The sequence below is a fragment of the Acinetobacter sp. ABJ_C5_2 genome, assembly GCF_044538485.1.
GTDB classification, from domain to species: domain Bacteria; phylum Pseudomonadota; class Gammaproteobacteria; order Pseudomonadales; family Moraxellaceae; genus Acinetobacter; species Acinetobacter nosocomialis_A.
Genome location: NZ_JBIUCS010000012.1, coordinates 1 through 57,671 on the forward strand (window position 1 = coordinate 1; position 57,671 = coordinate 57,671).

General features: G+C 39.5%; 53 protein-coding genes (1 of these 53 running past the window's edge). 36 read left to right on the top strand and 17 right to left on the bottom strand.

The window, feature by feature from the left end:
* Nucleotides 1-100 precede the first annotated feature (100 nt).
* Entirely contained in the window at nt 101-676 is a 576-nt protein-coding gene (locus ACH8JV_RS11840; RefSeq protein WP_396521439.1) for a hypothetical protein, read from the top strand.
* Nucleotides 677-776: 100 nt separating this feature from the next.
* On the opposite strand, the gene ACH8JV_RS11845 is transcribed toward ACH8JV_RS11840, so the two are convergent.
* The 4 genes from ACH8JV_RS11845 to ACH8JV_RS11860 all read right to left on the bottom strand — a co-directional run bounded on the left by ACH8JV_RS11845 (nt 777) and on the right by ACH8JV_RS11860 (nt 6,128).
* Nucleotides 777-1,556, bottom strand: coding sequence for a tetratricopeptide repeat protein (locus tag ACH8JV_RS11845; protein WP_311086634.1), 780 nt, complete (start codon nt 1,554-1,556; stop codon nt 777-779).
* Nucleotides 1,557-1,682: 126 nt separating this feature from the next.
* Nucleotides 1,683-2,966, bottom strand: coding sequence for a ribonucleotide-diphosphate reductase subunit beta (locus ACH8JV_RS11850; protein ID WP_016804659.1), 1,284 nt, complete (start codon nt 2,964-2,966; stop codon nt 1,683-1,685).
* Nucleotides 2,967-3,103: 137 nt separating this feature from the next.
* The gene (locus ACH8JV_RS11855) at nt 3,104-3,238 is read right to left on the bottom strand and encodes a preprotein translocase subunit YajC (RefSeq protein WP_263613010.1); all 135 of its coding nucleotides are present in this window, start codon (nt 3,236-3,238) and stop codon (nt 3,104-3,106) included.
* A gap of 55 nt (nt 3,239-3,293) precedes the next feature.
* The gene (locus tag ACH8JV_RS11860) at nt 3,294-6,128 is read right to left on the bottom strand and encodes a ribonucleoside-diphosphate reductase subunit alpha (protein ID WP_263613011.1); all 2,835 of its coding nucleotides are present in this window, start codon (nt 6,126-6,128) and stop codon (nt 3,294-3,296) included.
* Between the two features lie 532 nt (nt 6,129-6,660).
* Here ACH8JV_RS11860 and bfmR point away from each other — a divergent pair.
* The gene (gene bfmR, locus ACH8JV_RS11865) at nt 6,661-7,377 is read left to right on the top strand and encodes a response regulator transcription factor BfmR (RefSeq protein WP_000076440.1); all 717 of its coding nucleotides are present in this window, start codon (nt 6,661-6,663) and stop codon (nt 7,375-7,377) included.
* Nucleotides 7,378-7,409: 32 nt separating this feature from the next.
* A complete protein-coding gene (gene bfmS, locus ACH8JV_RS11870) occupies nt 7,410-9,059 on the top strand; it encodes a sensor histidine kinase BfmS (RefSeq protein WP_004710386.1) in 1,650 nt (549 codons plus the stop codon).
* A 21-nt stretch (nt 9,060-9,080) separates the two neighbouring features.
* Here the strand turns inward: bfmS and ACH8JV_RS11875 are convergent, their stop codons facing one another.
* Nucleotides 9,081-9,434, bottom strand: coding sequence for a hypothetical protein (locus ACH8JV_RS11875; protein ID WP_263613013.1), 354 nt, complete (start codon nt 9,432-9,434; stop codon nt 9,081-9,083).
* A 92-nt stretch (nt 9,435-9,526) separates the two neighbouring features.
* Nucleotides 9,527-10,948 (bottom strand): diguanylate cyclase, encoded by a 1,422-nt coding sequence (locus ACH8JV_RS11880; protein ID WP_311070187.1) that lies wholly within the window; start codon nt 10,946-10,948, stop codon nt 9,527-9,529.
* Nucleotides 10,949-11,373: 425 nt separating this feature from the next.
* On the opposite strand from ACH8JV_RS11880, the gene ndhC reads away from it, so the two are divergent.
* The 16 genes from ndhC (at nt 11,374) to ACH8JV_RS11960 (ending at nt 28,177) form a co-directional block, all read left to right on the top strand.
* On the top strand, nt 11,374-11,925 hold the full coding sequence (gene ndhC / locus ACH8JV_RS11885; RefSeq protein WP_263613015.1) for an NADH-quinone oxidoreductase subunit A: 552 nt from the start codon (nt 11,374-11,376) through the stop codon (nt 11,923-11,925).
* Nucleotides 11,926-11,931: 6 nt separating this feature from the next.
* Nucleotides 11,932-12,609 carry an NADH-quinone oxidoreductase subunit B family protein gene (locus ACH8JV_RS11890; protein WP_002050353.1) on the top strand — a complete coding sequence of 226 codons (678 nt, stop codon included), beginning with the start codon at nt 11,932-11,934 and terminating at the stop codon, nt 12,607-12,609.
* An 84-nt stretch (nt 12,610-12,693) separates the two neighbouring features.
* The gene (gene nuoC, locus ACH8JV_RS11895; protein ID WP_151687800.1) at nt 12,694-14,481 is read left to right on the top strand and encodes an NADH-quinone oxidoreductase subunit C/D; all 1,788 of its coding nucleotides are present in this window, start codon (nt 12,694-12,696) and stop codon (nt 14,479-14,481) included.
* A 13-nt stretch (nt 14,482-14,494) separates the two neighbouring features.
* Nucleotides 14,495-15,004, top strand: coding sequence for an NADH-quinone oxidoreductase subunit NuoE (nuoE, locus tag ACH8JV_RS11900; RefSeq protein ID WP_002050341.1), 510 nt, complete (start codon nt 14,495-14,497; stop codon nt 15,002-15,004).
* A complete protein-coding gene (gene nuoF, locus ACH8JV_RS11905) occupies nt 15,001-16,332 on the top strand; it encodes an NADH-quinone oxidoreductase subunit NuoF (protein WP_263613016.1) in 1,332 nt (443 codons plus the stop codon). The genes nuoE and nuoF overlap by 4 nt, the downstream gene beginning before the upstream one ends.
* A gap of 11 nt (nt 16,333-16,343) precedes the next feature.
* Nucleotides 16,344-19,028 (top strand): NADH-quinone oxidoreductase subunit NuoG, encoded by a 2,685-nt coding sequence (gene nuoG / locus ACH8JV_RS11910; protein WP_263613017.1) that lies wholly within the window; start codon nt 16,344-16,346, stop codon nt 19,026-19,028.
* Nucleotides 19,029-19,031: 3 nt separating this feature from the next.
* The gene (gene nuoH, locus ACH8JV_RS11915; protein WP_311070184.1) at nt 19,032-20,048 is read left to right on the top strand and encodes an NADH-quinone oxidoreductase subunit NuoH; all 1,017 of its coding nucleotides are present in this window, start codon (nt 19,032-19,034) and stop codon (nt 20,046-20,048) included.
* Between the two features lie 18 nt (nt 20,049-20,066).
* Nucleotides 20,067-20,609: an NADH-quinone oxidoreductase subunit NuoI gene (nuoI, locus tag ACH8JV_RS11920; RefSeq protein ID WP_263613019.1), complete on the top strand. Its 543-nt coding sequence runs from the start codon at nt 20,067-20,069 to the stop codon at nt 20,607-20,609.
* Nucleotides 20,609-21,127 (top strand): NADH-quinone oxidoreductase subunit J, encoded by a 519-nt coding sequence (nuoJ, locus tag ACH8JV_RS11925; RefSeq protein ID WP_014205902.1) that lies wholly within the window; start codon nt 20,609-20,611, stop codon nt 21,125-21,127. Before nuoI ends, nuoJ begins: the two co-directional genes overlap by 1 nt.
* On the top strand, nt 21,127-21,435 hold the full coding sequence (nuoK, locus tag ACH8JV_RS11930) for an NADH-quinone oxidoreductase subunit NuoK (RefSeq protein ID WP_000529822.1): 309 nt from the start codon (nt 21,127-21,129) through the stop codon (nt 21,433-21,435). Before nuoJ ends, nuoK begins: the two co-directional genes overlap by 1 nt.
* Nucleotides 21,432-23,321: an NADH-quinone oxidoreductase subunit L gene (nuoL, locus tag ACH8JV_RS11935; RefSeq protein ID WP_396521442.1), complete on the top strand. Its 1,890-nt coding sequence runs from the start codon at nt 21,432-21,434 to the stop codon at nt 23,319-23,321. Before nuoK ends, nuoL begins: the two co-directional genes overlap by 4 nt.
* A 1-nt stretch (nt 23,322) precedes the next feature.
* Nucleotides 23,323-24,921: an NADH-quinone oxidoreductase subunit M gene (gene nuoM / locus ACH8JV_RS11940; RefSeq protein ID WP_019457080.1), complete on the top strand. Its 1,599-nt coding sequence runs from the start codon at nt 23,323-23,325 to the stop codon at nt 24,919-24,921.
* Nucleotides 24,922-24,923: 2 nt separating this feature from the next.
* The gene (gene nuoN / locus ACH8JV_RS11945) at nt 24,924-26,420 is read left to right on the top strand and encodes an NADH-quinone oxidoreductase subunit NuoN (protein WP_004703492.1); all 1,497 of its coding nucleotides are present in this window, start codon (nt 24,924-24,926) and stop codon (nt 26,418-26,420) included.
* Between the two features lie 100 nt (nt 26,421-26,520).
* Nucleotides 26,521-27,156, top strand: coding sequence for a uracil phosphoribosyltransferase (gene upp / locus ACH8JV_RS11950; protein ID WP_019457078.1), 636 nt, complete (start codon nt 26,521-26,523; stop codon nt 27,154-27,156).
* A gap of 114 nt (nt 27,157-27,270) precedes the next feature.
* On the top strand, nt 27,271-27,564 hold the full coding sequence (locus ACH8JV_RS11955) for a cold shock domain-containing protein (protein ID WP_077169979.1): 294 nt from the start codon (nt 27,271-27,273) through the stop codon (nt 27,562-27,564).
* A gap of 157 nt (nt 27,565-27,721) precedes the next feature.
* On the top strand, nt 27,722-28,177 hold the full coding sequence (locus tag ACH8JV_RS11960) for an excalibur calcium-binding domain-containing protein (protein ID WP_396521445.1): 456 nt from the start codon (nt 27,722-27,724) through the stop codon (nt 28,175-28,177).
* An 11-nt stretch (nt 28,178-28,188) separates the two neighbouring features.
* On the opposite strand, the gene gigC is transcribed toward ACH8JV_RS11960, so the two are convergent.
* Complete coding sequence (gigC, locus tag ACH8JV_RS11965; RefSeq protein WP_151739721.1) at nt 28,189-29,076, bottom strand: LysR family transcriptional regulator GigC; 888 nt, start codon at nt 29,074-29,076, stop codon at nt 28,189-28,191.
* 86 nt (nt 29,077-29,162) lie between these two features.
* Here gigC and ACH8JV_RS11970 point away from each other — a divergent pair, with 86 nt between their 5' ends.
* A complete protein-coding gene (locus ACH8JV_RS11970) occupies nt 29,163-29,924 on the top strand; it encodes a ferredoxin--NADP reductase (protein WP_396521447.1) in 762 nt (253 codons plus the stop codon).
* Between the two features lie 47 nt (nt 29,925-29,971).
* Here ACH8JV_RS11970 and ACH8JV_RS11975 read toward each other — a convergent pair whose 3' ends face one another.
* Nucleotides 29,972-30,391 (bottom strand): hypothetical protein, encoded by a 420-nt coding sequence (locus ACH8JV_RS11975; protein WP_170318166.1) that lies wholly within the window; start codon nt 30,389-30,391, stop codon nt 29,972-29,974.
* Nucleotides 30,392-30,682: 291 nt separating this feature from the next.
* On the opposite strand from ACH8JV_RS11975, the gene ACH8JV_RS11980 reads away from it, so the two are divergent.
* The 3 genes from ACH8JV_RS11980 to ACH8JV_RS11990 all read left to right on the top strand — a co-directional run bounded on the left by ACH8JV_RS11980 (nt 30,683) and on the right by ACH8JV_RS11990 (nt 33,105).
* The gene (locus tag ACH8JV_RS11980) at nt 30,683-30,910 is read left to right on the top strand and encodes a hypothetical protein (protein WP_263613023.1); all 228 of its coding nucleotides are present in this window, start codon (nt 30,683-30,685) and stop codon (nt 30,908-30,910) included.
* Nucleotides 30,911-31,138: 228 nt separating this feature from the next.
* Entirely contained in the window at nt 31,139-32,806 is a 1,668-nt protein-coding gene (locus ACH8JV_RS11985; RefSeq protein ID WP_263613024.1) for a mechanosensitive ion channel, read from the top strand.
* 128 nt (nt 32,807-32,934) lie between these two features.
* Nucleotides 32,935-33,105, top strand: coding sequence for a hypothetical protein (locus ACH8JV_RS11990; RefSeq protein ID WP_019457074.1), 171 nt, complete (start codon nt 32,935-32,937; stop codon nt 33,103-33,105).
* Between the two features lie 12 nt (nt 33,106-33,117).
* On the opposite strand, the gene ACH8JV_RS11995 is transcribed toward ACH8JV_RS11990, so the two are convergent.
* The 5 genes from ACH8JV_RS11995 to ACH8JV_RS12015 all read right to left on the bottom strand — a co-directional run bounded on the left by ACH8JV_RS11995 (nt 33,118) and on the right by ACH8JV_RS12015 (nt 38,751).
* A complete protein-coding gene (locus ACH8JV_RS11995; protein WP_396521449.1) occupies nt 33,118-34,317 on the bottom strand; it encodes an NAD(P)/FAD-dependent oxidoreductase in 1,200 nt (399 codons plus the stop codon).
* 115 nt (nt 34,318-34,432) lie between these two features.
* Nucleotides 34,433-35,314 carry a 1-aminocyclopropane-1-carboxylate deaminase/D-cysteine desulfhydrase gene (locus ACH8JV_RS12000; RefSeq protein ID WP_396521451.1) on the bottom strand — a complete coding sequence of 294 codons (882 nt, stop codon included), beginning with the start codon at nt 35,312-35,314 and terminating at the stop codon, nt 34,433-34,435.
* Nucleotides 35,315-35,379: 65 nt separating this feature from the next.
* Nucleotides 35,380-36,501: an HlyD family secretion protein gene (locus ACH8JV_RS12005; protein WP_396521453.1), complete on the bottom strand. Its 1,122-nt coding sequence runs from the start codon at nt 36,499-36,501 to the stop codon at nt 35,380-35,382.
* Between the two features lie 40 nt (nt 36,502-36,541).
* The gene (locus ACH8JV_RS12010; RefSeq protein ID WP_396521455.1) at nt 36,542-38,185 is read right to left on the bottom strand and encodes an MFS transporter; all 1,644 of its coding nucleotides are present in this window, start codon (nt 38,183-38,185) and stop codon (nt 36,542-36,544) included.
* On the bottom strand, nt 38,182-38,751 hold the full coding sequence (locus tag ACH8JV_RS12015) for a TetR/AcrR family transcriptional regulator (RefSeq protein WP_068936156.1): 570 nt from the start codon (nt 38,749-38,751) through the stop codon (nt 38,182-38,184). The genes ACH8JV_RS12010 and ACH8JV_RS12015 overlap by 4 nt, the downstream gene beginning before the upstream one ends.
* 178 nt (nt 38,752-38,929) lie before the next feature.
* Here ACH8JV_RS12015 and ACH8JV_RS12020 point away from each other — a divergent pair, with 178 nt between their 5' ends.
* From ACH8JV_RS12020 to ACH8JV_RS12030, 3 genes are all read left to right on the top strand, one after another.
* Nucleotides 38,930-39,553, top strand: a complete 624-nt coding sequence (locus tag ACH8JV_RS12020) for a LysE family translocator (RefSeq protein WP_004703462.1) — start codon at nt 38,930-38,932, stop codon at nt 39,551-39,553.
* A 162-nt stretch (nt 39,554-39,715) separates the two neighbouring features.
* On the top strand, nt 39,716-39,904 hold the full coding sequence (locus ACH8JV_RS12025) for an NF038215 family lipoprotein (protein ID WP_396521457.1): 189 nt from the start codon (nt 39,716-39,718) through the stop codon (nt 39,902-39,904).
* On the top strand, nt 39,885-40,220 hold the full coding sequence (locus ACH8JV_RS12030) for a calcium-binding protein (RefSeq protein ID WP_396521459.1): 336 nt from the start codon (nt 39,885-39,887) through the stop codon (nt 40,218-40,220). Before ACH8JV_RS12025 ends, ACH8JV_RS12030 begins: the two co-directional genes overlap by 20 nt.
* Nucleotides 40,221-40,303: 83 nt before the next feature.
* On the opposite strand, the gene metG is transcribed toward ACH8JV_RS12030, so the two are convergent.
* Nucleotides 40,304-42,370 (bottom strand): methionine--tRNA ligase, encoded by a 2,067-nt coding sequence (gene metG, locus ACH8JV_RS12035; RefSeq protein ID WP_396521461.1) that lies wholly within the window; start codon nt 42,368-42,370, stop codon nt 40,304-40,306.
* Nucleotides 42,371-42,713: 343 nt separating this feature from the next.
* Here metG and ACH8JV_RS12040 point away from each other — a divergent pair, with 343 nt between their 5' ends.
* The 3 genes from ACH8JV_RS12040 (at nt 42,714) to ACH8JV_RS12050 (ending at nt 45,604) form a co-directional block, all read left to right on the top strand.
* The gene (locus ACH8JV_RS12040; RefSeq protein ID WP_396521463.1) at nt 42,714-43,214 is read left to right on the top strand and encodes a hypothetical protein; all 501 of its coding nucleotides are present in this window, start codon (nt 42,714-42,716) and stop codon (nt 43,212-43,214) included.
* Between the two features lie 146 nt (nt 43,215-43,360).
* The gene (apbC, locus tag ACH8JV_RS12045; protein WP_396521465.1) at nt 43,361-44,590 is read left to right on the top strand and encodes an iron-sulfur cluster carrier protein ApbC; all 1,230 of its coding nucleotides are present in this window, start codon (nt 43,361-43,363) and stop codon (nt 44,588-44,590) included.
* Nucleotides 44,591-44,731: 141 nt separating this feature from the next.
* A complete protein-coding gene (locus tag ACH8JV_RS12050; RefSeq protein ID WP_396479835.1) occupies nt 44,732-45,604 on the top strand; it encodes a 5'-methylthioadenosine/S-adenosylhomocysteine nucleosidase in 873 nt (290 codons plus the stop codon).
* Nucleotides 45,605-45,634: 30 nt separating this feature from the next.
* Here ACH8JV_RS12050 and ACH8JV_RS12055 read toward each other — a convergent pair whose 3' ends face one another.
* The gene (locus ACH8JV_RS12055; protein WP_263613034.1) at nt 45,635-46,201 is read right to left on the bottom strand and encodes a DUF2062 domain-containing protein; all 567 of its coding nucleotides are present in this window, start codon (nt 46,199-46,201) and stop codon (nt 45,635-45,637) included.
* A gap of 355 nt (nt 46,202-46,556) precedes the next feature.
* Between ACH8JV_RS12055 and ACH8JV_RS12060 the strand changes: the two genes are divergently transcribed.
* The 7 genes from ACH8JV_RS12060 to ACH8JV_RS12090 all read left to right on the top strand — a co-directional run bounded on the left by ACH8JV_RS12060 (nt 46,557) and on the right by ACH8JV_RS12090 (nt 56,072).
* Nucleotides 46,557-47,150, top strand: a complete 594-nt coding sequence (locus ACH8JV_RS12060) for a LysE family transporter (protein ID WP_263613035.1) — start codon at nt 46,557-46,559, stop codon at nt 47,148-47,150.
* Nucleotides 47,151-47,265: 115 nt separating this feature from the next.
* Entirely contained in the window at nt 47,266-47,835 is a 570-nt protein-coding gene (gene dcd / locus ACH8JV_RS12065; protein ID WP_002120290.1) for a dCTP deaminase, read from the top strand.
* Nucleotides 47,836-48,146: 311 nt separating this feature from the next.
* Nucleotides 48,147-49,448, top strand: a complete 1,302-nt coding sequence (locus ACH8JV_RS12070; protein ID WP_396521468.1) for a hypothetical protein — start codon at nt 48,147-48,149, stop codon at nt 49,446-49,448.
* A gap of 229 nt (nt 49,449-49,677) precedes the next feature.
* A complete protein-coding gene (locus tag ACH8JV_RS12075; RefSeq protein ID WP_396521470.1) occupies nt 49,678-51,774 on the top strand; it encodes a hypothetical protein in 2,097 nt (698 codons plus the stop codon).
* Between the two features lie 15 nt (nt 51,775-51,789).
* The gene (locus ACH8JV_RS12080) at nt 51,790-52,515 is read left to right on the top strand and encodes a DUF6160 family protein (protein WP_263613037.1); all 726 of its coding nucleotides are present in this window, start codon (nt 51,790-51,792) and stop codon (nt 52,513-52,515) included.
* Nucleotides 52,516-52,547: 32 nt separating this feature from the next.
* On the top strand, nt 52,548-54,959 hold the full coding sequence (locus tag ACH8JV_RS12085; protein WP_396521472.1) for a DUF6160 family protein: 2,412 nt from the start codon (nt 52,548-52,550) through the stop codon (nt 54,957-54,959).
* 159 nt (nt 54,960-55,118) lie between these two features.
* A complete protein-coding gene (locus tag ACH8JV_RS12090) occupies nt 55,119-56,072 on the top strand; it encodes a DUF6160 family protein (RefSeq protein WP_396521474.1) in 954 nt (317 codons plus the stop codon).
* A gap of 77 nt (nt 56,073-56,149) precedes the next feature.
* On the opposite strand, the gene ACH8JV_RS12095 is transcribed toward ACH8JV_RS12090, so the two are convergent.
* Both ACH8JV_RS12095 and ACH8JV_RS12100 read right to left on the bottom strand, forming a co-directional pair.
* Nucleotides 56,150-57,094: a tRNA-dihydrouridine synthase gene (locus ACH8JV_RS12095; RefSeq protein ID WP_004888558.1), complete on the bottom strand. Its 945-nt coding sequence runs from the start codon at nt 57,092-57,094 to the stop codon at nt 56,150-56,152.
* Nucleotides 57,095-57,178: 84 nt separating this feature from the next.
* Nucleotides 57,179-57,671, bottom strand: the 3' portion of a protein-coding gene (locus ACH8JV_RS12100; protein WP_396521476.1) for an inner membrane protein YpjD. 317 nt of this gene lie beyond the right edge of the window; the window shows 493 of its 810 coding nt (coding positions 318-810); the start codon falls outside the window, past its right edge — the gene reads right to left on this strand; the stop codon is at nt 57,179-57,181.

Below are 57,671 nucleotides of genomic sequence, written 5' to 3' on the forward strand. Positions count from 1 at the left end.
GAATATGGATTGTAAATTTTCTTGTATGTGTCGGTGCTTTTAGTACAAGTATTTTATTAGCCTCTGGTTTTTTTACTATTGTTTTATAGTGGGGATAGTTGTGATTTATAAACTTAAAATGTGGATCTTTAGAGAAGTAGTTGATCCATTTTTTTCATTATATTCGTATATTTATAAAAATTTTGTTCTTGTCCTTTCCTTAAGTTTCTGTGTGATTGTACTGCTTTGTGCTCTTAACCCCAGTATAGTTTTTACTCCTAGAAAAGAGAGTTTTATTGTTTATGAGCCTGAATTTCATTTTAAAAATAGACGTATAAGGTCGTTAGTCGTAGAAAGAGATAATGAAAATTTTCTTATTAATTGTGCATATTTTAGAAATGAAAATGGTTCATTTTGTGACTTATATAAACCTAGAAGATTGCTTAAATTAGAAGGAAGTTTTTTTCCTTATCCTTCAATATTTCTTGATGGTAATAAAATTGTAGCTAGTAGTGTTCGTTTTGAAGATGAAAAGGGGAGAGTAATTAATTTTTCAACAAGTGAAGAAGAAGTTGCTTCTTGGTGGATTTGGGTTATGTTCCCCACCTTATTGATGAGATATTTAATTTTAATCTGGTTAATGGTGGTTATTTTAATATTAATTTTAAAATTAGTTAAGCATAAGAAAGAAACCTAATTTTATTTAAAAATAGTTTTATCTTTATTTTGAGTTGAGAGATAGATATGAAAAAGGGCTGCTATTGGTAACCCTTGTGATCTAAGTAATATATTGTGGATTACTGAAACTGGTCTAAAGCCTCTTTTGCGGGTTCATATCCATTATCAGCAGCTTTTTTGAACCAAAACTTTGCATTTTCATAATCTGAGTAAACATTAGCATACATATAAGCTAGATTGTTCTGAGCCTCAGGTATACCTTTCTCAGCTACTTGTGTGTATAGCTCCAGAGCTTTTTTATTATCTTGTTTAACTAAGCTACCATCTGAATAAATATTTGCTAAGTTATATTGAGCTTCTGAAAGATTTTGATCGGCAGCTTTTTTATATAACTCTAAAGCTAAATTAATATCTTTTTGTACGCCATTTCCCGAAAGATAAGCATTTGCCAAATTATATTGAGCTTTAGCATAACCTTGGTGAGCAGCTAATTTGTAAAACTCTAAGGCTTTAGATCTGTTTTTGCTTACATAATAGCCATTATCATACATGAGCCCCATATTGTATTGGGCCTCCGGAAAGTCATTTTTCGCAGCTTTCTCATACCAATAGTAAGCTTTTTCTTCACTTTTTTGCGTCCCGATTCCCTTAAGGTACATTCCTGCTAAATCATTTTGTGCAATGGGCAGTCCTTTTTCGGCTGCCTTTTTAAAATATGAAAAAGCTTTTGAATAATCCTTAGGTACTTCTTTACCTAAGAAGTATTTCCCACCTTGCTCATATATTTCACTTAATTCACTTTGAGTATTATTTAGTTGTGAAAGTGGTTTAGAGCAACAAATAGTACTTAAAGTCGATAAACTTATGACGCTAGAAATTATTAAATATCTTATATTCATAATGTATCTCTTATAATTTAATCTACTGCAATTCATACTAATAGTTATCTTAAATAAATATAAAAAATCCGACATATAGTCGGATTTTTTATAGCCTCAAATTACTTTGAGGAAGAATGCTTAAACTTACCAGCTTAACGCACCACCAGTTTGGTAGTCAGTTACGCGAGTTTCAAAGAAGTTCTTCTCTTTACGTAAGTCCATCATCTCAGACATCCACGCAAATGGATTCGTTACACCAGCAAATTGCTCTGGTAAACCTAACTGAGATAAACGACGGTTACAGATGAATTTCAAATATTCTTCCATCATGCTTGCATTCATACCCAATACACCGCGTGGCATCGTGTCACGTGCATATTCGATTTCAAGCATAGTACCTTCAAGAATCATTTGAATGACTTCTTGCTGGAACTCGGCAGTCCAAAGGTGAGGGTTCTCAATCTTGATTTGGTTAATCATGTCGATACCAAAGTTCAAGTGCATAGACTCATCACGCAAGATGTATTGGAACTGCTCAGCAACACCATTCATCTTGTTACGACGGCCCATACTCAAAATTTGAGTAAAGCCACAGTAGAAGAAGATCCCTTCAAGTACACAGTAGAATGCGATCAAGTTACGAAGTAAACGTTGGTCGTTTTCAGGAGTACCTGTGTGGAAAGTAGGGTCACTTAAAGATTGAGTGTACTTAAGACCCCAAGATGCTTTACGCGCAACAGATGGAATCTCGCGGTACATGTTGAAGACTTCACCTTCGTCCATACCTAAAGATTCAATACAGTATTGGTAAGCGTGAGTGTGAATCGCTTCTTCAAACGCTTGACGCAAAATGTACTGACGGCATTCAGGGTTAGTAATATGACGGTAAATTGCCAATACCAAGTTGTTTGCAACCAAAGAGTCCGCAGTCGAGAAGAAACCTAAAGAACGCATAACAATAGTACGCTCATCTTCGGTTAAGCCATTTTCAGACTTCCAAAGTGCGATGTCATGGTTCATGTTCACTTCTTGCGGCATCCAGTGGTTTGCACACCCGTCAAGATACTTCTGCCAAGCCCATTCGTATTTAAATGGCACAAGCTGGTTCAAGTCAGCGCGACAGTTAATCATGGCTTTGTCGTCAACCTGAACGCGTTGCGCGCCCATTTCTAACTCTTCAAGGCCAGGAGCAACATCCAAATGTTCTAAGGCTGCAGATGCTCGAGCCATTGAATCGGTTGGATTTGTTGATCGCACGGAATGGGTTCCAGCGGATTGTGGAGCTGCCACGCTCTGCGATGATGGCTGCGCAGCAGATACATTCTGCGAATCAGACGTTTTTTCCGGTTGGATGGGCGCAGACTTGTGTTCAGGTGCAGCCGGTTTTTGCGAATCATCTTCAAAATCGTCCCAACTAAGGATAGACATTGTTGTTCTCTCTTCGTTGTATATATCTATGTTCGACATCTCTAAACGAAGATGTCACTACTATACGCTTATAATGTGTAAACAAAATTAAGTTTTATCGATGTATGACCAAATTTTGGGCCTTTGGTCCATCATCCCTACAACTTATTTTGCTTACGCTTTTGTTCACGGATTTTAAAAAAGGCGTAAACCATAGGCGTATAAAAGAAAATAAAGGCAAAGATTAAGATTCCAACACCAAGCATATAGTTATGGCTGAGATGAAAAAACATAATCTTTACCTCATTTAAAGTTGCTCTTTTGTTTAAAGAGCAACTTTATTGAATGTTATTGGCAAGCTTCGCAATCTGGGTTGTCGATTGAACAAGCCATAGGAACCGGAGCTGCTTGAGTGAAGCCGTCTTCTTCAACTGCTTCAGGTTTTTTCGCTTCTACGACCGGAGCTGCTGCAGGTGCCGCCGCTTCTACAGTTGCAGGTTTAACCGCGTTTAACGCACCTGTGTTAATTGTAGATTTTTCAGCAGATGTCGCACCTAAAGCTCGGAGGTAATAAGTCGTCTTAAGACCACGTAACCATGCCATCTTATAAGTGATGTCAAGTTTCTTACCGTTTGCACCAGAGATGTAAAGGTTAAGAGACTGTGCTTGATCAATCCATTTTTGACGGCGTGATGCAGCATCAACAATCCAGCGTGGCTCAACTTCAAACGCAGTAGCAAAGATTGCTTTTAATTCTTCAGGAATACGAGCAATTTTTTGTACTGAACCTTCAAAGTGTTTAAGGTCGTTAACCATTACTGTGTCCCAAAGACCACGGTCTTTTAACGCACGAACAAGGTAAGGGTTAATAACAGTGAACTCACCAGACAAGTTAGATTTCACATATAAGTTTTGGAATGTTGGCTCAATAGACTGAGAAACACCACAAATGTTCGAAATGGTTGCAGTTGGAGCAATCGCCATTACGTTTGAGTTACGCATACCGTCTTTTTGAACTTTGGCACGTAAAGTGTCCCAGTCTAAACGTTGAGTACGGTCAACTTCGAACATACGCTCTGGACGAGATTTAGCAACAATTTCAATAGAGTCAATTGGAAGGATACCTTGATCCCATAATGAACCTTTAAATGTTGAGTAAGCACCACGTTCAACAGCCAAGTCGCTTGAAGTTTGGATTGCATAGTAGCTAATCACTTCCATTGACTCGTCAGCAAAGTTCACAGCTTCATCAGAACCGTAAGCCATACCCATTTCGTAAAGTGCATCTTGGAAGCCCATGATACCCATACCAACAGGACGGTGTTTCAAGTTAGAGTTTTTCGCTTGTGGTACAGCGTAGTAGTTAATGTCGATAACGTTATCGAGCATACGAACTGCTGTTTTAACCGTACGCGCTAACTTTTCACGGTCTAATACGCCGCCTTTAACGTGTTGCACAAGGTTGATTGAACCTAGGTTACATACTGCAATTTCGTCTTGGTTTGTGTTTAACGTAATTTCAGTACATAAGTTAGATGAGTGAACTACGCCAACGTGTTGTTGTGGTGAACGTAAGTTACATACATCTTTAAACGTGATCCACGGGTGACCAGTTTCGAACAACATAGAAAGCATTTTGCGCCATAAGTCTTTAGCACGTACTTTCTTGTGCAACATGTTCTGTTCTTTCGCAACAGACTCATAGTATGCATAGCGTTCAGCAAACTCAGCACCAGTTAAATCGTGTAGGTCTGGAGTTTCAGACGGAGTAAATAGTGTCCAATCGCCATCTTCAAATACACGTTGCATAAATAGGTCAGGAACCCAGTTTGCAGTGTTCATGTCGTGAGTACGACGACGGTCATCACCAGTGTTTTTACGAAGTTCTAAGAACTCTTCGATGTCTAAGTGCCAAGTTTCTAAGTACGCACATACCGCACCTTTACGCTTACCACCTTGGTTTACTGCAACGGCTGTATCGTTCGCAACTTTAAGGAATGGAACAACACCCTGAGATTTACCGTTTGTACCTTTAATATAAGAGTTCAAGGCACGTACAGGAGTCCAGTCATTACCTAAACCACCAGCCCATTTAGAGAGCATCGCGTTGTCACGCATTGCACCATAAATGTCATACAGGTCGTCACCAATCGTTGTTAAGTAACAACTTGAAAGCTGTGGACGTAATGTACCTGAGTTAAACAGGGTAGGCGTAGACGCCATGTAGTCAAAGCTAGACAACAAGTTATAGAACTCGATTGCACGCTCTTCTTTATCTTGCTCATTAAGTGCAAGACCCATAGACACACGCATGAAGAACAATTGTGGTAATTCGAAGCGAACGCCATTTGAGTGAATAAAGTAACGGTCAAATAGAGTCTGTAAACCTAAGTAGGTAAACTGGTTAGAACGTTCAGGCTGAATTGCTGCAGCTAGTTTTTCTAAATCGAACTTAAGCAAGTCTGGTGAAAGCAAATCAAGCTCTACACCTTTTTTCAAGAATGCTTCAAGTGCATTGTTTTCAGCTGTATCTGCCGGTAAACCTAAGAATGCTAAACCAGTGCTGACCAACTCATCACGAAGCAAACGCGCAGTTACGTATGTATAGTTAGGTTCTTGTTCGATACGTGTACGTGTTGCCATCATCATGGTGGTAGCAATATCGCTTTCTTTTACGCCGTTATATAAGTTTTTAACGGTCTCATCGATAATTGCTTGAACCTCAATACCTTCTAAGCCTTCAGCAGCTCTATTTACAGTGGCTTGTAACGCACTTAAATCAAGTGGTTGAAGCTGACCGTTTGCATCAGTAACTTGCAAGGTAGGGTGGTGGTTTGAATTTGTTTGCTGACGAGCGCTAGCACGTTGTTCGCGGTAAATTACATAAGCGCGGGCAACTTTTTGTTCCCCAGTACGCATTAAAGCAAGTTCTACTTGATCTTGAATTTCTTCAATATGGATCGTACCGCCCGATGGTAAACGGCGTTTAAAAGTATTTAATACCATTTCCGTCAACTGGGTAATACGGTCATGAATACGGCTTGAATCCGAACTCTGTTGACCTTCCACAGCAAGAAAAGCTTTACCAATCGCAACAGAAATTTTCTCTGCATCAAATGCAGCAACATCTCCAGTACGCTTAATCACCTGAATTTGACCAGGAGTCGAAGTAATTACGCTCATGCCAGCATAGCTCCATTGTCACTTTTGTTATGTTCATAGACCGTTTGAACCGAGCAAAAAACATGCCACGATATTTGAGGGATAAACACAAGACTTAGTAGTTAAAGTTTATTTTCAACACAAGATACGGGATTTTTTAAGCTAGATCAATCTTGACTTTTTAGTAATTTTTTATCTGTATGATTTGTCGGGAGATAGCATAGCAAAGCTATGAAAAAACACTTATAGATAACTTTGTGGATAACTCAAAAAACAAGCACTTGAATGAATTTAAATTCAGCCAAGAAATAATTTGTTTAATATTCATACATAGGAAATATGAATAGATTATGACATATAAGAATAATAAACAGATATAAAAAACACTTGAAAATTCAAAGGTTAATAAAATGCAACAAAACATGGTTGTCATGTATCAGTTTGGTGAACGCCTACTTGTTTACAATGTAAACGTGTGTATATTGCAAATGATAAACGAATGTATCTGCAAGATTTTTAAGATGCATGTAATGAGATTTATAGGGGCAATGATATGAGCCAAGAAGAAAAGTTACCAAAGATTCTGATCGTTGAAGACGACGAGCGTTTAGCGCGATTAACTCAAGAGTATTTAATCCGCAACGGTTTGGAAGTTGGTGTAGAAACTGATGGTAACCGTGCAATTCGTCGTATTATTAGTGAACAACCAGATCTTGTGGTCTTGGATGTCATGTTGCCGGGTGCAGATGGTTTAACCGTTTGTCGTGAAGTTCGCCCACACTACCATCAACCTATTTTGATGTTGACTGCACGTACTGAAGACATGGACCAAGTACTTGGTCTAGAAATGGGTGCAGACGACTATGTCGCTAAACCAGTTCAACCACGTGTATTATTAGCGCGTATTCGTGCACTATTACGTCGCACAGATAAAACTGTTGAAGATGAAGTTGCTCAACGTATTGAGTTTGACGACCTTGTGATCGACAACGGCGGCCGCTCTGTAACCTTAAATGGTGAGCTTGTTGACTTTACAAGTGCTGAATATGACTTGTTATGGTTGCTTGCTTCAAACGCTGGTCGTATTTTATCGCGTGAAGATATCTTCGAACGTCTACGTGGTATCGAATACGATGGTCAAGATCGTTCAATCGACGTACGTATTTCACGTATTCGTCCAAAAATTGGCGATGATCCTGAAAATCCAAAACGTATTAAAACTGTACGTAGTAAAGGTTACTTGTTTGTTAAAGAAACCAATGGATTGTAAAATCTGATTAAACTTCCTATAAGGTTGGTCGAGTGTTTAAACACAGTATATTCCTGCGAATATATGCGGGGCTGGTAATTCTTGTTGTTTTGGTGGCTGTTTTTGGGTATTTACTGGTACAAATTATCAACTACCAACGCGCACAAGAATACCGAGAATCTTTAACTGATGGTATTTCTTATGTCATTAGTGAAGGGGTCGCTCGACAACCTGGGAAGCAGCAAAAGATAGATTGGATTTCTGACGCATCTGATTTGCTCGAACTTCCAATTTACTATACCGATGCAAGTAAGGTTGAATTGTCTCGAACCGAGAAAAAGCGGATCGAAGCACAAAAATCTGTAGTTCGTTACGATGCCAGTAATAGCATTGCATATGTGATTATTGGTTTACGTGACGACCCACAACATTATCTATCTATAAAAGTCGACAAAATTAGTGAACGCCAAATGAAGGCTCTTCCTATTTTTGTACTCGACTATTTAATGTTTTATCCGGGACAGGAACAAGAGTACCTTGCCAAGATTCAAAAACATTTCTCATATCCAATCAATATTCAAAATATTCAAGATGTAAATCTGGACTCTGAACAGATTGGACGTTTACGCCAAGACCAAAGTGTCATGTTGTACAAAGATAGTGCAACAGTACGTGGTACAACCATTTCGATTGTCTCTCCAATCCCGAATCATCCTGCACAAGTGTTGGTGTTGGGCCCAGTTCCAATGTTTAACTGGATGCCTTTACAGCTTTCTGCGGGTATTACCTTATTTAGCCTGTTCTTATTAAGTTTGGGTGTTTACGGTTTGATTTTGCCGCTAGAGCGCAAAATTCGACAAGTGCGTTATGCATTAAACCGTATGAAATCGGGTGATTTGTCATTGCGTGTTCCGATTGAAGGAAGTGATGAAATGGCAAACTTGGCTTCAAGTTATAACAATATGTCTGATCATATTCAGCGTTTGATTGAAGCTCAACGTGAGTTAATGAGAGCGGTATCTCATGAGCTAAGAACGCCTGTTGCACGTATTCGCTTTGGTACAGAAATGTTAGCCGAAGAAGATGACTACAATCACCGTATGCATCAGGTCGATATGATTGATAAAGATATTGAAGCACTCAATACCTTAATTGATGAAATCATGACTTACGCAAAACTAGAGCAGGGTACACCTTCGTTAGATTTTGCAGAAATTGTACTTTTTGAAGTGTTAGATCAGGTTGCTGTTGAAACCGAAGCGTTAAAAACACAGAAAGAAATTGAGCTCATTCCACCACCTTTATATGTCAAAGTAGATGCAGAGCGCCGTTACCTTCACCGTGTTGTACAAAACTTGGTAGGTAATGCTGTTCGCTATTGTGATAACAAAGTGCGTATCACTGGTGGTATTCACAGCGATGGCATGGCTTTTGTTTGTGTTGAAGATGATGGACCGGGTATTCCTGAGCAAGACCGCAAACGCGTATTCGAAGCTTTTGCACGTTTAGATGACAGTCGTACACGTGCATCTGGTGGTTATGGTTTGGGGCTTTCCATTGTAAGTCGTATTGCTTACTGGTTTGGTGGTGAGATTAAAGTAGATGAGAGCCCAAGTTTGGGTGGGGCACGCTTTATTATGACGTGGCCAGCACATCGCTTTAAACAACCGCCATTAAAGGCAAATAAAAAAGCACCTGCATAAGGTGCTTTTTTATTGGTTTATTTATAACTGAGTGGCATCAGGCTCTAAAATCGGTTTTCCGCTTCTTAGACTGTTTAGCGCATCTATATTAAAGTCAATTAGCAGCGAATTGTTTTTAGCATCGATTTGATATTTTTGAATAAGAGGTTGGTCTCCATTCAATGTTTCAACTCTATATGAATCCGCAATATGTAAAATGCCTTCTAGGTTTGTTGTGGTTGACGCGAAATCTTGTCTAAAAATTTCATAGACATCACGCAAGTCAAAAATGGCATTATCTGCATCTGGATGTTTTTGAATATAGCTTTCTATGTGTCGCACGAGTAATTGTGCAAACAAGTAATAGTCTGGTTTATGCGTATATTCTAGATTCATACATTTTTCTCCTTATTATCTGTTACTAGCATACATGGCAAAACAGAAGTTATTGTATAAAATTCATTACACTAGATGATGACTTGAAAATATTACAAAGAAATAAAAACTCGGTTACGTCCTTGGCGCTTTGCTTGATAGAGTGCGTCATCTGCTTCTTTAAACAAGCTTTCAATAGGGCGGTGATAGTTTGGAGAATATAAACTAATGCCAATACTGACCTGTACAAAAATAGGTAATTTGCCATAGACATAAATGGGTTGCTGACTAATTTTAATGCGTATTCTTTCTGCAAGTTCAAAAGCTGCTTCTTTAGTTGTGTCTGGAATAAAAATTGCGAATTCCTCACCGCCAAAACGACCGAGTAAGTCATGAGGGTGCAGAATATTTTGTATGGTGGTTACACAGGTTTGTAAGGCTCTATCACCAATCAAATGACCATAACTATCATTCACTTTTTTAAAGTGATCGACATCCAACATAAAAAAAGCAGAGGTCTTATTTTCCTTTTGTACTTTTTCCTGAAGTAGACGAACTGATTGTAAAAATTGACGTCGAGTTAAACTAGATGTGAGCTCATCATGGGCAATTGCATGTTGTAGTTTTTGAATTAAATCAGAATGAAGCGCACTAATACTAGAAACGGTAAGAGGGGCAAGCGTCATCATAATTAATCCAATACGAATTGAGATGGTATTGCTTAAGTATTCATTTGGATAAAGTAATAAATAATGTCCAGAGACATGATAAATAGTATAAGCACTGGTAAATGAGGTAATCAGTGCCACAATAATTGGTTTATAGCGTATAGCACACCAAGTTAAGGCTGCTATAGGGTAGAGTAAAGAACCCGGTCCTGAGTCGTAATAACTTACGGTAATTGAAATTAATACCGCCAAAAATGGTAATAAATCAATCGTAGTTATATGTTGCCGATTACCCTTCAGATAGCGCTTTATTTGAGGATAAGGAGGGAAGTTTATGAGTATAGGGAGTAGAAGTAGGGCATTTTGTAATTCGGAAGTCATCCAGTAACCAAATTCGGCCCAAAAGCTGCCAAGCATAAATTTGGTATTAAACATCGGTACAAAAGTTGCAGCAAAATAAGCGCCTACTAAGCTGCCAATTCCGCATAATGCAAATAAAAATAGATAAGAATAGCCACGATGAGCAGCTTTAATATGTTGATTTAAAAAAAGGTATAGCGTTAAAGAGGTAACCACATAAAGAAAATTGGAAGTGGTTAGAATAATAGTTAGTAAAAAGGGTGTGCCTTGAATAAGGTCGGCAATTACATATCCAGTATACGCACCAAGAAAAGTACCGAGTTTACGTGTTTGAGGATAACGAACAAGTAATCCTAGTAGAACCGAATTGGCAGGCCAGAAAAAGGCAAGAAAACTAAGTGGGCGAGACGCAATTCCAATGAAGCAGCATATTGAAATAATGACAGTAAATAAGAGAAAAAATTTCAAGAAGGAAGAAAATGAAAGTTCACGAAGTGAGTATGGCATCAGCTGCCCTTAATGATAAATACCCTTATCCAAGAGTAATAACTATTATGCATGATTAAACATTCATCATAATTCAGAGCGGAAGATGAATACAATAAAAAACCGCCTAATATTATAAAAAAGTAAGTTGTTTAATTTGACCAAATGAGTAATTGTTCAAATAATATTAAAAATCAAAAAATGAAAAAAATCATCACAAGTATAAAAACTATCAAATAAACCGATTATGAACGGTGAAACCCCCTCTACAAGACATAGATGAATACTTTTGATTAGAAAATCATCCAAAAGACTAAGACGCTTCAACTAGCATGCGAAATTAGAAATCAGGTACAATTGGCGGGATTAATTTTGTGTTTGGTGTATTCAAAGGCCAATACATACATTCTTTGTTAAATAATAGGCCTGCCAGGAGTTATCCCCGCATGAGTGCCATTACTCCATACGACTGGGCGATTATCGCCTTCGTGATCGGCGTTACATTTCTTTGCGTCTTTATGCTCACAGTTCCCTTACTCCTCGGGGGAAAATCGTGGGGACGTGCTAAGCAAGAGCAGTTTGAATCAGGTGTCGTGAGTGCTGGTGGCGCTCGCATTCGCCTGTCTGCAAAGTTCTATCTAGTTGCAATTTTCTTCGTTGTTTTCGACTTAGAGGCACTTTACCTCTATGCATGGTCTACTTCTGTGCGTGAAGTAGGGTGGTTGGGATATACCACTGTTGTGATCTTTGTCGTTGACCTGTTAATTGCGCTTGTTTATGCCTTCTCTGTAGGTGCCTTAAGTTGGTCACCGGCAGATCGTCGTAAATCAGCTGGTGAGAAGATTAAAGTCGGTTCACCATCAATGAACATTGCTGAAATTACACGCTTTAACTCTATTGAAGAGCTCGTAACTGACCCTACAGGCCAGATTCCAGCCCAATCATCAGGTCGTGTTAAGTCAAAAACTACACCTGCATTGTCATCTGAAAAGGAGTAAGTCGGGATGAAATATACTCTGACCCGCGCGAATCCGGATGCTGATCAATACCCATTGCAAGAACGTCAAATTGTGACTGATCCGCTAGAAGAGGAAGTGAATAAAAACGTATTCATGACTCGCTTAGAGGATGTCTTGCATACAGCAGTAAACTGGGGACGTAAAAACTCTTTGTGGCCATTTAACTTTGGTACCTCATGTTGTTACGTTGAATATGCAACGACTTTAACAGGCGTGCATGACTTGTCCCGTTTCGGTGCAGAGGTTATTCGTGCTTCACCTCGTCAGGCTGACTTGATGATTGTTGCAGGTACTTGCTTTGTAAAAATGGCTCCGGTTATCCAACGTTTGTATGAACAAATGTTAGAACCTAAATGGGTTATTTCGATGGGTGCTTGTGCAAACTCTGGAGGTATGTACGACATCTATTCAGTAGTACAAGGTGTAGACAAAATTATTCCTGTTGACGTGTACGTCCCAGGTTGTCCGCCTCGTCCTGAAGCATTAATCCAAGCGTTAATGCTTTTGCAAGACCAGATTCAATTAGAGCGACGCCCGCTTTCTGCCGTGATCGGTGATGATCTTCAGCCAGTGTATAAGCCAAAGATGATGCCAGAACGTGATCGTAAGAATGCGCAGCGTATTGCCGTTAAAAACTTACGCTCTATGGATGAGATTAAATAATTTTTTGACGGTGTTTTGACATATCTAACCGATATGTTCATCGAGAAAATTGACAGAATTTGTATTAAATAGGAAGCCAAGCCAATGGCTGAAACTGACATTGCTATGCCAGAATCAACACCAGTTGATTCACGCCCAGCATTTGCAATCGTAGAAGAGCTCAAAACCAAGTTTGGTGAGAACTTCTATGTGCAGGCGACTTTTGAAGAGTTTCCAACAGTCTGGGTTGAGCGCGCACGCGTGCAAGAAGTCCTCATGTTCCTGCGTAAAGTGGAACGTCCTTATGTAATGCTGTTTGACTTATCAGCGATGGATGAGCGTTTACGTCAACATCGTGATGGTTTACCAGCATCTGACTTCACTGTGTTCTATCATTTATTATCGCTTGAGCGTAATAGTGACATTCGTATCAAGGTTGCCTTGAACGAAAATGATCTTAACCTCCCGACAGCGACAAATATCTGGCCAAATGCCAACTGGTATGAACGTGAAGCTTACGATATGTTCGGTATCAATTTCGAAGGGCATCCAATGCTCCGTCGTATCTTGTTGCCAACGTATTGGGAAGGTCACCCGCTTCGTAAAGAATATTCAGCACGTGCGACAGAATATACGCCGTATATGCAAGACAAAGCGAAGCAAGATTTCGAACAGGAACACTTACGCTTTGTGCCTGAAGATTGGGGTCTTAAGCGTGGTAACGCTGACGAAGACTTCATGTTCTTGAACTTGGGTCCTAACCATCCATCTGCACACGGTGCGTTCCGTATTGTATTGCAGTTAGATGGCGAAGAAGTGAAGGACTGTGTTCCTGATATCGGTTATCACCACCGTGGTGTGGAAAAGATGGCTGAGCGTCAAACATGGCACTCTTTCATTCCTTATACTGACCGTGTTGACTACTTAGGTGGTTGTGCGCAAAACATGCCATATGTAATGGCAGTTGAACAGCTTGCAGGAATTAAAGTTCCTGAGCGTGCGCAAGTGATTCGTGTCATGTTGAACGAATTGTTCCGTATTAATAACCACTTACTTTACTGTGGTACGGCAATTCAGGATGCCGGTGGTATGACACCAGTATTCTATATGTTCGCAGACCGTCAAAAAGTATACGACATCGTTGAAGCAATTACGGGTTACCGTATGCACCCAGCATGGTTCCGTATTGGTGGTACAGCACATGACCTTCCAAACAACTGGCAAAAACTTGTTAAAGAATTGCTAGAGTGGATGCCAAAACGTCTCAACGAATACTACACAGCTGCGCTTAAAAACTCTGTGTTTATTGGTCGTACACGTAATGTTGCTCAATACGATGCAAAATCTGCACTTGCATGGGGTGTAACTGGTACTGGTTTACGTGCAACAGGTATTGATTTCGACGTTCGTAAATATCGTCCATACAGTGGCTATGAAAACTTCGATTTTGACGTGCCAGTTGAGTATGAAGGCGATGCGTACGCTCGTGTTCTTGTTCACTTCCGTGAAATTACTGAGTCACTCAAAATTATCAAACAGTGTTTGGATAACATGCCTTCTGGTCCATATAAAGCGGATCATCCATTGGCTGTTCCACCACCAAAAGATAAGACGTTACAAGATATTGAAACTTTGATTACGCACTTCTTGAGCGTGTCATGGGGTCCTGTCATGCCTGCTGGTGAAGCGTCATTCATGACTGAAGTTGTGAAAGGTGCAAGTACTTATTACTTGACTTCGGATAAGGCAACGATGAGTTATCGTACTCGTATTCGTACACCGACGTTTACTCACTTACAGCAAATTCCTTCAGTGATTAACGGCAGTTTGGTATCTGACTTAATCATTTATCTGGCGACCATTGATGTGGTTATGGCTGACGTGGATCGCTAAGAGGTAACGCAAAATGATGATTCTGACTGATAAAAAACCACGTGTGAATGTTGAAGGGATTTTGACTGCTGAAGAAATCCATGAAATTGAACATCACATTGGTCACTATCCATACCCACGTGCAGCTTCTTTAGATGCACTAAAGTGCGTACAGCGCCGTAATGGTTGGGTAGATGATGCTCAAATGAACGCCATCGCACAATTATTGACGATTAGTGTTGCCGATTTAGAGGGTGTAGCAACGTTCTACAACCGTATCTATCGCCAACCTGTAGGTCGTCACGTAATTTTGCTTTGTGACTCAATTGCTTGCTTCTTAATGGGTGCTGAAACACTAGCTGAAGCATTCCAGCGCGAATTAGGTATTCAGTTTGGTCAAACGACACAAGATGGTCGTTTTACACTGCTCCCAATTTGCTGCCTAGGCAACTGTGACAAAGGCCCAACGTTAATGATTGATGAAGATACTCACGGTTTAGTTGAAGTGACATCAGTCAAACAGTTATTGGAGAAGTATGTATGAATACTGAACCAAAACCAATTTATGGCGACGGTAATCCGGAAACTCATCCACTGACTTGGCGTTTAAGCAAACAAGAAGCAGTACGTAGCGCTGATGACTATGAAGCACTCGAAGGTTATGCGGGCTTTAAAAAAGCATTAGGCATGAAACCTGCTGAAGTGTTAGACGTTATTAAAGCTGCAACTGTAAAAGGTCGTGGTGGTGCAGGCTTCCCAGCAGGGATCAAATGGTCTCTTATGGCGCCAAATGATGGTGGTCCACGTTACTTAATCTGTAACGCCGATGAGATGGAACCAGGTACCTTTAAAGACCGTTTGTTGATGGAAAAACTTCCTCACCAATTGATCGAAGGTATGTTGATTGCAGGTTATACCCTGGAAGCAACTCAAGGTTATATCTTCATTCGTGGCGAATACATCGAGGCTGCTCAATACCTAAATGAAGCGCTTGAGCAAATTCGCGCTAAAGGTTACTTAGGTGACAACATTTTAGGTTCTGGCTGGAACTTCGAGTTACACGTGCATACTGGTGCAGGTCGTTATATCTGTGGTGAAGAAACTGCATTGATTAACTCGCTTGAAGGTCGCCGTGCTAACCCACGTACTAAACCACCATTCCCGCAAGTTGCTGGTGCATGGGGTCGTCCTACGATTGTGAACAACGTTGAAACTTATAACAACTTGCCAGCAATCATGCTTCGTGGTCCAGAGTGGTATATCGGTTTATCAGCTGGTAAATCAAAAGATCCAGGCACTAAGATTTATGGTGCGTCAGGTAAAGTCAAATTCCCTGGTCTTTGGGAATTACCATTTGGTACGACTGCACGTGAAGTGATTGAAGATCATGCCGGTGGTATGCGTGAAGGCTTAAAGCTTAAAGCATGGTTACCAGGTGGTGCATCAACTGACTTTTTACCTGCAGATACCATTGATTTACCAATGGATGCTGAAACCATTATGAAAGCAGGTTCTCGTTTAGGAACATGTTTATTGATGGTGGTAGACGAGACCCAATGTATGGTGTCGTTGACCCGTAATCTTGAAGAATTCTTTGCGCGTGAATCATGCGGTTTCTGTACACCGTGCCGTGATGGTTTGCCATGGGCTGTTAAAGCGCTTAAAGCACTTGAGACAGGTGAAGGTAAGAAAGAAGATATCGACCATTTACAAGAACTTACTCGTAAATTATGGATTGGTAAAACTTTCTGTGCCCACGCACCAGGTGCGATGGAGCCGCTTATGGGCGCACTCAAACATTTCCGTAGCGAGTTTGAAGCGAAAGTGACGAATCGTCCTGTCGTGCAAACTAGCAACGTAGAACAAGCTTAAGGGATTCGACTATGGCTACAATTCATGTCGATGGAAAATCGTACGAAGTCAATGGATCAGAAAACTTGCTACAAGCATGTTTATCCCTTGGCATTGATATTCCGTATTTTTGTTGGCACCCATCCTTAGGTTCTGTTGGTTCATGTCGTCAATGTGCCGTAACTCAGTATGCAAATCCTGAAGATACGCGCGGACGTCTTGTGATGTCATGTATGACACCAGCATCTGACAATACCTATATCTCGATTGAAGACAAAGAAGCAACGGATTTTCGTGAATCTATCGTTGAGTTCTTAATGACCAACCACCCACACGACTGTCCAGTGTGTGAAGAAGGTGGTCACTGTCATTTACAAGATATGACTGTAATGACTGGTCATGACCGTCGTCGCTACCGTTTTACAAAGCGTACACATTACAACCAAGAACTAGGCTCATTCATTGCGCATGAAATGAACCGTTGTATTGCTTGTTACCGTTGTGTTCGTTACTACAAAGACTATGCGGGCGGTACAGACTTTGGTGTGTTTGCCAATGCATCACGTGTTTACTTTGGTCGTCCAGAGTCAGGTACTTTAGAGTCTGAATTCTCTGGTAACTTGACTGAAGTATGTCCAACAGGTGTGTTTACTGACAAGACTCACTCAGAACGCTATAACCGTAAATGGGACATGCAATATGCACCAAGCGTGTGTCATGGCTGTTCTTCAGGTTGTAACATCTCTCCGGGTGAACGTTATGGTGAAATCCGTCGTGTAGAAAACCGTTTCAATGGTTCGGTTAACCAATACTTCCTTTGTGACAAAGGCCGTTTTGGCACAGGTTATGTAAACCGTGCAGATCGTCCACGTCAACCTCAGTTCCGTAATGGTGAAACAGTAGCAACTGTTTCTGTTGACCAAGCTTTAGATCAAGCGATTGCGAAACTTGAAGGTAAAAAAGTTTTGGGTATTGGTTCACCACGTGCAAGCTTAGAATCAAACTATGCATTACGTGAACTTGTAGGCCAAGCAAACTACTCAACAGGTGTTGCACAAAAAGAGCAAAGTCTTGTTGAACTTGCTGCTTCAATCATGCAAACAGAGGGCATTTACAACCCGAACATGCGTGAAATTGAAAGCTATGATGCAGTATTAATTTTGGGTGAAGATTTAACTCAAACTGCACCACGTATGGCTTTGTCAGTTCGTCAAGCTGCGAAAAACAAAGCTCGCGAAATGGCTGCAAAAACACGTACGCCAGATTGGTTGGCTGAGCCTGTACAACGTATTGGTCAGGAAGCGAAATCTCCGATCTATATTTTGGCTGCGACTCAAACTCGTCTTGCCGATGTTGCAACTGGTGAAGTTGTTGCATCTCCAAATGACATCGCGCGTTTAGGTTTTGCAGTTGCTGCGGCAGTTAAAGGTGAAACAGTTAATGGTTTAGATGACGATGCAAAAGCATTTGCTCAAACTATTGCAGACACTTTAAAAGCAGCAAACAAACCATTAATTATTGCGGGTACAAGCTTGCAAGATGCTTCAATTATGGAAGCGGCAGCAGAGTTAACGCAAAACCTTGGTTCAAAAGCTGGTTTAAGTCTTGTAGTTCCTGAAGTGAACTCTATGGGCTTAGCATTGTTTGGCGGTTTAAGCCTTGAACAAGCATTTGCTCAAGACTACGACACACTTGTTATTGTTGAAAATGACTTGTTCCGTCGTTTACCTGCTGCTCAAGTTAAAGCAGCACTTGATAAAGCTGAAACAGTAATCGTGCTTGACCACAGCGAAACAGAAACTGTGAAACAGGCGGATATTGTACTTTCAGCAGCAAGCTTTGCCGAAGGTGATGGTACCGTTGTAAGCCAAGAAGGCCGTGCTCAACGCTTCTATCAAGTTTACGATCCAAGCTACTACAAGCCTGAATACGCGATTAAAGAATCTTGGCGTTGGTTGCATGCCATTGAAACTGGTCTTAAAGGTAAGCCAGTTGATTGGACATTGCTTGATGACGTTATCGAAACTATCGTTAAAAATGTTCCGGTACTTGAAGCAATTCAAGACGTTGCACCAGATGCAGGCTACCGTGTACATGGTTTGAAAATTGCGCGTGAACCACGTCGTTATTCTGGTCGTACAGCAATTCGTGCACCTTTATCGGTTCATGAACCTAAGCAACCAACAGATCCAGACTCAGCATTAACATTCTCTATGGAAGGTTATGTAGGTCCACAAAAAGCATCTTCACTTGTACCATTTGCGTGGGCGCCAGGTTGGAACTCTCCACAATCTTGGAACAAATACCAAGATGAAGTGGGCGGTCACTTAAAAGGTGGTGATTCAGGCGTTCGTTTATTCGATCGTTTAGCAAAACGTCCAGCACGTAGCTATGTTGCTCCAACTGCGGTAGTTGCAAATCCTGAAAGCTTCCGTCTTGTACCAATGCACCACATTTTTGGTTCTGGTGAATTCACGATTAAAACACCTGCAATGGAAACTCGTATTCCTGAAGCTGTATTTGCTGTGGGCGAACAAGATGCAACGCGTTTGAATCTACAAGAAGGCCAACGTATTACAGTTAAAGCAGGCGAAACTACAGTGAGCTTACCTGTACAAGTAATTGAATATTTACCTACAGGTTATATCGGTTACCCAGTTGGTTTAGCACCAACAGTATCCTTAGCTGAGCCTGTTTCAGTGGCATTAGGAGTGTAATTCATGAATCAAGAAATTATACGTCAAACGCCACTTTGGGCTGAGAACTGGCCAATTGCTTACGCAGTTGTTCAAGCAGTTGTGATTTTGCTTGTTGTAGTTTTAGTTGCTGCATTGATGTCTTTTATTGAGCGTCGTTTGCTTGCATTGTGGCAAGACCGTTATGGTCCAAACCGTGTTGGTCCTGGTGGTATGTTCCAGATCGTTGCCGACATGCTTAAGATCATGTTCAAAGAAGACTGGACACCAAAATTTGCTGATAAATTAACTTTCCGTTTAGCTCCGGCAGTTGCGATGGCAACTGCGGTGCTTTCGTTCATGGTTATTCCTGTAAGCCCTGCATTGGGTGTTGCAGACATGAGCATCGGTCTGTTGTTCTTTATGGCAATGGCAGGTATTGCGGTTTATGCAGTGTTATTTGGTGGTTGGGCATCAAATAACAAATATTCATTACTCGGCGGTTTACGTTCAGCTGCTCAAACCATTTCTTATGAAGTGTTCTTGGGTATCTCATTAATGGGCGTGGTTGCAATTGCTGGTTCATTTAACCTTCGTGAAATTGTTGAAGCACAACGTGATGTTTGGTTCATCATTCCACAGTTCTTAGGTTTCTTGATTTTCGTTGTTGCAGGTGTTGCGGTAACTCACCGTCACCCATTTGACCAACCTGAAGCAGAACAAGAATTGGCTGAAGGTTACCATGTTGAATATGGCGGTATGAAATGGGGTATGTTCTTCGTTGCTGAATATGTAAACGTTGTACTTATTTCTGCATTAATCGTGACTTTATTCTTTGGTGGCTGGTTAGCGCCATTCAATTTAGAAATTCCATTTGTTCCACCAGTATTCTGGTTCGTGATTAAAACAGCATTCTTTGTAATGATGTTCGTATTGGCACGTGGTTCTTTAATGCGTCCACGTTATGACCAAGTCATGAACTTTGGTTGGAAAATTTGTTTGCCATTGGCGTTGGTCAACTTGTTAGTGACTGGTGCTGTGATTCTGATGAATCAGGCCTAGGACAGCAGGGAGTACAAAATGTATAAATTTCTAGCTGGATTCGGATCGATTGTACGTTCGTTGTTTATGGTATTTAGCCATGCAACGCGTAAACGTGACACGATTTTATATCCAGAAGTACCAGCTGAACAGATTGTGCCACCACGCTTTCGTGGTCGTATCGTATTAACGCGTGACCCAGATGGGGAAGAGCGTTGTGTGGCATGTAACCTTTGTGCGGTTGCATGTCCAGTTGGCTGTATTTCATTACAAAAAGCAGAAAAAGAAGATGGTCGTTGGTATCCGGAATTTTTCCGTATCAACTTCTCTCGTTGTATTTTCTGCGGTATGTGTGAAGAAGCATGTCCAACCACAGCGATTCAAATGACTCCAGATTTCGAGTTAGGCGAATACGTACGTCAAGACCTTGTTTATGAGAAAGAAAACTTACTCATTTCAGGTCCAGGTAAATACCCAGACTACAACTTCTACCGCGTAACCGGTATGGCAATTAACGGTAAAGAGAAAGGTCAAGCACAAAAAGAAAGCGCACCAATCGATGTACGGAGTCTATTACCATGATGTGGCCGTTTTATTTGATGGCGCTCGTGGCCATCGTTTCTACGGTTCGTGTAGTGACTAACACGAACCCTGTACATGCATTGCTTAGTCTGATTGTTTCATTACTTGCTGTTGCTGGTATTTTCATGATCGTAGGTGCGCCGTTTGCCGGCGCCCTCGAAATCATTGTTTATGCTGGTGCAATTATGGTCTTGTTCGTATTCGTTGTGATGATGCTTAACTTAGGGCAACACACTGTAGAACAAGAGCGTAAATGGCTTTCTTCAGATGCTTGGGCATATCCAGCACTCATGAGCTTTTTACTTGGTTTGCTTTTAGTTTGGATGCTTGGTGGCGAATATACAACCATCTCTGCACCACTTGGCGCACAAGTAATTGGACCAAAAGTTGTTGGTCAAGCGCTCTTTACTCACTACTTATTATTGGTTGAAGTTGCCGCGATGTTATTGCTAGCAGCCCTTGTTGCAGCATACCACTTAGGTAAACGTGAACCAGGTGCAGAAGAGGAAAAAGAATAATGGGCCAGATCCCTTTAGAACATGGTTTGATTGTTGCAACCATTCTTTTTGCACTCGGTTTTTACGGTGTAATGGTGCGACGCAACCTACTATTTATGTTAATGAGCCTTGAAATCATGATGAATGCTGCTGCGTTAGCATTCGTTCTTGCGGGTAGCGTATGGGCACAACCAGATGGACAAGTGATGTTCATTCTGATTTTAACCCTTGCTGCAGCAGAGGCGTGTATCGGTCTTGCGATTGTCCTTCAGTTCTATCATCGCTTCCATCATTTGGATGTGGATGCTGCTAGTGAGATGCGCGGATGAGTTATTTATATCTAACAGTATTATTTCCGCTAATCGGTTTTATTTTATTGGCGGCAGGGCGTGATAAGCTCTCTGAAAATGTTGCAGCAATTATTGGTGTGGGTTCTGTAGGTTTATCTGCATTATTTGCATTGATTGCTGGTATGGCATTTACCAATAGCGGTCAGCAGGTTTTTGTTCAAAACCTTTGGACATGGTTCAATGTTGGTGGTTTCGCTCCTGGCATTAGCTTACATTTAGATGGCTTATCTTTACTTATGATGGGCATGATCACTGGTGTTGGTTTCCTAATCCACATCTTTGCATCATGGTACATGCGTGGTGAAGAAGGTTATGCGCGTTTCTTCTCTTATTTCAATCTATTCGTTGCAAGCATGCTTGTGCTTGTATTGGGTGACAACTTAGCGTTGTTATTCTTAGGTTGGGAAGGCGTAGGTCTTTGCTCTTACTTGCTCATCGGTTTCTATTATGCAAACCCTGCAAATGGTTGGGCAGCGATCAAAGCATTTACAGTTACCCGCGTAGGTGACGTATTCTTACTTATCGCTTTATTCTTGCTTTACCAACAATTTGGTACGCTGAATACTCAGTACATCGTTGAACACGCAGCAGAAGTCATGACGAAGAGTTCGTCACTTACCATCTGGACTGCATTAATGTTGTTCTTAGGTGCTGCTGGTAAATCTGCTCAAATTCCATTGCAAACATGGTTGGCAGATGCGATGGCAGGTCCAACACCTGTTTCTGCATTAATCCACGCAGCAACAATGGTAACGGCTGGTGTGTACTTATGCTGCCGTCTATTCAGCGTATTTGAGCTTGCACCTGAAGTGATGCAATTCATTTCAGTAACAGGTGCTGTAACTTTATTAGTTGCAGGCTTTGCTGCTCTTGTACAAACAGATATCAAACGTATTTTGGCTTACTCAACAATGAGTCAGCTCGGTTATATGTTTATGGCTGTGGGTGCAGAAGCATATCAAGCTGGCTTGTTCCACATGTTGGCTCACGCATTCTTCAAAGCATTATTATTCTTGTCTTCTGGTGCAGTTATTCTTGCTTACCATCACGAACAAAATATTTTCAAAATGGGCGGTTTGTTCTACAAAAACAAATTCCTATTTGCATGTTTCGCGATTGGTGGTGGTGCATTAGCAGCGATTCCATTCTTAACAATCGGCTTCTTCTCAAAAGATGCGATTCTTGGTGAAGTTTGGGTTCAAGGTCAATCAATTGCTCTATACCACACCTTATATTGGGCTGGTGTAGCAGGTGCATTCCTGACTTCAATCTATACCTTCCGTTTAATCTGGGTTGTATTCTTCGGTAAAGAAAATACACATTACCATGAGATTAAAGGTGCAACTTACTGGGCGCCATTAGGTATCTTGGCTGTATTGTCTACTTTTGTAGGTGCTGCACTAAAAGGTCCAGTCGCTGGTATTTTAAATACTGCAAAAATTCCTGAATTCCATGTTGCTGAACAATTTGTAGAAGGCATGCATGGAGCAGAGCATTTAGCAGTAGGTATCGCGCTTGTTGGTTTAGCAGTTGGTATTGGTCTGTTTGCATTTGCTTACGGTGCAGTGAAGTCGTTTGCTCAAACAAGTTTTGGTGCTGGCTTAGCTCATATCTGTCGTACTGCATTTGGTTTCGATGCGTTGTATGACATCGTTTTTGTTAAACCTTATTTATTCTTCGCCAAACTATTTGGTCGTGATCCAATTGATAGCTTGTGGCTTGTGCTTCCTGCGCTTGTTAAAGGCGGAAACAGTTTTACAAGCTCACGTCAAACAGGTTCATTGCGTGAATACGCATCAAGCATGTCACTCGGTGTAGTGGTGTTATTGATGATCTTGATCGTTATTCAGGTAGTGGGGAAATAAAATGGAAAACAATTTAATTTTACCCGCGCTGATCCTTGTTCCGTTCATTGCAGGTTTTACTTGTTGGTTAGTCGATAAACTCGACAAAACTTTGCCACGCTGGATCGCCTTAATTGGTATGCTCATTACTTTGGGCCTAGGTCTTGCACTTTGGCAAAGTGGTACTTATACCTATGAGTTGGGCTCAAAAGTCCCAACTTGGTCAGCTGAGTTCTATTTACCGTGGATTAAATCTCTCGGTATTGGCATTCACTTAGCAGTGGATGGCTTGTCTTTACTCATGGTGTTGTTAACAGCTTTACTGGGTGTACTTGCTGTTGGTTGTTCATGGGGTGAGATTCAAAAGAACGTTGGTTTCTTCCACTTAAACTTATTATGGAGTTTAGGTGGCGTTATTGGCGTGTTCTTGGCAATCGATTTGTTCCTATTCTTCTTCTTCTGGGAGATGATGCTTGTACCAATCTACTTCTTGATTGCGTTATGGGGTCATAAAGGTTCAAACGGCCGTTCACGTGTTTACGCTGCAACTAAGTTCTTCTTATATACGCAAATCGCTGGTTTAGTGATGTTAATCGGTATCCTTGGCCTTGTGGTCTACGGTTACATGATGACTGGTATGATCGGTTTTGATTACAACTATTTATTGGCTGTAGCGAATCGTTTACCTGCTGGCTTCGCGTATGGTTTCATGATCTGCTTCTTTATTGGTTTTGCAGTGAAGTTACCAGTGTTTCCATTGCATGGCTGGTTACCAGATGCACATGCTCAAGCTCCTACAGCGGGTTCTGTAGACTTGGCTGGTATCTTGATTAAAACAGCAGCATACGGTTTGCTCCGTTTCGTAATTCCATTCTTCCCAGCAGCTTCTGCACAGTTTGCAGATATTGCGATTATTTTCGGTTTGATTGGTATTTTCTACGGCGCTTGGTGTGCTTACCAGCAAACTGACATGAAACGTTTACTTGCGTATACGTCGATTTCACACATGGGCTTCATTTTACTTGCAATCTATGCAGGTAATATTTTGACCTTCCAAGGTTTAATGATCATGATGTTGGCACATGGTTTGTCATCTGCTGCATTGTTCATTATGTCTGGTCAAATCTACGAGCGCTTGCATACACGTGATTTGCGTTTGATGGGTGGTCTTCGTGGTCAACTCCAATACTTACCATTCTTCTTAATGTTCTTCGTAGCTGCTCTTGTTGGTGTGCCAGGTTTAGGTAACTTTATTGGTGAATTCCTGATTTTGATGGGTTCATTTAATAAATATCCGGCCTTCACGATTCTTGCTTCTATCAGCCTTGTATTTGCAGGTTTATATGGCTTGATCTTGATTCACCGTGCTTTATTTGGTGAGCCAAATCCTGAACAAAAGCAACACTACACTAGTCCATTAAAAGACTTATCTGCTCGTGAAGTTGTTATTTTGATGATTTGTGCGATTGGTCTCGTTTGGCTTGGTATCTTCCCACAAACATTCTTGGATGTATCTCATTCAAGTATGCAGTGGTTGGTCAATAGTTATGTGCCAGTACAAGAAGTCGTTGAAACTGTTCAGCAAACAGCTACTCAACTTGACCATGTGGAGATCCAATAATCATGAACTTCACAGTATCATTTTCTACGATTATGCCATTAGCGCCTGTGATGATTGTTGCGTTGACAACAGTCGTCGTTATGCTGCTCATTGCAATTAAGCGTAACCATAATTTAATCGCAACAACTTCTGTTGTCGGTTTAAACCTTGCTGCACTTTATATCTTGTTAGAACTATTTGGCGGTAAATTTGTACCGGCAAATGTGATGGGCATGTTTATGGTTGATCCATTTACTTTGTTCTATCAGTTCATGATTTTAGTTGCATCATTGGCTTGTTGTACTTTGTCTCATGCTTACATCGAGACTTATAAAGACAACCGTGAAGAACTCTATCTTTTGTTACTTGCTTCTGTAGCAGGTGCAATGTTGATGGTTGCAAGTTCTCACTATGCATCTTTCTTCATTAGTCTTGAGTTAATGTCGATTCCTGTATACGGCTTACTTGCTTATACATATCAACGTAGCCAATCGCTTGAAGCGGGTATTAAGTACCTTGTACTTTCTGCAACAGCTTCTGCGATGTTGTTGATGGGTATGGCGTATATCTACGCTTACACTGGTTCACTTTCATTCTATGATTCTGTTCAAGCTTTATTTGGCGCAATTAAACAGCCAATGGTGTTATTAGGTTTAGCACTTATTATTTTCGCTGTTGCATTCAAATTATCGCTTGCACCGTTCCACAAATGGACACCAGACGTATATGCAGGTGCTCCAGCGCCAATGGCCACTTTCTTAGCAACTGCTGCTAAGGTTGCAACTATTGGTTTGTTCGTACGTTATTTGCTTGCTTCTGGCGCAATCATGGTGAACTCGCTAGTGACTGTTTTGACAATCATTGCTGTATTGTCAATTTTAGTCGGTAACTTGCTCGCTGTTCGCCAAGTGAACTTAAAGCGTATTTTGGGTTATTCATCTATTGCTCACTTTGGTTATTTGTTAATTGCTTTAATCAGCATGACTTATGCGAGCTTAGGTAGCGTAACTGTGTATGTGGTGACTTATGTATTAACAACTATTGGTGCCTTTGGTGCGGTAGCGTTAATGTCTAGCCCATATAACAACGTAGATGAAGCTCAAAGCCTTGCGGACTACCGTGGTTTGTTCTGGCGTCGTCCAGTACTTACAGCAACATTAACAGTCATGATGTTATCTTTGGCTGGTATTCCATTAACAGCAGGCTTCATTGGTAAGTTCTTGGTTGTTATGGCTGCTGTAACGACTCAACACTGGTTCTTAGCTGCAATGATTATTGTGGGTAGTGGTATTGGTTTGTATTACTACTTACGTGTGATGGTTGTGATGTATATGACTCCACCTGAAACTCCTCGTATTGATGCTGATGCACATTGGGGACAAAAAGTGGGTGGTTTGATGGTATTAGCTGCTGCTGCATTAGTGATTATTTTGGGTGTATATCCAGATCCAATGATTAATTTGGCATTAAAAGCAGAAATTTTATCTCCATTACATTTCATGCTTTCGCAACAACAATAATTCTTGTGTACAAAAAAGCCTCCAAATATGGAGGCTTTTTTTTATTGATAGTTAAAAAAAGATTATAATAAATACGTTTTTATATTTTTAGGTAACATCTGTGGCCATTCAAGAAATTCGTCACCCACTTATTCGTCATAAATTAGGTTTATTACGTCGTGCTGACATCAGTACTAAGAATTTCCGTGAGCTTGCTCAAGAAGTGACTATGTTGTTGACATATGAAGCAACGAAAGATTTACCAGTTGTGGATTGCGAAATTGATGGATGGGCTGGAACTGTTACTACTCAGCGTATTGCTGGTAAAAAAATAACGATTGTACCGATTTTACGTGCTGGTATCGGTATGCTTGATGGCGTACTTAATCTGATTCCAAGTGCAAAAGTAAGTGTGTTAGGTCTTGAGCGCGATGAAGCCACTCTTGAAGTACGTACTTACTATAAAAAGTTAGTTCCAGATGTTGCTAACCGTATTGCAATGATTATTGATCCAATGCTTGCAACAGGTAACTCTTTGGTTGCTGCAATTGATGTGTTAAAGGCAAGTGGATGTAAAGATATCCGTGTTATGGTATTGGTTGCAGCTCCTGAAGGAATTGCAAAGGTAGAAGCAGCGCATCCTGATATTGAGCTTTATACTGCATCTATTGATGATGGCTTAAATGAGCAAGGCTATATTGTTCCTGGTTTAGGCGATGCCGGTGACAAGATTTTTGGTAGTGTTCAAAAAGATTAATTTTTGACATAACGATAAAAAGAGACTTCATCAAACCGTATGTTTTTAAGGGCGGAATTGAAAGTCTCTTTTTATTTAGTGTGATGACTGGATTGGAAAAGTAGGGGAAAGATCATGAAACAAGAGTTTTATATTGGAAGGGTAAAACAATATAACCCCGATAAGGGTTTTGGTTTTATTTCAACCACTGAAGGAGATATTTTCTTTCATATTTCTGATTTCCCTGCATCAGAAGGTGAACCGAAAAGAAATGAAAAAGTGAGATTTCTTGCGGCAGACAATCAGGGGAAATTTAAAGCGATCAAAATTGAACGTGTTGATCCAAACCCTGCTAAAACCAAGAAGAATAAAATTGCGGATCACAATAAAGCGATCACAAGTGAGTTATTGTCAAATTTCCGACGTTAATAATGAACTAAATCTTATCGATGGAAGTACCTACGTAATGCATTAGGAAACTACTTTGCTAGCACTTAGAAAGATTAAATGATTTAGAATTAAGGGAGATATAATTTTCCCTTAATTTTCTTAAAAATGAATAATAAGATTAAAAAAATGGGGAAGTATGATTCAACGGGTAAAAATTAAACGCAGCAAATTCAAGCTGAGTTCAAGTGAATACATTAGTATATTTATCGTTGGCATCTTGGTTATAGTTGCCTGTGTGAGTTTCACGGTATTGCATTATCGTCAGCAGGCTCAGCAACGTGCATCACATGAAAAAGTGCAGTTATTAATACAGCAACAGAAGACGATTATTGAAGCACAGCGTGCAGCTTTGGGTAAATTACCGGATGTCCAGCTTTCTGAAAAAACGAAAAAGGCTTTAGCACTTACATCTGAAAGAGCCCCAGAACGGGTAAATGATGAAACATCGGCTTTTCATTGTGATGGGCGTGAACATTGTTCGCAAATGCATTCTTTAGAAGAGGCACGTTGGTTTGTACGAAATTGCCCGAACACTAAAATGGATGGTGATCATGACGGTGAGCCATGTGAAAATGACTCTAGATGGCATTAGAAAATCAGGCTTTAAGCCTGATCTTCATCGCAGAACTTTAAAAATGCTTTGAGGCCCGGCCCTTGATATTTCTGGCGATGTACCAGCATATAAAGCGGACGAGTCAGCTGCCAAAATGGTGTATCTAAAATAACAAGCTGACCTTTTTCACTTAAAGGTTCAATTGCTAATCTAGAAATACAAGACATTCCTAAACCACCAGCCACTATTTTTAAGATTGCTTCATTGTGACCAAGCGTTAAACGAATGTTGGCATCTGGTAGATCTTGCAAAATTGCATTATCAAAGACTTCACGCGTACCTGAACCTTCTTCACGTAAGATCCATTCTACTTCGTGAAAATCTTGAGGAGTAAGGGGGCGATTTAAACGTGTTAAAGGATGATCTGGGGAACAACACACTGCTAGCTCGTCATCACGCCAATGAATACATTGAAGTTGAGGTAAGTGACAAGAACCTTCAATTAAAGCTAAATCTAATTGGAACTGATTTACAGCTTCAATCATTTGGCGTGTATTACCTACTTGAAGTTGTAAATGTGCTTGCGGATGACGTTGTAAAAAGCTGGCCATTAAGTCAGGCATTAAATAGTCACTGATGGTTAAGGTCGCCCCAATACGAAGGTCAATACTTTGTAATTCCCCCTTGGCAGCTTGTTCAAACGCTTCACAACGCCCCAAGATTTCTAATGCTTGTGGAAGTAAAAAACGTCCAAGATCATTAAGCTGTAAGCGCTTACCTAAACGATCAAATAAAGGAGCACCTAAGCCGTCTTCTAAATCGGCTAAAGCCATACTTGCTGCACTTTGCGTCAGTCTGACCGCATCACTGGCTTTAGTAACGGTTCCTTCTTGGGCGACTGCTACAAAAACAGCCAACTGGCGTAATGTCATCCGCATGTTTAAAAAGCCTTAACGTTTAAAAGTATTCATTATTTCGGCTGTCATGCTAACATGAGCGCACTATTTCATGCCACGTTGAAATCATGTCAATTGAAAAATTTAGCGTAGAAAAAGTTTTATCAGTTCATCGTTGGACCCCAACACTTTTCAGCTTTACCATGACTCGCCCTTCGCATTTTAAATTTACCGCAGGTCAGTTTGCGCGTATAGGTTTAAAAGTAGGTGACGAACTGGTTGTTCGTGCTTATTCAGTGGTGTCTTCTCCATTTGATGAAACGCTAGAGTTCTTCTCAATTGTTGTACCAGACGGTGCCTTCACTTCGAATTTACAGCATTTGCAAGTCGGTGATGAGCTTTATTTGGAAAAAATTCCATATGGATACCTGACTTTGGCACGCTATCAGCAACCTTTGCCGCATGATTTATGGTTGTTGGCAACAGGTACAGGGTTGGCTCCATTTTTGTCGATGCTACAAGACTTTGAAACTTGGTCTAATTATCAAAAGATTAATTTGGTCTATAGTGTCCGTACAGCAGATGAATTGGCTTATGTCGATCGTATTAAAGAAATTGCTGAAACGTTTGGGGAAGGGCATAGCGGTTTTAAATTTATTCCGATTATTACTCGAGATCCATCTGCGCTGTTGCATGAGCGCTTACCTGTATTAATCGAAAATGGTGAGTTAGAAAAAGCAGCAGGTTTGGAACTTAACTCAGCAACCAGTCATGTCATGTTATGTGGAAACCCACAAATGGTTGACGATACCAAAGAAGCTTTAAAACGCCGTGGTTTGACGATGAATCGTCGTGGTGAGGGAAATATTGCTGTAGAGAATTATTGGTAAAACTGAAAGTAAAAATATTTTAAGAAAGTTTTTTATGGATATGTTTATTAATGGACAAACATATCCATAAATTCACGAATTTCTGAAATCGCACTGTCGACATCTGTTGAAAGCCAAGTTGGTTCAAACAGACCTGCATAATATTCAAGACGATCTTGAGGAACAACCAAGCGAACAGGGCAGTCTTCTTCAAGTAAACGCCAAGGTAAAATAGGGACTTCATTGTCCAGAAATACATTGATATTACGAATATCAACAATCATCGCATTAACACATTCAGGGAATGGCATAACCGAGAACTCTTCGGTACGGCGACGGAAATACTCAAGATCACCCCATTTGAGCTCATAGCTTGGCTTATTAAATTCAATAATACCAATGAGATGGTCATCTCTTGTCTGATGCAAATAACATTGATGTGTGACGTCAGTGTCGAGATCAAGAGTTACGCTTTGCTGACGATACATCATAAAATTGAGTAGCTTTAAAACAAGGGGGCTTATTATAGCCTATTTTATAAAAAGTAAGCGCTAAAACATATTGTATTACAAATCGAACTTCGAAGAAGATAATGAATAAAATGAGATTATATTTTTAAAGTCAAAATTAATGTGGCTAAATTTTATACTAAATTTATTATTTTAAAAGTAGAGTTTTGCAACCATAGTCACCTTCGCATAATGCTTTTTCACACAATGCAACAAATCAAATTGTTATGATGAATATATAGTTAATGATAATAGAAGAGGGGAAAGAAGATGCATGATTTTTCAAAACCACCTCATGTGACGAGTCCCGAAGAGACGGCAAAAAAAAGAAGATTGCCAGTTTATATTTTAATTATTGTAGGGCTTTTTCTTCTTGCGCTTATTGTTTATATGGTTTCTGAACATAACCAATCGCCAAAACAAGAAGGGGCTTTTCAACATGAGACTACACCACATGTCATGATGGGTACTTCTGATCTGAAAACTTACAAAGGATAGTAAGCCCAACAGTATATCTCGATAGAAAGCCTTTAGGATGTGTCCTGAAGGCTTTTTTTGCAATCTTTTGCATCAATTTGTTGTATTTATGCAGAAGGATGTTGATTGAAAAATATTCAAAACATAAGGTGACATAGACCGCATTTATCGTCATTTTTTTACAACGAACTGGTGTTTTTCATTTACTGATAACACTGAAAAGAACATAACAATTGAGGACATAACAATATGAATGAATTTTTTAATGGGCCTCGCGGCGCTCAGTTTGATGCGATGTATTACTGGGATCAGTTTCATCCTATTTTAGCTGCAATTGTCATCTTACTGGTTGGCTGGATAATCGCTTTATTAGTTGCAGCAGGGGTAAAAAAACTTCTGCAAAAATTAAATACAAATGCCAAATTATCTTCAGCTACAGGACGTACTCCTAATATAGAAGGCCTCGTCTCCAAAGTCATATTCTGGTTTATTCTGATTCTTGCTGTTGTTGCTGCTTTAAATGTGCTCAACATCAGTGGAGTGAGTGGACCATTTAGCAATATGGTGAATCAGGTACTCGTCTATATTCCAAATATTATTGCTGCCGTGGTGGTGGGTTTCATTGGTTGGATCGTTGCTCGACTGGTGCGGGCGGGAATTACCAATGTGCTATCCAGAACGCAACTCGATGACAAATTAAGTAGTGAAGTAGGGGTAGGGGGAATCAGTCAGAATATTGGTGAAATTCTTTACTGGCTTGTATTATTACTTTTCCTTCCTATTGTACTCTCAATCTTAGGGTTAACAGGTTTACTTATTCCTGTTCAAAATATGGTAAATGAGGCAATTGCCTTCTTACCAAATATCTTTATTGCTGGCGTTATCGTTTTTGTTGGCTATATCTTGGCAAAAATTGTACGTGGTATTGTTGAAGGCTTAATCAATAGCTTAGGCGTCCAAGCGCAAGCTGAAAAAATTGGTCTTTTCAAAAGCTCTAATGTAGGCAAATTTTTAGGTTCATTTGTTTTTGCCATTATTATCATTACGACATTAATTGTGGCATTTGAAGCTTTAGGTATTGAGACAATTTCTCAGCCAGCGACAGCAATGCTCAATGAAATCTTGCAAGCGATTCCAAACATTATTGCTGCTGGTTTAATTTTACTGGTTGCTTATATTGTTTCTCGTTTTGTTGGACGCTTGGTTGCCGAACTTATTGCAGGAACAGGTGTTGATGAAATCCCTGCAAAATTAGATGTACAACGCTTTTTCGGTCAAACTAAAGTTTCTGGTGCTGTTGGCTGGTTAATCGTGTTCTTTACCATGTTGTTTGCAGTTTCAGAAGCTGCTGACCGTCTTGGCTTTGAACAGATTAGTGGTCTAATCGCAATGTTTATCCACTTCGGTGCAAACATTCTATTGGGCGCTGTGATTTTGGTGATTGGTTTCTGGCTTGCCAATGTTGTGGCGAACGTAGTTCAACGCGGTGAATATAACAGTTCGCGTTGGTTAGGTAGTTTGGTTCGTGTCTTAATTATTGGCTTAGTCCTTGCGCTTGGTTTAAAAGCGATGGGTATTGCTGATTCGATTGTGAATCTTGCATTTGGCTTAACCCTAGGTGCAGTTGCAGTGGCTTTCGCGCTTGCATTTGGTTTAGGTGGTCGTCAACCAGCGGAAAGACTATTGTCTGACTTGCTCGATAAAGCGAAAAAAGAAGCTAATCAACCAAATCCTTTATATCAACCACCTTCTACTACAACAGCAAGTACGTCTTCGGCTTCAACTTCGCCAACAACTACCACTTCATCATCAACTGTTTCATCTGATGCAAAACCAGCTGATTCTGCACAAGTAAATCCATCACAACCACCAGTAAATAAACCTTTTGGTTCTACTGGCGAAAATGATGAAATTTAGTAGGTGTAACTAATTTTCAGATAAACAGTACAAAAAATCTTTGATTTTTGTGATAAGTTCGACCACTCTATATTGAGTGGTCGTTCTGTCTTTGACAGCTATAAAAACAAATAAGTGAGGAAAATACGATGAAAAAGCCTGGTCGTTTTTTAGCACCTGTTGTAATTGCTGGGATTACCGTTGGTTTTTTAGCAAGTGCTTATAAATTTGTGTTTAGCAAATCCGATTCATCAAAACAGGCAACAACGCATACACGTGATGCTGAAAAATCATCAAGTGAAGCGAAAGCAGCAAATTAGCTTATTCGGCATTTAAACATATTGTGCTGCTGCATAAGCAGAAGACCAAGCCCATTGGAAGTTATAACCTCCTAAATGGCCGGTCACATCCAGTACTTCTCCAATAAAGAACAGTCCTTTCTGCTTTTTGCTTTCAAGTGTTTTTGATGAAACTTCAGTTGTATCAATCCCACCTAAAGTCACTTCGGCAGTACGATATCCTTCAGTGCCTGATGGTTTAACCGCAAAGCCATGTAACTGCTCGGCAATATGCTCTAGCTGTGCATCACTGATATTACCAATCGCCGTTTCGCTATGCTCTGGCCATATGAGTTGTTGTAGCTCTTGTACAATACTTTTCGCCGTAAATTCGTTCAAAAGGGTGCGCAATAAAACCTTAGGTTGTGCTTTCTTTTTATCTTTTAAATAAGCTGCCAAATCTTGGCTTGGGAAAAAGTCAATTTTAAAACTTTCCCCAGTATTCCAATAGTTAGAAAGCTGTAAAGAACTTGGCCCACTTAAGCCACGATGGGTAAATAATAACGCTTCAGTAAAGCTATTTTTTGAGTTGCTTAACGTGACATCTAAAGCGTTACCACTTAAGCGTGTGGTGACTTCTTTAATATGATCCGAAAAAGTAAATGGGACTAAACCAGCACGGGTTGGGAAAACTGTATGTCCAAATTTTTGTGCTAGTTCATAGCCAAACCCAGAACCGCCCAAAGTCGGAATAGATAAGCCGCCTGTAGCAACAACTAATGACTCACAGCTAAAACGACCTTGGTTGGTGTGTACAGAAAAACCGCCTTGTTCTAATGGGTCGATCTGTCCAACTTCACAATGGGTTTGGATATCAACGTTATTGGTTTTATCACATTCACTCACTAGCATCTCTAAAATTTCTTTAGCGCCGTTTAACGTAAATAATTGCCCGTGTTTTCGTTCTTCATATGCAATTCCATAATCACACACCAGACCAATAAAGTCCCAGTTGCTATAACGTGATAGGGCAGAAATGACAAAATGTGGATTATGAGAAATATAGTTGTCAGGCTCTACATACAGGTTGGTAAAGTTACATTTCCCACCGCCCGACATTAAAATCTTTTTACCAATTTTGTTGGCTTTTTCTAAAATTAAAACCGAGCGTCCTCGTTTAGCAGCATGTGCAGCCAACATGAGTCCAGAAGCACCTGCACCTAAGACAATGACATCGACATGACTGTTAGACATAAGAGATTCTCGATTAATCGTGAAAATTAAAAAGGGGCATATACTACCATGTCAGCACTTACTCGTGCTAAAGACATTTATTGCGTAGAGAAAACGTTAGCTAAAAGTGAGTGAATTATTGGTGTGATTTATTTCTTATATCTGCCTGTAAACCACCAGAATGAATAGCCAAAATACGAGTTCCTTCAGAAAAGTAATTATTCTTTATAAGGTCAAACAGACCGAACATCATTTTTCCCGTATAGATCGGTTCAAGAGGCACGGCATATTGCTTTTCAAAACCTTCAATAAATGCAAATAGTTCAGGTGACGTTTTCGCATAACCACCGCAACAATAAGCATCTGTCAGCGACCAATTCTGTTTTTTAGTCCACTGTTGAATCTCTTGTTGTAAAAAGTCACCTTTTAAAGCCGAAAACCCTAAAACTTTTTGATGTGCTGAACTTCGTTCAATGAGCCCTGAAATTGTTCCGCCAGTTCCCACTGCACAGCAAATCACATCGTATTGCTTTAAATCACTCTGACTAAGCATTTCCTGACAACCTTGTACTGCTAGCTCATTAGAACCACCTTCAGGAATAATGAAAGTTTCAGGAAATTGAAGATGTAACTGTTGAAGATAGTTTTCATCATTTCTCAAATGATATTCATTGCGTGAGACAAAATGTAGCTGCATTCCCAAACTTTGAGCTTTTGCCAAGGTGGGGTTAAGAGGCTTACTCGCTAACTCTTCACCGCGAATAATTCCAATACTATGTAAACCAAAAAGATGAGCTGCATAAGCAGTTGCAGCAATATGATTTGAATAAGCCCCACCAAAAGTCAAAATAGTTGATAGGCCTTGTTGTTTTGCGGCAAGCAGATTGTATTTTAGTTTGAAAAATTTATTGCCCGAAATTTGAGGGTGAATTAGATCTACTCTTTTAATGTCGAGATGAACAGATGAGGGGAGTTCAATGTGCTGATAGGAAATAGGCTGGGCAATGTGATCAAACATTAGAAATTGAGGAAAATAATGAATGATCACATTGTAGCTTTTTCAAGAGAACTTTAAAAAGCTGATTAAGAGCTTGTATCGACAGAAGTAATCACTGACATGCCAGGGCGTAAGTGTTCCATTCCTTCCTGATTTGGGTCTATGGTGATACGTACGGCAATACGTTGAACAACTTTGGTAAAGTTTCCTGTCGCATTGTCTGGCTTTAAAACACTAAACTCGGAACCCGCAGCAGGTGAGATTTGTTCAACATGTCCTGTAAATTTCTTGTGATTCATTGCATCGACTGTAAACCATGCTTTTTGACCAATTCGCATATTGGCAATTTGGGTTTCTTTAAAGTTAGCAATCACCCAAGTTTGCTGTGGAATTAAGTAGAGTAACTGTGAGCCTGCTGCTACATATTGCCCAACGCGAGGGTTTACTTCACCAAGTTGACCATCCATTGGAGCAACAATGACACTGTAGTCTTTGGTGGTTTGCGCTTGGTCTAACTGTGCTTTAGCACTTGAAACTTGTGCTTCTAAGCCAGCTTCTGCGACCTGTGCGGTTTTTAAAGCCTCTTTTGCAACTAAAACATTGGCTTCTGCTTGCTTAAGTGCTGCAAGGTTATTTTCAGCATCTGCCGCGGCCTTATCTTGCTCAGATTTAGAAGCTGCTCCACTATTTCCTAACTGTTGATAACGTCTAAGCTGTGCCAAAGAGAGTTCGTATTGAGCTTTCACTTGATCTACTTTGGCTTGTGCAGCAACAATATCAGCCTGTTTTTGAGCGATGGATTGGGTTTGGTTGGCTAAAGTATTTTTAGCTTGTTCAACTCCAGAAGCCGCTTGAGTTACTTTTTGGTCATAAGTAGTTGCGTCAATATGCATGAGCACTTGACCCTTTTTAACGTGGTCAAAGTCTTTTACCAATACATCTTTAACATAGCCATTAATTTGTGACGATAAAACAGTGGTTTTACCTTTGACATAACTATTGTCAGTTTGTTGGACACTCGTGGCAAAAGGTCCGATTCTCCATGCCCATAAAATCACTAAAATACCAATAATAAGCACACCCAACATCCATAATAGTGTTGAGCGTTTTGTCGGAATCAGTTTACTTGCAGGTGCAGGTGCAGGTGTTGGCTCGTTGGCAGGTACCTGAGCAGGTGTTTGTTCCGGTTTGTTTTGATCATCTGACATATATCAATCTCAATTTCTATTTCATCAATAACAAAAGCCTTTAAGGGCGGCTAATTCCTCTGCGTTGTAGATATTTGCTACGCGCAATATTAAATCCACCCCATAAGAGCAGTGCGATAGCAAAAATACCGTTTAACGCAATAACATCATTGTAGGCACGCACTTGTGCTTCACGGGTGACCACTTGATTGAGTGTACGCATGGCCTGAGTCGTTTGTAATGCTGGGTCATTTGTTGTGATGGCTGCACTACGTTGATAGGTGGAGAGCCTCTGAGAAACTAACGGGTCGGATTGTTCTAAATCTTTAATAATCTCGACTTGATAGTTTTGCGTGCGGTGTTGTTGATAGGTCGAGAAGAAGGAAGACCCGACCAAGCCACCAAAGGTTTGAGTTGCAGAGAACAGCACAATAAAAGTCACTACATACGAAGGACCTTTAGCCAAAGTTTGGGCAAAGCCAATAAGCAGTAAAGGCCCAATAAATAAACCACCTGCGAAACCTACTAGGAACTGACTTGCAAAGAAGTTCACTGGTCGAACATCACTGGTTAAGTGATAATCTAGTCCACAGGCAACCAGAATTAAGAACTCTGCAAAAAGTAAGTGAAAGATAATTCGTTCACGTGAAAAAGTCAGTGCACTAAATAAGGTTCCACTTAAAATCCCGATGAATATCACAACATAAAGCGGTACAAACTGATCAGGCCCCATTCCCATGGCTTTTAAAAAATTAACAGCAGCATAGCTTTGCTCTGACATTAGAAGTCGAATAGCAAAAGCACCAAAAATGAAACGCAAGGTCGAAGAAGCACCTAACCAGCGTGTCATAATTAATGGATTGGCTCGATAGTGTTCATAGAGCAAACCAAGAACAACTAAGCTAAAGCCAGCAATTAAAACGTAAGCAAGCCATTCACTGTTAAACCACCATAAAATTGGGCCCTGTGTGAGCACAATACATAAGCATGCAAAACCGGGAGCCAGTAAAGCAAAGGTGAAGAAATCCTGCTTCTCAAAAACATAGATTCTTAAGCTACGCGGTAATTTCAATGAAACAACCATCGCTAAACAGCAAAGTGCTAAACCAAGTTCAAAGGTATATAAAACAGACCAACTGTCTGTACTGACTAGGAATGGAGAAATAATCCAAGCGAGAGGTACCCCTAACTGCTGAAAACCGAAGGCGATATATATACCTTTTGCCATGTCTGCTTTTTTAAAAGCTTGCATGGTGTAATACATACCTAAAGAGCTGAGAGGTGCTCCTGCTAAACCCGCGACAACCCGTGCGAATAGAGCCATTTCATAGGTATGCACAAAAATATGTAAAACCAGCACGGCAATAAAAATAACCAGCCCTATTTCCGAAAATACTCTCAGGCCATACTGTTGTCGGGCTTTAAACAAAATCAGGTTTGAGCTGACATTTGCCATGACATAAGCAGCAGGGAGCCAAGCAGCTTCGGAAGGGGTTAGGCCATACTCACCTTGAATTAAAGGCAAATTTGCCGTAATAAAGCCATTACTTAAGCTTGCCGAAAGGGCGATAAATAAACCAATAAAAAAGTAAATAAATCGTTTAGGTACAGAGTGAGCAATAGCTGCCGGTGAACCAGGTAGAGTCGGTTGCTCTTCTGGTGTCCAGTCGGGTGGTGTTTCTAAATAACGAGGCGTTTTACTCATTCTATCCCTCGAATTTTTTGTACTTGAATACCATGAATTAGTAATTCAATTGCTCGTTTTGCTAAGCGAGTTTGTTCTTCTGGCTCATGTCCTTGAAATGAAGAACCCAACATTGCAGTGATCATTGCATAGTCATTGGCAGTGAGATCAGCTCGGCACAGTTTTTGTTCTATCGCATTTTCAATCAGTGGGTTAAGTGCATTATTTCGCCGTTCATAAATTTTTAACATAATTGGATCTTGTCGATCAATCACTCTCCAAAAATCTTGCAAAATTGCAAGTTTAGGAAGTTGTGCAATATGTCCTTCAATTAAACGAAATAAACCATCCTCGAATTGTTGAAAATGAGCAGCTTTTTGCTCTAGCTGTGTAATCGCACGTTCTAAAAGGGCGCTAATTAAAGCCTTGCGGTCACAAAAGTTGCGGTAGAACGTCGCTCTACCTACACCTGCATGGTCAATCACGACTTGTAGAGGGACATTAATACCATGAATACGAAAGCATTCCTCGGCTGCATTGAGTAATTCATCCCGATTATGGGCTGCAATTTTTTGACGTTTACTCATGTCACTGATTTGGAAGATTTAAAGATGATATATTTAACGGACATTTTTGTCCGTTGTGAATAGCTAAATTGTAAAAACATGAAAATTCAATTTTTATAATTTATCTCTTTTTCATTTTTATATGTGTCATAAAAAGCTGCTAGAATATCGCGCAATTGCATGATGCTAGGTCAATACAATGTTTGAGTCCCTTATTCCTCTTTTTTCAATTGCGATGGCATTGATGCTTGGAGCAATAAGTCCTGGGCCGAGCTTTATTTACGTAGCACAAAATTCAATTTCTAAATCACGTAAACATGGTTTGTTTACAGCTTTAGGCACAGGTACAGGTGCAGCTCTTTTTGGTTTTCTAGCTGTTATGGGGTTGCAGGCAGTTTTACTGGCTGTACCTTCAGCATATTTAATTTTAAAAATTGGTGGTGGGCTGTATTTGCTTTGGCTGGCTTTTAAAATTATTAAACATGCCAAAGAACCAATTGCCATGGAAAATGATGGCAAATCAAAAATGACCTATAAACAGGCATATCGTTATGGCCTTATTACCCAGTTAAGCAACCCGAAAATTGCAGTTGTTCTAGCGAGTGTATTTACTGCTTTATTGCCAAAAGAAATCCCAAATTACTACTATGTCGCATTACCAGTAATTTGTTTTATGATTGATGCAGGGTGGTATTCATGTGTTGCAATGCTACTCTCTTCAGAGAAGCCTAGAACAATGTACTTAAAAGCAAAAACTGGCGTTGACCGAGTAGCTGGAAGTATTGTGAGTGTATTAGGCTTAAAATTAATTTTCTTCAAATGATAAGTCTTTAATTAAAATATCTAAAAAATCCAAAGCCAGCTATTTATAGGCTGGCTTTATTTTTGAGTAAAATATATACAAATTGAAATATCTTTTTTAGTACTTAACCATTTAAAAAGTGGTAACTTAATAAATAAAACAAAAAGAAATGAGGGTCACGTTATGAAAAAACTAATGGTGAGCATTTCTGTAGTTTTTCTCATCTTAACTACAGGATGTGAGATGAGAACCATGAGCAAGCAACAGCCAGCAAATGAGCGAACCATGAGTATTGTTGGTACACCTGTTCATGAAAAAGATTACAAAATTTCTGATTTACAAGCCCATAATCATGAGCAATCCAACTATTAAGTTACTCACAGCTTGCATCACTTACTGCATTTTAAAGGTAGTAAGTGCATGTGAGCCTGCATCTTTGGATTGGAAGCTTTTTCAGGAAAAATATGATGTAAATCATGATGGCTTGTACAGCTTAAAAGAGTTTCAACAGGTACAAGATTTCTATCCTTATCATTGGCCTACGGATAAGCGTTTTCAGGGAGAGAATAAGCAAACAGAACTATTTCATTATTTAGATGAAAATAAGAATGGCTATTTAACCAATGAGGAGTTGGGGAATATACACGTTTTACTTAGTAACCCTTGTGAAGGGCGACCATGGGCATAATTTAAATCTTCTTATAGATGTTCCTTGAAAATTTATAGTTAAAAAAGCTCCCAATTTAGGGAGCTTTTTTATATGCAGGCGGATTAAGAAACTTTATCGCCAGGTTTCGCACCGCTATCTGGTGAGATAATAAAAATACCTTCACCATTTCCGGCAGCAAGTACCATACCGTTTGAAATACCAAAACGCATTTTACGTGGTGCAAGGTTAGCAACCATAACAACCAATTTACCTTTTAGGTCTTCTGGTGCATATTGACTACGAATACCACTAAATACGTTACGTGGTTCAGCTTCACCAACATCTAACGTCAATTGAAGTAATTTATCTGAACCTTCAACTGTACCAGCTTCAAGTACTTGAGCAACACGTAAGTCAACTTTTAAGAAATCTTCAATACCGATAATTTCAGCTTCACCAACTGCCGGAGTAGGCACTGCTTTTTTCTCAGCTGCTTTGTCTTTTTTCGCTGCCGCTTTTGTTGCTTCTGGAGCAGGAGCACCTAAAGACTCTTTAGAAGCATCAACCATAGCTGCAACAGCTTTTGGATCAACACGCTGCATGAGAGGTTGGAACTGCGCAATCTCATGGCTTACAAGAACTTGTTTGCGTGACTCGAAATCGAAGCTTTCAAGTTTTAAGAAATCTTGAACTTGCTTTGCCAAAGTTGGCAGAACTGGAGCCAAGTACACTGCAAGTTGACGGAATAAGTTGATACCCACAGAACATACATCAAGAACTTGTTGCTCTTGACCTTCTTGTTTAGCAAGAGCCCAAGGTTTTTTCTCATCAATATATTGGTTTGCACGGTCAGCAAGCGCCATAATTTCACGGATCGCCGTTGAGAATTCACGTGCTTCATATGCTTTAGCAATTGAATCGCCTGCATCAATAAAGCTTTGTACTAACTCAGATTCTGCACATTCAGCAGATAACGTATTGTTAAAGCTGCTATTGACGAATTTTGCACAGCGGCTAGCAATATTGACGACTTTACCGACTAAGTCTGAGTTTACTTTTTGAACAAAGTCATCAAGGTTCAAGTCAGAATCTTCAACTTTATCTGAAAGCTTAGAAGCAAAGTAGTAACGTAAATACTCTGGGTTTAAATGCTGTAAATACGTCTCGGCCTTAATGAAAGTACCGCGTGACTTAGACATTTTTTGTCCATTTACAGTCAAGAAACCATTTACAAACAAGCCTGTTGGGGTGCGATAGTTCGCGCCTTCAAGCATTGCAGGCCAGAACAAAGCATGGAAATAAACAATATCTTTACCAATGAAATGATAAACATCGTTTTGGCTGTCTTTTTTCCAGAAATCATCAAAGTTTAAATCTGGACGTTTCGCTTTGATATAGTTTTCAAAACTAGACATATAACCAATTGGGGCATCTACCCACACGTAGAAATATTTATTTGGTGCATCTGGAATTTCAAAACCAAAATATGGTGCATCACGAGAAATATCCCAGTCTGCTAAACCAGCTTCAAACCATTCATCTAACTTGTTCGCAATTGAAAGAGGTAAACGACCTTCATCACGCGTCCATTTTTGTAAATATTCAGAGAAGTTTGGAAGCTTGAAGAAATAGTGATCTGATGATTTTTCAACTGGTGTTGCACCACTTAAAGTTGAACGTGGGTTAAGTAACTCAGTCGCATTATAAGTTGTACCACACACTTCACATGAGTCGCCGTATTGATCTTCTGACTTACATTTCGGGCAGGTACCCTTAATGAAACGGTCAGACAAGAACATACCTTTTTCTGGGTCAAATAATTGAGTTACAGGGCGAACTGCAATATTTCCAGCTTCACGGTTTTTAATGTAGATATCTGTTGAGCGTGCTTTGTTTGCATCGCTATGTGTTGAATCGTAATGATCGAAATGTACGCCAAAACCGTCAAAATCACGAATGTGCTCTTTTTGAACATTCGCAATTTGCTCTTCTGGGCTAATACCATTCGCTTCGGCACGTAGCATAATCGCTGTACCGTGAGCATCATCCGCACATACATAAGTCACATCATGACCCATTGCTCGCATGGCACGAACCCAGATATCTGCCTGGATGTAACCGAGTAAATGACCCATATGAATTGGACCATTCGCATAAGGGAGGGCATTGGTGACTAAAATTTTACGCACGGATCTCATTCTCTCATTCGTATTTATAAGGTGGAAGATTTTAACTGATGAAGGAGGAAAAACAAAGCAACGCTTTGTCCGACTGTAAGACGAGAGCTGTGCTTGAGTGGTGGGATAAGCAAAGATTAATAATCTTTAGCTAAGCATAAGAGGCATCTATAAAAATGGATGTGAAGTCAAAAGCTGTTTCTCTTTAGAACAGATAAACAAATCAAAAAATATTTGAATCTTCCTGTATTGTCTTTGTTTCAAATTGCAGTTACGGTCAGAAAATAAACCATAACGATGTATAACTAATAACTTATTCAGGTAATTTTTTTAATTAACGATGAGGATAACAACGATGACTACTGAAAATAAATTAGACGAATTAAAGGCAAAAGCGGCAGATGTAAAAGTACAAGGCGAAAAAGCTTTGGACGATTTAAAAGAAAATGTAAAAGAGAAACAGGCTGCTGGTAAAGAAGCAGTTGAAGATAAAGTAGATGAGTTAAAGGCAAAAGCAGCAGATGCAAAAGTACAAGGCGAAAAAGCCTTGGATGATTTGAAGGACAATGTAAAAGAGAAACAAGCTGCTGCAAAAGAAGCAGTTGAAGATAAAGCCAGTGATTTGAAAGGTAAACTTGACGACGCTCAGCATAGTCTGCAAGACAAATTTGATCACTTGCGTACCGAAGCCGCCCATAAACTGGATGATGCTAAAGCCAAAGCAGTAGAATTAAAGGAAGAGGCTGCCTCAAAACTTGATGAGTTAAAAACTCAGGCAACTGCAAAGTTTGATGAATTGAAGAAGACAGCAACAGATAAACTCAATAAATTAAAAAATCACGACTCTGCTGAATAAGCTGATTTAAACCAAAATCCGTACTCCTCACTCAAATGATGAGGCTTTAAAATTAGCAATTATTCATTTCGAGTTGAGCGAGTGCGGATCAATACTGTTACACTAGCTCCAACAAGCTGTAATGATCTGTTTTTGGAGTAAACAATATGTCTTGGCTTTCTTCATTAAAGTCCGTTTTTTCACCTGCACAAGAAGTGAAAGAAGATGAAATCCAAACCGTACTCCAAAACTATTTACTACCGCATTCAAAAGATGCTTTAAAAGAGCGCATTAGTCAGCTCCAAGTTCAGGGGCGTGTATTACAACTTACTATTAATACATTTCCTGATGAAAAAGAGCATTTGCAGCAAATTCATGATGATTTGGCTGGTGCATTAGAAAAGTGCGGTATTGAAGAACTGAACTTACATGTAGTTCAACAAAAGCGTCCTGCACAAGAAAGTTCTGCTCATGGTTGTTCATCTAAAGCACCGAAAGAAAATTCAAACTTACCTCCTGTGCTTGATGCCTCACCAAAATCTGAGCAAGATCCAAACAATCCACCGATTCAGAAAGCCGCTCCGCAGCAAAGAGATGTTCCGCTTCATCCTCGAATTAAGAACGTTATTTTAGTTTCATCTGGTAAAGGTGGGGTTGGTAAATCGACCACTACTGTGAATTTAGCACTTGCCTTACAAAAAATGGGACTTAAGGTGGGGGTATTGGACGCTGATATCTATGGTCCAAGTATTCCAACCATGCTGGGTAATGCTGGCAAAACGCCTCTTATTGAAAGTGAAAATTTTGTACCTTTAGAGGCATACGGTATGGCTGTGCTTTCTATTGGACATTTAACAGGGGATAACAATACTCCTGTTGCATGGCGTGGACCAAAAGCAACTGGTGCTTTAATGCAATTGTTTAACCAAACACTTTGGCCAGATTTAGATGTATTGATGATTGATATGCCGCCGGGTACAGGCGATATTCAACTTACGCTTGCACAGCGTATTCCAGTAACTGGCTCAATCATTGTGACGACTCCGCAAAATGTTGCTTTGTTAGATGCCACCAAAGGAATTGAGTTGTTTAATAAAGTTGGCATACCAGTATTGGGTGTTGTTGAAAACATGTCGACTCATATTTGCTCTAACTGTGGGCACGAAGAACAAATTTTTGGTATTGGTGGCGGTGATAAGCTTTCCGAGCAATACCATATTCCATTATTAGGACGTTTGCCTTTAAATGCTCAAATTCGTGAGCATGCGGATCAGGGCAAACCAAGTGTTGTGGCAATGGATGATGCAGCTGATAGCTATATCGATATTGCTAAAGCAGTATGGCAACAGATTGAAAAAATTCCTCAACGCACGCGTGATGATAAACGAATCTTTTGATTTATTCGACCCGGCTTTAAGCCGGGTTTTTATTGTTTGGTTAAAAGAAAAATTTAAATTACTGAATCTAAATAACAAAGCTAAACTTGAAATTGGCATGTAGATTGCTACTTTACGCTTTTAAAAAGAAATAGGTGAGAAATGCAATTTAAATATACTTTTGGCGTTATCAGTTTATGTAGCGCTTTATTTTTGGTTGGATGTAACGACGACCATTCAACAGTGTCCCAAACAACGACAGTTGAAGAGCAAAAACAGAAATTACAGCCGATTATTATTCAAGGTGCCTTACCTGTAGAGTCAAAACAGATGGCTTCTAAATTACAGAATGTGACTGTTGAAACAGTAGGTGGGTGGACTTTCTGGAAAGGAACTCACAATGGCTATCCAATGATTATTTCTAAAACACGGATGGGTATGAGTAACTCTGCTGCTGCAACAGCTCTAGCCATTGAACGTTATAAACCGATTGCGATTATTAATCAGGGAACAGCAGGCGGTCATGACCCAGATCTACATGTTTACGATATTGTTTTAGGAAAATATGCGACCAATATTGGTGCGTTTAGAACGCCTAAACAACCATTAGGAGCTGGATCAAATTCACTCACTTGGGTTGAAGCATTTGACGTGTTGCCAACAGATGAGTCAGACCCAGAACCTATTGCGATTCGCAAATTTGAAGGCGATAAAGAATTATTAATGGCGGCACATAAAGTTCGTTATGACAAAGGTGAAGTAGTCGAGGGAACGATTGGATCGGCAGATGTTTGGAATAATGAGCTTGATCGTATTCAATTTTTCCATCAACGTTACGATACCTCTGTTGAGGAAATGGAAGCAGCTTCTGTTGCACAAATCGCAAGTCAGTTTAATGTTCCTTTCTTAGGAATTCGAATTTTATCTAATAATATTACCAATAATGGAGCGTATGACCCAGGTACTGGAGAGGCTTGCCAAGATTATGTGCTTAATGTCGCTGAAGAATATATGAAATCTAAACTAGCAAAATAATAGTTTAACTATAGGCAAGAAGATGGGTTCTTATAGGGCATCTTCTTGTTTTTTATAACCAGCTCTACTTTTCCAATTTCGAATGACCATCCAACGCCAGAAAACTTCGGTCACTACATACAGTATGATTGCAAATACAAATGCTTCAACTATAAGCCCAGACATTAAAATTTTAGCGAGACTAAAATCTATATGGCCATGACCAAAATGAGTAATCCACCTAGAAATCTGATGAAGTACACCTAAGAGCATCTTTTTATTGATCATATGTACATGATAAATATGCGAACCAAACCAGAAACCAGTATATAAAATGGGAACTAATGTGAGTGGGTTGCTGAGCCAAGCGAGCATTAGGCTAATAGGCAAATTCACTTCAAACAGCAATACCGCCATCACAATAAAAACACTATGAAAGGGAATAGGCAGTAAACCAAAAAACGTTCCTACAAAAACCGCTCGTGTAATCGATTTACGGTTGACATACCAAAGCACTGGATTAAGGGTTTTTTTCCCAAAAATCCTTAAAAATTTCATATTTGAAACTTTCTCTGGAGAAGGAAGCCAAGACTGAAAAAATTGCTTTGCCATAATCATAGGATAGTAGAGTCTGGTGACTCATATAAACACAAAAAAACAATATATTAATTGAAACTTATTGAAAGCTTAAAAATTAAACTTACTACGGTAATAATTCATTATAGATCTTTTCGACCTAAAAATAGATTTAAAATAAAAATACTTATATTACTTAATACAATTTGGCACGCAAAGCGCGACAACTGACTCTAAAGTTTTTTAGCTTAAATTTTTTAAAAATTACGTATCTATTTGTTTATTTGTTATTTTTTAATTTTACTGATTAATATTTTAAAAAATTGTCTTACAATTAGATTTTGCCTTCCAAAAAGATATCTATTAATCTGAGATGACTACATTGTGAGGTCATTCAATGATTTCATGGCTATTTATTGGCTTAGTTGCCACAATTTTACTTACCCCAGGCCCAACCAATACTTTACTCGCATCGTCAGGAGTACAGGTAGGTCTTAAGAAGTCTGCGAAATTAATTCCGGCAGAAGTTCTTGGATATGTAATTTCTATTTCAGCTTGGGGCATGCTAATAGGGAAAGTTTCTGCAACGCTTCCTTTCTTACCTCCTATGCTTAAATTGCTAAGCGCTTGTTACATTATTTTTTTAGCAATTAAGTTATGGCACACAGCCAATCAGCAACTTGAGTTAGATCAGCCAACGATTCGCCCGCGTGAGTTGTTCTGTGCAACTTTACTTAACCCTAAAGCATTACTTTTTGCTTCAGCTATTTTCCCTGTTGCAGCATGGACTGATTTTCATATTTATCTCATTCATATGCTGGCTTATTTAGCGTTGATTACACCGATTGCGTTGTTCTGGATTTTCTTGGGTTCAATTTTGGCAGGCAATAAAGTACGTTGGTTAAATCAATCGAATTTACAAAAAACAGCCTCACTAGTTTTAGTTAGTTTCTCAATTCCGATTAGCTATTCTGCGTTATTAAACCTTTAAAACTCTTGCTGAGCTATTCTTATCGAGAAGAGTAGCTCAAGCGTTGTTTTCATAATTGCTTTTTTACGTTAAAGTACGTCGCAATCAATGAAATTACCTTTTGGATAGAAAATACATGGCTATTAAGTCTGATCGTTGGATTCGCGAAATGAGCGAAAAACACGGCATGATTGAACCTTATGCAGAGAATCAAGTCCGTTTTGATAAGAATGGCGAAAAATTGATTTCCTACGGGGTCTCTAGCTATGGTTATGACGTACGCTGTGCCCGCGAATTTAAAGTTTTCACTAACGTACATTCTGCAATTGTTGATCCGAAAAATTTTGATGATAAAAGTTTTATCGACATTGAATCTGACGTTTGTATTATTCCGCCAAACTCATTTGCTCTAGCACGTACCATTGAATATTTCCGTATTCCGCGTAATGTTTTAACTGTATGCTTGGGTAAATCAACTTATGCGCGCTGCGGTATTATTGTAAATGTGACTCCTTTAGAACCAGAATGGGAAGGTCACGTTACTTTAGAGTTTTCAAATACTACGAACTTACCTGCACGTATTTATGCGGGTGAAGGTGTAGCACAAATGCTTTTCTTTGAAAGCGATGAAGTTTGTGAAACGTCTTATAAAGACCGTGGTGGTAAATACCAAGGACAAACTGGCGTTACGCTTCCTAAAACCTAAGTTGTTTTAAAATTAGATTAAATTCTAAAAAATGGGTCACTTGAAGTGGCCCATTTTTGTTGAAAAATAAAGAAAGTGGCATTCATCGGAATATTTATAAATGAACGTTTTCTTTTGTAAAAAATGATATAAAATGATCAATAATTGATTTGTTTCTTTGAGTTGTATCACACAATTTAAATGGACTTAAATCATAAAAAGCAGATATCGGCATTTCTTTGTTTATTCAATTTAAGATTAGATTAAAGAAAGGGAAGCCAAATAAAAAGAAATTAAATTAGATTATGCCCCCAAGGATACGGAGGTCGGTCATGCGACAGTTTACGTCTCTTCATGTAGCTATTCTAGCACTTGGAAGTTTATACCTTTCTTCAGCTTATGCTGGTTCTACCTTGGTTCCAATGTCAGATGCTGAGTTGTCAGCTACTCGTGGCCAAGCCTTGATGAGTATGTCCTATATCGCACCTACCGATGCTGTAAGTAATTCAAGTACTAATGGAAATATAGGGTTTTATAAATTAAGTTTAGATGCTGATTTAGAGCTTAATGCAAATATACGTAAACTTCAGCTGGGGTGTGGTGGGGTTAACGGTGCTGGGGCATGTGATATCGATATTGATAATTTAAGTTTAAGTGGTATTTCTGATACCAATGATGGGCGCGCTGGCTCATCTGCAAAATTAAGTAATCCATTTATTGAATTTGCAATTAAAAACCCTAATAGCGCATCAACTCGTGAAGTATCAGGTATTCGATTAAGTGCGGAATCTATTCAAGGTCTTCTTTCATTTGGTACCGAAAATAGTACTTCACCAAATGGTATAAACTCATTTAGTGGTTATATGGTTACTCAAGCTACCGGTGGTACTGTAAGTACTTTACAGGCTGTTTCTGGGCAGGCAGGCTTGACACAAGCCAATTTGGGGACAGTTATTACTGGACGTGCCAAAGGAACACTATTAGGCTTAAATATTATTAACACTAATTTCCGTTCAACGGATTATGATTTAGGTTTAAGCTCTGCGTCAGGAAGCTTATCTTTACCTTCACAAGTTATTTCTGGTCAGCGTATTAATACTGCAAACTTGATAGGTACGGCTAATGTCAGTGGTATTAATCTGTCAGGTTCTATTAAAGCGGATACAGATTTAGGAATAACTATTGCGGGTAATTTAAGTGGTGTCATTAATAACTTGGGCGTAAATGTAGGGGTAAGTGAAAATCTGGGTTACATTCATAAGGTCAACTTAAATGGCACAGCAGCTTCTCTTTCTTTGCAAGGACAAAATTTAATGTGGCCTGGTGCCAAGTCTACTGCTCAAAGTGGCTGGTGGTTAGAACTATCCAATCCAATTGATATTGGTGACGTTACACCACAAGCACAAGTTAAGATTACTAATGATGTAGTACAAGCGACTTTAGGTAAAGTGAGTCAATATTTATATGATCATCCAGTAGACTGCGGAACTTTAGCTATTAATTGTTTGCTAGGTAATATTGATGCAGGTACAGTTGATTTAAAAGGTCAATATGTGCCTATGGCTTTGAATAATTTAGTTTTAAAGAATCAAAGCTTTGCCTCAAACTGTTATGGAAGTTTAAAGTTTTGTTAGGTATTAATAATACAAATATGATTTTTCATTTATCGGAAAAGTGAGTTTTTACGCCCTTTTTTTTGCATTTGAGTAAATATTGCGCATAATGGAAATGTAGAAGGGTTAGCAATATCTATTTAGATTTGCCTTCTAGTCTAAGGTGAAAAGGAAAAGTTCACTTAGCATCAAGGATTGTTAAAGAAAAATAAATATGGTGCACGGCATCGTATAAAACAGGAAGGTCAAGATGACTACACTTAATTATACGGTAAAGTTTCAAAAAACCGTTTTGGCAAGTTTAATTGGTCTTTTCATAAGCCAATCGAGTTTCGCTCTTGAAGAACTTTCTGATGCCGGTTTAAGTGAAACTACTGGTGAAGGTATCGCTATTTTACCTCAAAATACTTATATGGTATTTCGTGGAGCAGGTGCGAACGAAACCGCAAGTCAAATTTTAACTGACCGTACTAAAGATACAGGTTATATCAATTATGTACCTGTTGGGCCGTTAAGTATGACGGCGGCAGATACCAATAAAAATGGATCGATTGATTCTGGTGATCGTGCAGTAGGTAAAGCTGATATTTTTCTTTATGGCTTGGCGCTTTCCAAATCTGATAATGATACAACTACTCGCCTTGCTTCTACTGATGCAGCTGCTGCAATCTCAAGCTGGGGTACTGCTGTTAATCCTTGGATTTTTAAAGTTGCTACAGAAAATTCAGTGCCGAATTTTAGCACAACAAATTGTAGTGGCGTGACTGATCCATCTTGTCAAGTAACCTATTTGTCTTTGGAAGCTCCATTGTATGAGGTTGGTACCAAAGACGTAGCTGGTATTGATGCATATAAGCTTAAATTAGGTCTTTGGACAGATATTTTTGTTCGAAATCCAAATAAAATAAATGGTGCATCTGATCAATTTAATTATGGGGATTCAAATGGTTTAATTGGTACGAGTATTGATGCAAGCCGTGCTAATCGCTTACGTTTACAGGGTATTTGGAATAATTTTAGTTTAAATGGTAGTCGTTTACAGCTCTTTCAAACTTTAGGCGGAGCAACATCCAGCGGAGGGATGAGCTCATTTTATAATAATACTTTAGGTGCCGCAGGTGTTATACGTCTAAATAGCGGTGATAGTCAGAATATAAAAGCCATAGTTTCATCTGCTCCTGTTACAGAGGCTTCCAGCACCTCGGCATGGACTTTAGTACATGCTGGTGCTAATTCTACATTGAGTACAAGTACTACAGGAGATTGTAATAATGGAGGTACAGGAAGTTTTGGTACATCAGCTGGTTGTCGTTATTATGTAGAGAAACGTACACGTACTGATAGCAAAACTGCTTCAAAAACATGGGATGCTTCAAGTTTATCGAATGCTGGAGTTCTAAGGTTAAGTACCCGTGAATCAAGTGATACTGGAAATATTCTTACACCTGCAATTAATGGTGGTGTAGCACCTACCTTTGATGGGAATGAAGGGCTTTATCTTTATAATCCAAATATTAATCTTGTATTAGGAACTTTATATCAGCCTTTAATTCTGAGTTCAGATGGTAAAAATTTTAGTATAGAAATTGCACGAATTGCCAATAAACCAGAAATATATAAACAAATCTATACAGATTATAGTGGTGCCGATACTTCTTATAAGGGCTCGACTTGTAATGTTTATCAATGTGGTGGTCAATTAACTTTAGGTGGTAAAAGTTATCAGGGCTATAATGCTACACACAGTAGTATTACTATAGGTACTGCTTATAGTGAAGATGGTGGAAAAACACTCAGAGCTTCAACTGATGAAGGTGCTCTAGGTATTTCATTTGGTAAGTTAAATTCAGGTACTGTGTCTCAAACTACCTATTCAAATCAAATGACAGAAGTACATTACAAGCAACGTGGTGTAAATACTCAGACATGGGTTCAGTCTTATAGTTGTACTTTATTCATTTGTGGTGCTGGTACAACAGGATATTTATATCAGTGGGAATATAATAATGGCTCGACACCTTGGGCAATTTTAGCTCCAACAACAAAGCCAGCTGATGCTACATGTTCTCCATCTATTGGGTGTAGTGGTACCTCTGGAACTACCCCTATGTATGGTTCTATTGCAAACCGTATTTGGGCAAACTCATCTGCTGTTTGGTTAACTGCTGGAAACAATGAAGTAAATAATTTAATTGGTTCAAATAATGGAATGACAGGGACCACTTTTCCCACTTTAAATCAGGCACCTACACCCATAATAAATGCTAGTCCAATAAATAATATGGGTTCAGCAGTCATTGATGGTGTTTTAATCCAACATTTAAAACTCACCACAAAAGGTCTATAAGAGGGGGATAATGCGATGAAAAAAATAACTGCTTTACTCCTTACTCTTTGTGCAACTGCAACTCATGCAGAATTACAAACTTTGGACAACGACGCTTTACAGGCGATTAACGGTCAAGCTGGTGCTGATTTGTCTTTAATGCTCAATTTAAACCAAACCAGTAACAGCATATTTGATAATGGCAGTGGCGGCGTTTGTGAAAACGTAGAGTTCTGCCATATTGGTTTAGCGATTAATAAACGTTTTGTGCAAGCGGATGCGACTAAGCCAAGCGGTTGGGCCGAAAATAGTGATAGTGGTAATAAGCTTTGGTTAGTGTTTAAAGGTGTTCAAGGAACTTTAAACATTCAAAAAATGGGTTTGGATGGTGCTGATTTGAAGTATCTTGATAAATCTAATACCGAAATTATAAAACCTGCTATTCAACTTAGTTTTAGTGCAGCACAACCAATTTTAATACGTAACTTTGGTTTTAATGCTTTATCCATTGAGCAAGATAACTTTACAAGTTCAACAACGACCCAAGGCTCGAGTACGAATATGTATGATTATGCATATTTCAAAAAACCAACGTATGCGGCGACTGCAAACAGTGCAACTCAGCAAGTGGCTACGGCGACACCTTCAGCCTACGACTATGGGCGTGAAACAGGTTTTATGGGTTTAATGATGAACGGCAACTTGGCTATTCAAGGAAAAGTCATGGTGTTTAGCTGTGATGGTAGCCATCCCCGTTGTTAACGGTTAATGTAGATTTCAAAGGAACTGAAGTGATGAACAAAAATAAAGAAAGTCACGGCTCAAAGTTTATTTTAAATACATTAACAGCCAGCATGTTGTTAGTGAGTGGACAAGTTTTTGCTTTAGAAGCTTTAACCGATGCCGATTTGAGTGCGGTCAATGGTCAAGATGGAATCTCGATTCAAACGACTTTCAACGAGATCAATGTTGATAATGCTTACTGGGATGACCATGCGGGAACGCCAACAAATGCTGATCAAGTTTTAAGAGCTCAAGCGAGCAGTGTAAAAATACAAAAAAGTAATGCATCTACACAAGCTTTAGGAACGAACTACCGTTTAGATGTGGGAAGTAATACGACTACAGGTAAAGCTGGGGTCGATTTTTCTATGCAAAGTAGTCCATCCCTCATTACGGTAAATAGCGTTAAGATTTGTAATAGTTCCGCTACATGCTCACCTACATTAGGACAGTTGGCTATCCAAACAACTTCACCTTTAAATTTAGCATTGACTACTCAAGACGGTTTATTTAGCCCAAATAGCCAGTCAAATATGACATTGGGGATAAATAACGCAAATATTTATTTAGGACAGTTAGATGCTCGTAGTCAGCTCAACCAACTAATTTTAAAGAATTTTAACTTTAATTTTGTGGGTAAAGGGGTCATGTTTATTGACCCTATCCGTGGTGTGGTTTTACAAACGAATACTGGAACAAATGTGGCTGCGGTTGGGCAAACCCCAAATAGTACTTATGGCTATGTCGATTTTAATCGGGTCGCTGATTCAGCTTCTGGTTTAACAGCGGGTACTTATGTTGATAGCAATGGTAAAGTGACTAATTCGGGTCTAAACATTGAAGTAATGCTTAGTTCCAATGTAGATAAAACCAATCCTTATGGGTTGGATGCGACCAATACACCGCAAAATTCAAAAGGTTTAATCCGACTTGGTGCAAGCGGACGTATGGTAAATAGTTATTTACAAGTCCGTGGTATGGATGGCTCTTCGGACATGACAACCTTAGGTACAGCAAATACTGCCTCAGGCACCACCTCAAGTAATAGTATTTTGGGTAATACGGGAATTGCCTTTCGTATGAAAGGTGAGTTCACTAAAGATAACGATTCTATGCTAGGCGCCGATGGCAAAGCCACGACTTTAGAAATTGGTGGGGCAGGGCTGAACGCCTATGGTTTCGAGTTTGGTAATTTAACTGGGTTGAACTCAGCTACGCGTGGTTATTTTGATAGCGGAAATATTTATTTAAATCTTGCCGATACAAAAACCTTATTAATGCCAAATAACGCGACATTAAATAGTATTCGTTTAGGATCTGGTACTTTAACAACCGCTGCCGATTATCAACATAATATTCACCGTGATACGGTGACTAATCCATTTAGTCTAATTCTTGGGATGCGTGGAGCAGAGTTTCAAGCATTTTCAAGACGAGGCCGTTTTACCACAAGTGCGAATGTCGCTGCTGCTAATCAATTTGCAGATAATGGTTTGAGTAACCAGTGGGGTTTGGCGTTACCTTTTTATAATTTAAATGCCAATGCTGCAGTTTATGGGGTAGATGCACCTGCGAATAGCGCTTTTTACTATACAAAAGATGCTAATGGTAGACCCGTTCAGAATGCTGTAGGTACCTCAGGAACGACTTCGCGTTTAGGATTTGGTGTCGCTGTTGGCACAACAGGGCGTGATGCAGGCGGTACAAAAACAACTTCAATTTTATTAATTGATGGTTCTCCAAATGCCAATAATGCGGGTAATCCTACCGACTATTACATGGGCTTACGTAATATCGATATGTTCCTCAAAGGTAATGGCACTATCGGTTTAGAAAATGGCAGTTTAAATATCGGTTTAAAAGATATGTTACTTGCCTTATCAACTGAAATTGCAGCGGGTTATTTACCAGGCGCTAAATATAAAACTTGTCCGGCAACAGGATCTTGTACTTCACCAATTGATAACTTTGCCAGAAATAATGACGTTTTATTTGGTCTTAAACTACGCTTAGGCGGTGATTTAAATTTATCGATTGTACCTAATAGTTCAATTGCTGATGGTAGTGCGCTCACTGTTTTGGGTGATTTTACAATGCCTGCTACAGCAACTGGAAACTCAGTCCAAATTAGTGATCCGATTGATGGCTCTGCAATTGGTTTTGAGAACATGACTGGTAAACTTGCGTTTAACACAGCATTAGTTGTGGGAAAAGACAATGCGAGCGGACTAGGCAAAGTTGGTGTAAATACCGCAGTGTACTTTAACCCTGATAAGAACATTGATGGTGCCTTACGAGTTAAAGATATTAATTTCTATCCACCTTCAACAGGGGCAGGCGCACGTTTAGGTGAACTTGCAATTACTGGTGGACGTTTAAATAGTAGCTTCAGTATTGTGCCGAGAAATGGTGCTTTTAACTAATAAAGAAAAGTGGCGATATCGCCACTTTTTATAAAAATTTATTTTGAATGTGATTGGATTTGCATTCGTCGGGTTATAGGGATAATTGTTTTGTACTCATATATTATTCTGATAATCTGAACAAATAATAAACGTTTGTCTCTTAAGGATTAGAGCAACATGAAAAATAAAAATATAGCCTGCTGGTTATTATTTGCCAGTAGTTCAAGTGTTTTTGCGATGCAGCCTTTAGATGACCAAAGTCTTTCAGCAACGACGGGTCAAAATGGTTTAACGCTAGGCATTCAGGCCGATAAAGTTAAATTTAATCAAGTCGCCTTGATTGATACCAATGGTATCGCTTCTACCTCTTACAATAGTAAAGCTGGTCTCGTCATTGCGGGGAACTCTACTAATCCCGTTCCAAGTATAGAATTTATTAAAGCGGCTGTATCGACCAATCCTTCTTTCAATATTGCTATAGATACCGATGCAGGTGCGGGTAAGCCTTTTGTGAACTTGGCTGTCACAATGGGAAGTGACATCAATGGTATTCGGCTTACACCATTTTCGGTTTATTTAGCGCCCAACACTTCAGTCTCTAGCCCTGCTGATTATGCGGTGACTAGTTATGCACCAAAATCAATTTTTAGCTCGGGAACAACGGTAAATACAGGAGTGAAAGAGCTGATTCGCTCTACTGGAAATTTGGATATTAACTTTGTACAGACCAATAAACCTCGTTTAAACATTCAATTGGGTCATGCTGCTCAGTCTGTCATGGTCAAATTTGGTGGAGCCATTCAATCGATTTGTTCTGCTGCATCTGGTTGTCCAATTACTTTAGTGTCTGATAATACCGGTGCGAATTTTGGATTTAAATTTGCAGGAACAAATTCATCTACAGGATTTGTTCTTGATGGGTTTTATGCTGGAGTTGACCCGACGGGGCTTACTTTTGGCAATACAGGTGTCTCGAGTAAATTTGATGCGTCACTTAACAATATAACTTTAGGAAATGCTGGAATACAAAGTCCAACAACATTTAATAATTTACCTAATGGGTCTATGGGGAGTTTTGGAGTTACGGGTGCTTCGGTAACCGACTTTAAAATGAAAGTAAGCGGTTTTTAAAAATAATCACTGAACCTGAAATACAAAAAAGAGGGTGGTTGTATAAACAGCCACCCTCTTTTATAAATTTTAAATAACTAGCTATGTGATGAACTGGTTTGTTCTAACTTTTGAACAATTTCATCTAAAGCTTTAATGCGTTTAACTTGGTCCCACAGTTCTTTGGCTTGAGGGTAGGCTTTGGTCATCATACCTAGCCATTGCTTATAACGGCCAACCATACCAATTTCTGTTTTGGCTTGACCATTTAAAAAACGGATTTGTAAGTCAACCAGTTGTTCCCAACTAAATAATGCCTCATCCATATTATTACGAATGCATTGGGTTAAGTCGGGGGTCGTCACAGCACCGCGACCAATCATTAAATCTTCACAACCAGATTGCTGTTGGCAGGCCTTTGCATCGGCATTGGTCCAGATTTCGCCGTTAGCAATGACATTAATTTTTAAAGCTTCTTTAATCGGTAGAATTTTTTCCCAGTAAGCAGGAGGGGTATAGCCATCTGCTTTCGTTCGCGCATGAACTGTTAACCAGCTTGCACCAGCATCTTCAACTGCATGGGCATTTTCCATAGTGTGGTTTTCATCGAGATAACCTAAACGCATTTTTGCTGATACAGGAATATGCGCTGGTACAGCATCGCGGACTGCTTTAATGAGCATATGTACCACGTCTGGTTCATCTAGAAGTACGGAACCACCGCGATGTCTATTTACGGTTTTTGCAGGGCAACCAAAATTAAGGTCGATTGCAGGAGCACCTAGTTCAACCACTTTTGCAGCATTTGCTGCCAGCATATCTGGGTTGTTCCCTAAGAACTGAACATGCACTGGTGTTCCAGCAGCTGTTTTACCGTCATTCTTTAACTCAGGACAAAAACTATAATAAATATGGTCGGGTAAAATGCTGTCTGTAACTCGAATAAACTCGGTTACACACCAGTCGAAATGACCAACAGATGTGAGCGTATCCCGCATGATCGGGTCAGTTAAACCTTCCATTGGAGCGAGTATGAGTTTCACAGTCTGAGTCACCTGATTAAAACAAAAACAGCGTTATACGGGATATGTATAACGCTGTCTAGTAGTGCTGAAATTTTAATTGTTTTATCGGCCTAATATCATTTCGAGTACAAATTTACTGCCAATAAAACCAATCGCTAAAAGGGCAAAACCAATGAGGGTAAAACGAATCGCTTTTTGACCGCGCCATCCAAGTTTGTAATGGCCAATCAGTAATGAACCATAAATAATCCATGAAATAATACTAAATACGGTTTTATGAGCGAGATGCTGAGCAAAGAAGCTATCAACTGTTAAGAAGCCAAATGCCAGAGCAATAGTTAATAAAATAAAACCAGTAATGATTAAGTCAAATAACAATGACTCCATGGCCTGAATAGGCGGGAGTAAGTTGACCCAAAAACGTTTTTTTTGTTTCTTTTTGAGTTCACGATTTTGGAACCATATCAAGATGGCATGTATGGTTGCCATGAGTAGAACTGCATAGGCAGAAAGTGAAAGAATAATATGAGTATCTAGGCCTAACGAATGCTGCTCAATAAACTGATTTGGTTTACTAAATGCAAAACCTAAAATA

Bases quoted from the DNA above. Each gene is read 5' to 3' on its own strand.
- nuoN (WP_004703492.1), top strand. From the start codon at position 24,924: ATGAACTTCACAGTATCATTTTCTACGATTATGCCATTAGCGCCTGTG.
- ACH8JV_RS11845 (WP_311086634.1), bottom strand. From the start codon at position 1,556: ATGAATATAAGATATTTAATAATTTCTAGCGTCATAAGTTTATCGACT.
- ACH8JV_RS11860 (WP_263613011.1), bottom strand. From the start codon at position 6,128: ATGAGCGTAATTACTTCGACTCCTGGTCAAATTCAGGTGATTAAGCGT.
- ACH8JV_RS11995 (WP_396521449.1), bottom strand. From the start codon at position 34,317: ATGTCTAACAGTCATGTCGATGTCATTGTCTTAGGTGCAGGTGCTTCT.
- ACH8JV_RS12090 (WP_396521474.1), top strand. From the start codon at position 55,119: ATGAAAAATAAAAATATAGCCTGCTGGTTATTATTTGCCAGTAGTTCA.
- nuoF (WP_263613016.1), top strand. From the start codon at position 15,001: ATGAATACTGAACCAAAACCAATTTATGGCGACGGTAATCCGGAAACT.
- nuoM (WP_019457080.1), top strand. From the start codon at position 23,323: ATGGAAAACAATTTAATTTTACCCGCGCTGATCCTTGTTCCGTTCATT.
- dcd (WP_002120290.1), top strand. From the start codon at position 47,266: ATGGCTATTAAGTCTGATCGTTGGATTCGCGAAATGAGCGAAAAACAC.
- bfmR (WP_000076440.1), top strand. From the start codon at position 6,661: ATGAGCCAAGAAGAAAAGTTACCAAAGATTCTGATCGTTGAAGACGAC.
- ACH8JV_RS12080 (WP_263613037.1), top strand. From the start codon at position 51,790: ATGAAAAAAATAACTGCTTTACTCCTTACTCTTTGTGCAACTGCAACT.
- nuoH (WP_311070184.1), top strand. From the start codon at position 19,032: ATGAATCAAGAAATTATACGTCAAACGCCACTTTGGGCTGAGAACTGG.
- ACH8JV_RS12060 (WP_263613035.1), top strand. From the start codon at position 46,557: ATGATTTCATGGCTATTTATTGGCTTAGTTGCCACAATTTTACTTACC.
- ACH8JV_RS11890 (WP_002050353.1), top strand. From the start codon at position 11,932: ATGAAATATACTCTGACCCGCGCGAATCCGGATGCTGATCAATACCCA.
- ACH8JV_RS11970 (WP_396521447.1), top strand. From the start codon at position 29,163: ATGTCAATTGAAAAATTTAGCGTAGAAAAAGTTTTATCAGTTCATCGT.
- ACH8JV_RS11960 (WP_396521445.1), top strand. From the start codon at position 27,722: ATGATTCAACGGGTAAAAATTAAACGCAGCAAATTCAAGCTGAGTTCA.
- gigC (WP_151739721.1), bottom strand. From the start codon at position 29,076: ATGCGGATGACATTACGCCAGTTGGCTGTTTTTGTAGCAGTCGCCCAA.
- nuoJ (WP_014205902.1), top strand. From the start codon at position 20,609: ATGTGGCCGTTTTATTTGATGGCGCTCGTGGCCATCGTTTCTACGGTT.
- ACH8JV_RS11875 (WP_263613013.1), bottom strand. From the start codon at position 9,434: ATGAATCTAGAATATACGCATAAACCAGACTATTACTTGTTTGCACAA.
- ACH8JV_RS12070 (WP_396521468.1), top strand. From the start codon at position 48,147: ATGCGACAGTTTACGTCTCTTCATGTAGCTATTCTAGCACTTGGAAGT.
- ACH8JV_RS11975 (WP_170318166.1), bottom strand. From the start codon at position 30,391: ATGTATCGTCAGCAAAGCGTAACTCTTGATCTCGACACTGACGTCACA.
- ACH8JV_RS12050 (WP_396479835.1), top strand. From the start codon at position 44,732: ATGCAATTTAAATATACTTTTGGCGTTATCAGTTTATGTAGCGCTTTA.
- nuoL (WP_396521442.1), top strand. From the start codon at position 21,432: ATGAGTTATTTATATCTAACAGTATTATTTCCGCTAATCGGTTTTATT.
- ACH8JV_RS12055 (WP_263613034.1), bottom strand. From the start codon at position 46,201: ATGATTATGGCAAAGCAATTTTTTCAGTCTTGGCTTCCTTCTCCAGAG.
- ACH8JV_RS12005 (WP_396521453.1), bottom strand. From the start codon at position 36,501: ATGTCAGATGATCAAAACAAACCGGAACAAACACCTGCTCAGGTACCT.
- ACH8JV_RS11990 (WP_019457074.1), top strand. From the start codon at position 32,935: ATGAAAAAGCCTGGTCGTTTTTTAGCACCTGTTGTAATTGCTGGGATT.
- nuoI (WP_263613019.1), top strand. From the start codon at position 20,067: ATGTATAAATTTCTAGCTGGATTCGGATCGATTGTACGTTCGTTGTTT.
- nuoE (WP_002050341.1), top strand. From the start codon at position 14,495: ATGATGATTCTGACTGATAAAAAACCACGTGTGAATGTTGAAGGGATT.
- ACH8JV_RS12000 (WP_396521451.1), bottom strand. From the start codon at position 35,314: ATGTTTGATCACATTGCCCAGCCTATTTCCTATCAGCACATTGAACTC.
- ACH8JV_RS12085 (WP_396521472.1), top strand. From the start codon at position 52,548: ATGAACAAAAATAAAGAAAGTCACGGCTCAAAGTTTATTTTAAATACA.
- ACH8JV_RS12075 (WP_396521470.1), top strand. From the start codon at position 49,678: ATGACTACACTTAATTATACGGTAAAGTTTCAAAAAACCGTTTTGGCA.
- ndhC (WP_263613015.1), top strand. From the start codon at position 11,374: ATGAGTGCCATTACTCCATACGACTGGGCGATTATCGCCTTCGTGATC.
- ACH8JV_RS12025 (WP_396521457.1), top strand. From the start codon at position 39,716: ATGAAAAAACTAATGGTGAGCATTTCTGTAGTTTTTCTCATCTTAACT.
- nuoK (WP_000529822.1), top strand. From the start codon at position 21,127: ATGGGCCAGATCCCTTTAGAACATGGTTTGATTGTTGCAACCATTCTT.
- ACH8JV_RS11980 (WP_263613023.1), top strand. From the start codon at position 30,683: ATGCATGATTTTTCAAAACCACCTCATGTGACGAGTCCCGAAGAGACG.
- ACH8JV_RS11855 (WP_263613010.1), bottom strand. From the start codon at position 3,238: ATGTTTTTTCATCTCAGCCATAACTATATGCTTGGTGTTGGAATCTTA.
- ACH8JV_RS12015 (WP_068936156.1), bottom strand. From the start codon at position 38,751: ATGAGTAAACGTCAAAAAATTGCAGCCCATAATCGGGATGAATTACTC.
- ACH8JV_RS12040 (WP_396521463.1), top strand. From the start codon at position 42,714: ATGACTACTGAAAATAAATTAGACGAATTAAAGGCAAAAGCGGCAGAT.
- nuoC (WP_151687800.1), top strand. From the start codon at position 12,694: ATGGCTGAAACTGACATTGCTATGCCAGAATCAACACCAGTTGATTCA.
- ACH8JV_RS11880 (WP_311070187.1), bottom strand. From the start codon at position 10,948: ATGCCATACTCACTTCGTGAACTTTCATTTTCTTCCTTCTTGAAATTT.
- ACH8JV_RS11955 (WP_077169979.1), top strand. From the start codon at position 27,271: ATGAAACAAGAGTTTTATATTGGAAGGGTAAAACAATATAACCCCGAT.
- ACH8JV_RS11985 (WP_263613024.1), top strand. From the start codon at position 31,139: ATGAATGAATTTTTTAATGGGCCTCGCGGCGCTCAGTTTGATGCGATG.
- nuoG (WP_263613017.1), top strand. From the start codon at position 16,344: ATGGCTACAATTCATGTCGATGGAAAATCGTACGAAGTCAATGGATCA.
- apbC (WP_396521465.1), top strand. From the start codon at position 43,361: ATGTCTTGGCTTTCTTCATTAAAGTCCGTTTTTTCACCTGCACAAGAA.
- ACH8JV_RS11850 (WP_016804659.1), bottom strand. From the start codon at position 2,966: ATGTCTATCCTTAGTTGGGACGATTTTGAAGATGATTCGCAAAAACCG.
- ACH8JV_RS12010 (WP_396521455.1), bottom strand. From the start codon at position 38,185: ATGAGTAAAACGCCTCGTTATTTAGAAACACCACCCGACTGGACACCA.
- ACH8JV_RS12020 (WP_004703462.1), top strand. From the start codon at position 38,930: ATGTTTGAGTCCCTTATTCCTCTTTTTTCAATTGCGATGGCATTGATG.
- ACH8JV_RS12030 (WP_396521459.1), top strand. From the start codon at position 39,885: ATGAGCAATCCAACTATTAAGTTACTCACAGCTTGCATCACTTACTGC.